General features: G+C 45.8%; 52 protein-coding genes, 1 tRNA gene and 1 pseudogene (2 of these 54 cut by a window edge). 12 read left to right on the top strand and 42 right to left on the bottom strand.

Going from position 1 to position 57671, the window contains the following annotated elements; genetic code table 11:
* The 9 genes from pseB to CA267_RS14140 form a co-directional block, all read right to left on the bottom strand.
* On the bottom strand, positions 1 to 659 hold the 5' portion of the coding sequence (gene pseB, locus CA267_RS14180; protein WP_075610609.1) for a UDP-N-acetylglucosamine 4,6-dehydratase (inverting). Its footprint begins 346 nt before the window's first position; 659 of the gene's 1005 nt are visible here — the first part of the coding sequence; its start codon is at positions 657 to 659; its stop codon lies beyond the left edge, outside the window.
* Positions 656 to 4135: a motility associated factor glycosyltransferase family protein gene (locus tag CA267_RS14175; protein WP_075610610.1), complete on the bottom strand. Its 3480-nt coding sequence runs from the start codon at positions 4133 to 4135 to the stop codon at positions 656 to 658. Before CA267_RS14175 ends, pseB begins: the two co-directional genes overlap by 4 nt.
* Before the next feature lies 1 nt (position 4136).
* Positions 4137 to 4454: a hypothetical protein gene (locus CA267_RS14170; protein WP_075610611.1), complete on the bottom strand. Its 318-nt coding sequence runs from the start codon at positions 4452 to 4454 to the stop codon at positions 4137 to 4139.
* The gene (gene fliS / locus CA267_RS14165) at positions 4451 to 4879 is read right to left on the bottom strand and encodes a flagellar export chaperone FliS (protein WP_075610612.1); all 429 of its coding nucleotides are present in this window, start codon (positions 4877 to 4879) and stop codon (positions 4451 to 4453) included. Before fliS ends, CA267_RS14170 begins: the two co-directional genes overlap by 4 nt.
* A 14-nt stretch (positions 4880 to 4893) precedes the next feature.
* On the bottom strand, positions 4894 to 6348 hold the full coding sequence (gene fliD / locus CA267_RS14160; protein ID WP_075610613.1) for a flagellar filament capping protein FliD: 1455 nt from the start codon (positions 6346 to 6348) through the stop codon (positions 4894 to 4896).
* Positions 6349 to 6359: 11 nt separating this feature from the next.
* Positions 6360 to 6800 (bottom strand): flagellar protein FlaG, encoded by a 441-nt coding sequence (locus tag CA267_RS14155; protein WP_075610614.1) that lies wholly within the window; start codon positions 6798 to 6800, stop codon positions 6360 to 6362.
* Positions 6801 to 6890: 90 nt separating this feature from the next.
* Entirely contained in the window at positions 6891 to 7715 is an 825-nt protein-coding gene (locus CA267_RS14150) for a flagellin N-terminal helical domain-containing protein (protein WP_075610615.1), read from the bottom strand.
* A 1361-nt stretch (positions 7716 to 9076) separates the two neighbouring features.
* The gene (locus CA267_RS14145; RefSeq protein WP_075610616.1) at positions 9077 to 9904 is read right to left on the bottom strand and encodes a flagellin domain-containing protein; all 828 of its coding nucleotides are present in this window, start codon (positions 9902 to 9904) and stop codon (positions 9077 to 9079) included.
* 438 nt (positions 9905 to 10342) lie between these two features.
* The gene (locus CA267_RS14140; protein WP_075610618.1) at positions 10343 to 11167 is read right to left on the bottom strand and encodes a flagellin N-terminal helical domain-containing protein; all 825 of its coding nucleotides are present in this window, start codon (positions 11165 to 11167) and stop codon (positions 10343 to 10345) included.
* 224 nt (positions 11168 to 11391) lie between these two features.
* Here CA267_RS14140 and CA267_RS14135 point away from each other — a divergent pair, with 224 nt between their 5' ends.
* Positions 11392 to 11937 (top strand): hypothetical protein, encoded by a 546-nt coding sequence (locus CA267_RS14135; protein ID WP_075610619.1) that lies wholly within the window; start codon positions 11392 to 11394, stop codon positions 11935 to 11937.
* Here the strand turns inward: CA267_RS14135 and tnpC are convergent.
* The 3 genes from tnpC to tnpA form a co-directional block, all read right to left on the bottom strand.
* Positions 11934 to 13433: an IS66 family transposase gene (tnpC, locus tag CA267_RS14130; RefSeq protein ID WP_097349187.1), complete on the bottom strand. Its 1500-nt coding sequence runs from the start codon at positions 13431 to 13433 to the stop codon at positions 11934 to 11936. The genes CA267_RS14135 and tnpC overlap by 4 nt on opposite strands.
* A gap of 86 nt (positions 13434 to 13519) precedes the next feature.
* On the bottom strand, positions 13520 to 13870 hold the full coding sequence (gene tnpB / locus CA267_RS14125) for an IS66 family insertion sequence element accessory protein TnpB (RefSeq protein WP_075608945.1): 351 nt from the start codon (positions 13868 to 13870) through the stop codon (positions 13520 to 13522).
* On the bottom strand, positions 13867 to 14184 hold the full coding sequence (gene tnpA / locus CA267_RS14120) for an IS66 family insertion sequence element accessory protein TnpA (RefSeq protein WP_075608946.1): 318 nt from the start codon (positions 14182 to 14184) through the stop codon (positions 13867 to 13869). The genes tnpB and tnpA overlap by 4 nt, the downstream gene beginning before the upstream one ends.
* A 122-nt stretch (positions 14185 to 14306) precedes the next feature.
* Between tnpA and CA267_RS14115 the strand changes: the two genes are divergently transcribed.
* Entirely contained in the window at positions 14307 to 14723 is a 417-nt protein-coding gene (locus CA267_RS14115; protein WP_075610620.1) for a hypothetical protein, read from the top strand.
* On the opposite strand, the gene flgL is transcribed toward CA267_RS14115, so the two are convergent.
* The 13 genes from flgL to CA267_RS14050 all read right to left on the bottom strand — a co-directional run bounded on the left by flgL (position 14703) and on the right by CA267_RS14050 (position 27387).
* On the bottom strand, positions 14703 to 15911 hold the full coding sequence (flgL, locus tag CA267_RS14110; protein ID WP_075610621.1) for a flagellar hook-associated protein FlgL: 1209 nt from the start codon (positions 15909 to 15911) through the stop codon (positions 14703 to 14705). The genes CA267_RS14115 and flgL overlap by 21 nt on opposite strands.
* A gap of 6 nt (positions 15912 to 15917) precedes the next feature.
* Positions 15918 to 18041, bottom strand: coding sequence for a flagellar hook-associated protein FlgK (gene flgK, locus CA267_RS14105; RefSeq protein ID WP_083638598.1), 2124 nt, complete (start codon positions 18039 to 18041; stop codon positions 15918 to 15920).
* Between the two features lie 34 nt (positions 18042 to 18075).
* On the bottom strand, positions 18076 to 19023 hold the full coding sequence (gene flgJ / locus CA267_RS14100) for a flagellar assembly peptidoglycan hydrolase FlgJ (RefSeq protein WP_075610623.1): 948 nt from the start codon (positions 19021 to 19023) through the stop codon (positions 18076 to 18078).
* Positions 19023 to 20135, bottom strand: a complete 1113-nt coding sequence (locus CA267_RS14095) for a flagellar basal body P-ring protein FlgI (protein WP_075610624.1) — start codon at positions 20133 to 20135, stop codon at positions 19023 to 19025. The genes flgJ and CA267_RS14095 overlap by 1 nt, the downstream gene beginning before the upstream one ends.
* Before the next feature lie 11 nt (positions 20136 to 20146).
* Entirely contained in the window at positions 20147 to 20827 is a 681-nt protein-coding gene (gene flgH / locus CA267_RS14090; protein ID WP_075610625.1) for a flagellar basal body L-ring protein FlgH, read from the bottom strand.
* A gap of 11 nt (positions 20828 to 20838) precedes the next feature.
* On the bottom strand, positions 20839 to 21627 hold the full coding sequence (gene flgG, locus CA267_RS14085; protein ID WP_075610626.1) for a flagellar basal-body rod protein FlgG: 789 nt from the start codon (positions 21625 to 21627) through the stop codon (positions 20839 to 20841).
* A 47-nt stretch (positions 21628 to 21674) separates the two neighbouring features.
* A complete protein-coding gene (gene flgF, locus CA267_RS14080; protein WP_075610627.1) occupies positions 21675 to 22418 on the bottom strand; it encodes a flagellar basal-body rod protein FlgF in 744 nt (247 codons plus the stop codon).
* A 166-nt stretch (positions 22419 to 22584) separates the two neighbouring features.
* Complete coding sequence (gene flgE / locus CA267_RS14075) at positions 22585 to 23970, bottom strand: flagellar hook protein FlgE (protein ID WP_075610628.1); 1386 nt, start codon at positions 23968 to 23970, stop codon at positions 22585 to 22587.
* A 14-nt stretch (positions 23971 to 23984) separates the two neighbouring features.
* Positions 23985 to 24674 (bottom strand): flagellar hook assembly protein FlgD, encoded by a 690-nt coding sequence (locus tag CA267_RS14070; RefSeq protein WP_075610629.1) that lies wholly within the window; start codon positions 24672 to 24674, stop codon positions 23985 to 23987.
* Positions 24675 to 24707: 33 nt separating this feature from the next.
* Positions 24708 to 25124 (bottom strand): flagellar basal body rod protein FlgC, encoded by a 417-nt coding sequence (gene flgC / locus CA267_RS14065; protein ID WP_075610630.1) that lies wholly within the window; start codon positions 25122 to 25124, stop codon positions 24708 to 24710.
* The gene (gene flgB, locus CA267_RS14060; protein WP_075610631.1) at positions 25124 to 25528 is read right to left on the bottom strand and encodes a flagellar basal body rod protein FlgB; all 405 of its coding nucleotides are present in this window, start codon (positions 25526 to 25528) and stop codon (positions 25124 to 25126) included. The genes flgC and flgB overlap by 1 nt, the downstream gene beginning before the upstream one ends.
* 80 nt (positions 25529 to 25608) lie before the next feature.
* Positions 25609 to 26442: a CheR family methyltransferase gene (locus CA267_RS14055; protein ID WP_075610632.1), complete on the bottom strand. Its 834-nt coding sequence runs from the start codon at positions 26440 to 26442 to the stop codon at positions 25609 to 25611.
* A gap of 15 nt (positions 26443 to 26457) precedes the next feature.
* A complete protein-coding gene (locus CA267_RS14050; protein ID WP_075610633.1) occupies positions 26458 to 27387 on the bottom strand; it encodes a chemotaxis protein CheV in 930 nt (309 codons plus the stop codon).
* A gap of 138 nt (positions 27388 to 27525) precedes the next feature.
* Here CA267_RS14050 and flgA point away from each other — a divergent pair, with 138 nt between their 5' ends.
* The 3 genes from flgA (at position 27526) to flgN (ending at position 29226) form a co-directional block, all read left to right on the top strand.
* Positions 27526 to 28278 carry a flagellar basal body P-ring formation chaperone FlgA gene (gene flgA, locus CA267_RS14045; RefSeq protein WP_232367552.1) on the top strand — a complete coding sequence of 251 codons (753 nt, stop codon included), beginning with the start codon at positions 27526 to 27528 and terminating at the stop codon, positions 28276 to 28278.
* Between the two features lie 171 nt (positions 28279 to 28449).
* Positions 28450 to 28785 carry a flagellar biosynthesis anti-sigma factor FlgM gene (gene flgM / locus CA267_RS14040; protein WP_075610634.1) on the top strand — a complete coding sequence of 112 codons (336 nt, stop codon included), beginning with the start codon at positions 28450 to 28452 and terminating at the stop codon, positions 28783 to 28785.
* A gap of 9 nt (positions 28786 to 28794) precedes the next feature.
* Positions 28795 to 29226: a flagellar export chaperone FlgN gene (gene flgN / locus CA267_RS14035; RefSeq protein WP_075610635.1), complete on the top strand. Its 432-nt coding sequence runs from the start codon at positions 28795 to 28797 to the stop codon at positions 29224 to 29226.
* 73 nt (positions 29227 to 29299) lie between these two features.
* On the opposite strand, the pseudogene CA267_RS14030 reads toward flgN, so the two are convergent.
* A pseudogene (locus CA267_RS14030) lies at positions 29300 to 30182 on the bottom strand (IS982 family transposase).
* Between the two features lie 163 nt (positions 30183 to 30345).
* The gene (locus CA267_RS14025) at positions 30346 to 30813 is read right to left on the bottom strand and encodes an LPP20 family lipoprotein (RefSeq protein ID WP_075610819.1); all 468 of its coding nucleotides are present in this window, start codon (positions 30811 to 30813) and stop codon (positions 30346 to 30348) included.
* 283 nt (positions 30814 to 31096) lie between these two features.
* Here CA267_RS14025 and CA267_RS14020 point away from each other — a divergent pair, with 283 nt between their 5' ends.
* From CA267_RS14020 to smrA, 3 genes are all read left to right on the top strand, one after another.
* On the top strand, positions 31097 to 32278 hold the full coding sequence (locus CA267_RS14020; protein WP_075610636.1) for a flagellar assembly protein T N-terminal domain-containing protein: 1182 nt from the start codon (positions 31097 to 31099) through the stop codon (positions 32276 to 32278).
* A gap of 41 nt (positions 32279 to 32319) precedes the next feature.
* Positions 32320 to 32395: transfer RNA gene (locus CA267_RS14015), tRNA-Arg, on the top strand.
* A 449-nt stretch (positions 32396 to 32844) separates the two neighbouring features.
* Positions 32845 to 33429 carry a DNA endonuclease SmrA gene (gene smrA / locus CA267_RS14010; protein ID WP_075610637.1) on the top strand — a complete coding sequence of 195 codons (585 nt, stop codon included), beginning with the start codon at positions 32845 to 32847 and terminating at the stop codon, positions 33427 to 33429.
* 84 nt (positions 33430 to 33513) lie between these two features.
* On the opposite strand, the gene CA267_RS14005 is transcribed toward smrA, so the two are convergent.
* Positions 33514 to 33687 carry a hypothetical protein gene (locus tag CA267_RS14005; RefSeq protein ID WP_170668993.1) on the bottom strand — a complete coding sequence of 58 codons (174 nt, stop codon included), beginning with the start codon at positions 33685 to 33687 and terminating at the stop codon, positions 33514 to 33516.
* 170 nt (positions 33688 to 33857) lie between these two features.
* Positions 33858 to 37751 carry a phosphoribosylformylglycinamidine synthase gene (gene purL, locus CA267_RS14000; RefSeq protein ID WP_075610638.1) on the bottom strand — a complete coding sequence of 1298 codons (3894 nt, stop codon included), beginning with the start codon at positions 37749 to 37751 and terminating at the stop codon, positions 33858 to 33860.
* 31 nt (positions 37752 to 37782) lie between these two features.
* Here purL and CA267_RS13995 point away from each other — a divergent pair, with 31 nt between their 5' ends.
* Positions 37783 to 37926, top strand: a complete 144-nt coding sequence (locus CA267_RS13995; protein ID WP_170669066.1) for a hypothetical protein — start codon at positions 37783 to 37785, stop codon at positions 37924 to 37926.
* A gap of 8 nt (positions 37927 to 37934) precedes the next feature.
* Positions 37935 to 39311 carry a membrane-bound lytic murein transglycosylase MltF gene (gene mltF, locus CA267_RS13990; RefSeq protein ID WP_075610639.1) on the top strand — a complete coding sequence of 459 codons (1377 nt, stop codon included), beginning with the start codon at positions 37935 to 37937 and terminating at the stop codon, positions 39309 to 39311.
* A 322-nt stretch (positions 39312 to 39633) separates the two neighbouring features.
* Here the strand turns inward: mltF and tadA are convergent, their stop codons facing one another.
* Positions 39634 to 40131: a tRNA adenosine(34) deaminase TadA gene (gene tadA / locus CA267_RS13985; protein WP_075610640.1), complete on the bottom strand. Its 498-nt coding sequence runs from the start codon at positions 40129 to 40131 to the stop codon at positions 39634 to 39636.
* Positions 40132 to 40356: 225 nt separating this feature from the next.
* On the opposite strand from tadA, the gene CA267_RS13980 reads away from it, so the two are divergent.
* Positions 40357 to 40590: a hypothetical protein gene (locus CA267_RS13980; protein ID WP_075610641.1), complete on the top strand. Its 234-nt coding sequence runs from the start codon at positions 40357 to 40359 to the stop codon at positions 40588 to 40590.
* A gap of 68 nt (positions 40591 to 40658) precedes the next feature.
* On the opposite strand, the gene CA267_RS13975 is transcribed toward CA267_RS13980, so the two are convergent.
* A complete protein-coding gene (locus tag CA267_RS13975) occupies positions 40659 to 42638 on the bottom strand; it encodes a monovalent cation:proton antiporter family protein (protein ID WP_075610642.1) in 1980 nt (659 codons plus the stop codon).
* Between the two features lie 154 nt (positions 42639 to 42792).
* Here CA267_RS13975 and CA267_RS13970 point away from each other — a divergent pair, with 154 nt between their 5' ends.
* The gene (locus CA267_RS13970) at positions 42793 to 43698 is read left to right on the top strand and encodes a GGDEF domain-containing protein (RefSeq protein ID WP_075610643.1); all 906 of its coding nucleotides are present in this window, start codon (positions 42793 to 42795) and stop codon (positions 43696 to 43698) included.
* 57 nt (positions 43699 to 43755) lie between these two features.
* Here the strand turns inward: CA267_RS13970 and tilS are convergent, their stop codons facing one another.
* The 11 genes from tilS to ispC form a co-directional block, all read right to left on the bottom strand.
* Complete coding sequence (tilS, locus tag CA267_RS13965) at positions 43756 to 45051, bottom strand: tRNA lysidine(34) synthetase TilS (protein WP_139316274.1); 1296 nt, start codon at positions 45049 to 45051, stop codon at positions 43756 to 43758.
* A gap of 34 nt (positions 45052 to 45085) precedes the next feature.
* Positions 45086 to 46042, bottom strand: a complete 957-nt coding sequence (gene accA, locus CA267_RS13960; RefSeq protein WP_075610645.1) for an acetyl-CoA carboxylase carboxyl transferase subunit alpha — start codon at positions 46040 to 46042, stop codon at positions 45086 to 45088.
* Positions 46043 to 46079: 37 nt separating this feature from the next.
* Complete coding sequence (dnaE, locus tag CA267_RS13955) at positions 46080 to 49544, bottom strand: DNA polymerase III subunit alpha (protein ID WP_075610646.1); 3465 nt, start codon at positions 49542 to 49544, stop codon at positions 46080 to 46082.
* Positions 49545 to 49550: 6 nt separating this feature from the next.
* A complete protein-coding gene (gene rnhB, locus CA267_RS13950) occupies positions 49551 to 50135 on the bottom strand; it encodes a ribonuclease HII (RefSeq protein WP_075610647.1) in 585 nt (194 codons plus the stop codon).
* Entirely contained in the window at positions 50128 to 51282 is a 1155-nt protein-coding gene (gene lpxB / locus CA267_RS13945; protein ID WP_075610648.1) for a lipid-A-disaccharide synthase, read from the bottom strand. Before lpxB ends, rnhB begins: the two co-directional genes overlap by 8 nt.
* Before the next feature lie 3 nt (positions 51283 to 51285).
* Positions 51286 to 52056 (bottom strand): acyl-ACP--UDP-N-acetylglucosamine O-acyltransferase, encoded by a 771-nt coding sequence (gene lpxA, locus CA267_RS13940; protein ID WP_075610649.1) that lies wholly within the window; start codon positions 52054 to 52056, stop codon positions 51286 to 51288.
* A 1-nt stretch (position 52057) separates the two neighbouring features.
* The gene (gene fabZ / locus CA267_RS13935; protein ID WP_075610650.1) at positions 52058 to 52507 is read right to left on the bottom strand and encodes a 3-hydroxyacyl-ACP dehydratase FabZ; all 450 of its coding nucleotides are present in this window, start codon (positions 52505 to 52507) and stop codon (positions 52058 to 52060) included.
* Positions 52508 to 52702: 195 nt separating this feature from the next.
* Positions 52703 to 53218 (bottom strand): OmpH family outer membrane protein, encoded by a 516-nt coding sequence (locus tag CA267_RS13930; protein ID WP_075610651.1) that lies wholly within the window; start codon positions 53216 to 53218, stop codon positions 52703 to 52705.
* 48 nt (positions 53219 to 53266) lie between these two features.
* Positions 53267 to 55741: an outer membrane protein assembly factor BamA gene (gene bamA, locus CA267_RS13925; protein ID WP_075610652.1), complete on the bottom strand. Its 2475-nt coding sequence runs from the start codon at positions 55739 to 55741 to the stop codon at positions 53267 to 53269.
* Between the two features lie 61 nt (positions 55742 to 55802).
* Positions 55803 to 57155 carry a sigma E protease regulator RseP gene (gene rseP / locus CA267_RS13920; protein WP_075610653.1) on the bottom strand — a complete coding sequence of 451 codons (1353 nt, stop codon included), beginning with the start codon at positions 57153 to 57155 and terminating at the stop codon, positions 55803 to 55805.
* Positions 57155 to 57671, bottom strand: the 3' portion of a protein-coding gene (gene ispC, locus CA267_RS13915; protein ID WP_075610654.1) for a 1-deoxy-D-xylulose-5-phosphate reductoisomerase. It continues 665 nt past the right edge of the window; only the last 517 of its 1182 coding nucleotides appear in the window; its start codon lies off the right edge, out of view — the gene reads right to left on this strand; it ends in the stop codon at positions 57155 to 57157. Before ispC ends, rseP begins: the two co-directional genes overlap by 1 nt.

Raw genomic sequence — 57671 nt, 5'->3', positions numbered from 1 at the left:
ATCCGAGAAAAGTTCTTTACAACAAACTCCACACCTTCATCCAGTGTAATCCAGAACCGTGTCATCTCAGGATGAGTCACCGGCAATAACTTTTTACCCTGTGCTAGCAAATGACGGTAAAATGGCACCACAGAACCACGAGATCCAACTACATTGCCATACCGCACTACTGAAAAACGCGGACCCTTTGCGCCGGAAATGTTATTTGCTGCTACAAAGAGTTTATCTGACGCCAACTTGGTGGCACCGTAAAGGTTAACCGGATTCGCTGCTTTGTCGGTAGATAACGCTATCACCCGCAACACGTTGCTAGCAATGGCCGCATCAATAACGTTTTGGGCGCCATTAATGTTCGTTTTTATACATTCATTGGGGTTGTATTCAGCAGCAGGAACTTGCTTTAGGGCAGCGGCATGAACCACCAGATCGACATCTTTCATTGCGGTAATCAAACGATCCTTATCCCGCACATCACCAATAAAGTAACGCATACAGGGCGCGTCGAATCGCTGCTGCATTTCAAATTGTTTTAGTTCATCGCGAGAATAGATTATGATCTTTCTGGGCTCGGCACTTTCGAGTAAATACGAAACGAACCTCTTACCAAAAGAACCCGTTCCACCTGTGATTAATATCGACTTTTCGTTAAACTGACTCATCTTTTACCTAATTCAGGACAGCGTTTCAATAGAGCTTCTTTATTGGCTCTCTGCTCTTCCATAGTAATTTCCCGAAATATCAAGTCTAAAGCGGTAACTTCTGTCATAAAAGATAGTCTATCTCCCGTCCCGATCATTTTCTCACTCGTTATAAGCCTAGTTTTTTTCAACAGAATGAATTCAAAACCATCATATATATAGAACGACGATATCCAACTGAGGTCAAAAAAATCCTCAACACATTGCAGCTTCGGATCAATCATAATTTTCGGTATTATAATAAATTCTGCAAAGTTAAAGGTAGAGGCCAGGATAGCAATGTTCACCCGATGCAAGTCATTATTAGAGAAAGGGCAATTTTCGTCCATAAAATTTCCCGGTAGAAACAACACTCGTTTAGTGGAGAACATATCATAGCTCTCTCTCAGCAAGTCAAAACATTTAAATATAAATACTTGATTATCTTGTTCCAAATTTAAAGTATTAATATTACTTTTCGAAACAAAAATAAATCTAAATAAATCTGCATTTAGCGCAGGAAGCGGAATTCTCCCGGGACCAGAAAAAGGTAAAAGAAACATCTTTTCCTCAGGCAATATTTCGTACTTATAGCCTAATTTTTCAAGGTAACGAGGATAAAAAAATTTTCGACGTTCGGAAGCAAAGCTAGAGATAAAATCAAAACTGTCTATATCATAGTTAAGCGAAACCGTCATTTCTGCTAATGTAGCACGCCATTTATTATGGAGTTGATTAAATATTGCTACACGAGATTCATCATTTTTTACTGATAAAGCTCGCATAAACGCGCTATTAATGTAATTCACGGTCCCATTAAAATAGTAAAATATTAAGCTTTTGTTATACCTAAAAGAGTCCAAGAGCAAATCGCGCTGCTTTTCAATTAACGCTGCTGCTTCATCAGTTGAGGTCACCTCAGCGGCAACTAATTCGTTAAGCTCATCAAGTTCTTTAGACAGAGCGCTGTGCTGGTATGTGTTTTTGACATGATTTATACTTTCTTTATCAAAATATTTAAAGCAATGCGTCTTTAACAATCGAAGACAATTGCGCTTAATTTGAGGATTATTGACCACAAACACATCTTCGGGATACAGCGGCTGTGCTCCAGCGATTTTAGCCCCGTCGTTTGGATTATAGACTTCGCACCTTCCTTCTATGGCTTGCTCCATCATGCGTTTGGCAATCTTGAACTCAAATTTTGTATAAACTTTATCGCGAAGATTCCCTTCCACCAAAATTGAAACGTCGTTGTCCTCGGAATAATCGTAAAGCTGCTCACCATCGTCCTTATAGTATCCTGAAGATTTTGAATGGTGGTGACCGGTATTAACAAATCCCATATCCACCCCACACAAATAGATCTGTCTAAAACCAATGGTGGTGATAAAATCAGCGGCAAAATTTGTAACCGTGGGGTAAGATTTACCTAACATTGCCCACTTATGCTCAGGAAATATTCTGGCAATACTAATACTAGCCGATTCTCCTTCTTTAAACGCAAGAAACGTATCGCGGTATAAGTTACAAGCATCTGGATGTACTCCATTGCAGCTGATTAAACTGATATTTTTTAGATAGCTAAAATCGCCCACTCGAGCCGCCCAATCGAAAGTGGATCGGTTAATCTCAATTTCAGCATGAAAATCCGGGGTAATCCCGTGTCGGTGGAGGCTCTGCAGTGCTGTACCGCAGGATACAACGATCACCTGTTCTTCGTGTTCTTTAATTAATGGCAGTAAACTGTCTAAAGAAGGACCGTTGCCCACAATAAATACTGGTGTATCTTTCATTTCGGCCGACAAAAAATCAGACGCGTTTCTAACCAAAAACGGAATCTTATTCTCCAGCGCCCAAGTGGTGTGAGTGATACAGTATCGCGAATGGTCGAAGTAATCTCCCATGGCGATTATTACCTGAAGTTGCTCGCGCAGTTCTGCAATGGCACGAATTAGCGCTACGTTATAATAGCCTTGATAGAAGTATGTACTGGCAAGGATATATGGGCCAACTGCGTGAAACTGCGACAGCAAGTCGCCCACGAGGTTACTTCCATCGTCCCCTATATCCAGATAAATGCGTGCATCTGTTTCGTCAACTATCTGGAGAACTTTTGCCCAATCGATTGCAAACAGAGATGCGTAGAAATAATCTTTGTTCGGTTCACAAATAAATAATTTTTCAACTTTATATTTTTCGAATATATAAGGTAATTGATAACCGGCGCCCATACCAAAAATAATCATAGACTTAATTGTTGCTAACAACTCCCCTTTATATTCCTCAATTTCCTCGAGCACTGGTTGAATCTTTTCCACAAACTGATAATGAAGGTAAGGGTTAAGCTTTTTCCCTGCGTAGCTTAGAATTAAGCTATCTTTGTTAGGTTGTTCGGCAAAGTCTTCAAAGCTTTTCAAACAGTCTTCAATGGGACTTGATCCATATAGTGGCATTAGCGTTTCTTTATGAAAAACGTTTACTTCACCTGAAGTATTTGCCAGAGGCGTCCAATGGGCCGGTTGATAATCCTTGAATTGTTGGTGTATAGCGGGAAAATATTTTTTTAAAGCTTCTAAGTTGGCTGTAAATTGCTCTAGGTTGAGATGTTCTGCCGACCATTGTGTGTGGTCTGTTGGAGATTGCCATGCACTTAAATAGTTTTCATTTGGGAGTGTTTTTCTTGAACCGGGATCCCAGCGCTTAAACATCTCCCAGTTCTCAGTTGCCAGCTTTTCACTTACCTCATTAAAAACCTCTTGAGGATAATGCTGGAACAGATAAAAATCTGATATAGGTACGTTAGCCGCAAGCTCTTCAATGTGTGCCGCCAATTCACTGCCGTCTTTACCGATTTGCAGATAAAGGCCGGTATTTTTCTTTTTCGCCAGCTCTAACGTTTGCTTCCATTGCATTGCGCTTATAGAACAGCGGATATAGGCTATATTGGGTTCGTAGACGATCAGGTGATTAATCTGAAAACTCTGTATTAACTGCTCCACGTGGAAACCCAAGCCGAACCCTAGTACAACCATTACGTTAATTTTGTCAGGTAAAGGCTGGCTTTTCCGGTATGTTTCCGCTGCTGTGCTTTGAAGGCCATCAAGAAAAGGTCGCAGTGCCGGCTCCTCACCATTGGAAAGAGGACTAAGCTCCACTCGCAAAGGATATTCAGCGAAGTATCTCACCTGCTCTTGCGCTTCTTCATACGGATGTTCACCGTATAAAACTCTCCCCGACTGATAATCAACGATATTAAGCTCGCCATGCTTATTACACAACACCGACACACTACTGCTTTTATCAGCAAGTAAATAGTTCCGGATGTTTGGCATATAGCGCTGAATCGCGTTAAGGTTTTCACGCTGCCGTTGATCGATTTCCTTAGCAGCTTGCTGTTCAAGTGCATGCTGCCGAAATTCATCAGAATCTACATGCAGGTGAATGTTTTTTAGCATGTTACTTGTACTTTTTAGTTGCGGCCTGGCTTCGAATGAAGTGGCTAATGTCATCTTTAGCAGATTTTAGCAATCTTTGCGCCATCTCTTTCAACGAATTATTGACGGCTAACTCTTTCTTGGCAAATAATTTTTTATTTTCTTCAGATAGTTGAGGTAAGTACGAGCGGATAAAGGTGTCACGGGACTGGATGAGTGAGTTGAGCTGCTGATATCGATCCATTTCCTCCATATCTGCACTCAAAAGCTCAACCAGCTGTTGATTAATCTGGTTGAGCTCGTCAGGCGTTTCAGTATGAGTAAGTTCGAATAGTTTCACACAGCTTGTCGTTTTTGACGCTGGGCTTCTAAAGCTTCCTGTTTGGCAGCTTCAGGAATCTGTAACCACGCATCTCGTATTGGAGATAACAAATTAGTCACTTCGTCGAGGATCTGCAAGTCATTTTTAACGTGTGCATCGGTAAGGCGTTCTACCATATAGTCATACAGCGCATACATATTTTGCGCAACTTCGCCACCCACGTTCAGGTCCAGTGTATCGCGCAAATTAATCAAGATGGCAGTAGCTTTAGATAAGAATTCACCCTTTGCAGCGATTTCCTTCCGCTCCATTGCACCTTTTGCGTAGGCAATTCGATCCAGTGCACCTTGCATTAACATTAAAGTAAGGCGGTGCGGATCAGCGTTCGCAATTTCTTGTTTCAGATTACCTTTACGGTATGCGTTTATACCTTTAAGCGACATAACTATTCCTACAATTAACCTAACGAAGCCAACAGCGCAGAACTGGTTTGGTTCAGCCTGGATACGGTTTGGTCTAAATTTAAATATTTATCACGTAATATTTGTTCATAGCTGGCCATGCGCATTTCCAGCTTTTCACGATCATCATATAACTGAGTCTGATCGTCTTTTGCCGCACGTTCGCGCACTGAAAGTAATCCACGAGACGAGGTATATTGCTCCAGATAATCGTACAGCTTTACAGCCATTCCTTCTTTTTCATCAGCAAATAACTTGGCTACTTCATCAAAATTGTCTTCCAGAGCGTCAGTAAGCCTTTCTTCACCTGATCCCAATCCAAAATCGGAAGTACCGATTTCCAGCTTACCGTCAGCGTCCATCTCGATGCCTAAGGAGAAGAGCCCGCCTAATTCAGAGCCGTTGACGCGGCCTCCTATAATAGACGCCAGACCTGTCTGAATGCCTCGAATAAGCGAATCTCCTGCCAATGCACCATCATCCTCTAATTCGGATTCACCGTATCTGGTCAGCTTCTTAACTTCATCAATCATACTGTTGTATTTTTCTACAAAGCTCCGAATTTTTTCTTCCGTCGCTTCACTGTCATAGCCAATCTTCAGAGTGGATGCCTGAATCGTGACACCGTCCGCGGCAAACGGTGATACTTCTTTAGCCTCAAACGATACATTTTGTATGGTGTTTTCAAATTTATTGGTTGCGCTTTCCACCGCAATACCATCAATTGTAGCCTTAGCATTGGTAGCCGCCTTAACCGGAGAAAGGTAAGCAGCAGACTCCGCTGAATCTGTCGTCGCAAGGCGGTTCAACTCAGGCAAATCATTATCGTTGATAATGCTCAGATCGTTACCAGCGCCTGTTACCTCAGATGTAAAAACAAGCTTAGCGCCGCCAGATGCCGTGCCGGTATCAATAATATTGGCGCTAACGCCGAAGTTATCTGCATTTTTATTAATCGCTTCGCGAAGTTCGGCTAATGTCATTCCGGCAGTAACGTTTACCGTAAAACTGTCGTCCGTATTGCCAATTTTAAAGGTCAGCGATCCACTTCCCGCACTTAGTACAGAATCAGTTGTGGCGGCAAATCCTCCATCAGCAGCACTGGCAGTCTCTATCCGACTACCGGAAGCCAGTTCAGAAACGGCAATTTTATAGTTACCTTCCACCGCTGAAGAAGAGGCCTCCGCAGTAAAAATTTCGATATCTTCAGAGGGGTGCGTAATTGTGGGTTTGCGACCATTAATGTCTTTGTCGCTTTTTAATTCCTTGACGACATCTTTAAATTCGGAAAGCTTAGACTTAATCTGTCCAAGACCAGAAATCTCCGACTCAAGCTTTTCTTCACGCTGGGTCAGACGATCTTCTTTTGGCTTTCTCTCAGCTTCCAGCAATTGCTTGACCAAATCATCAAGCGCGAGCCCGGAACCAACACCTAACGACTGAATTGACATTGCTTACCTCACTAAACCCGATTATTTAAAAGTACGCCCACGCTACTGCCTACGTCTTCCTGAAGTTCCTTAATGCGTTCTGCTAATTTTAGCACTTCTTCAGAGGGAATTTGTCGGATTATATTGCCCGACTCAGAATCCCTTACGGTAACCACAGAACGTTGCGTTTCTTTATCTATGGTAAACGACAGATTACGCGACTGAACCTGTAAAAATGCTTCAACCGCTTGTGCGGCAGTTTCAACATCGAGTTGTTTACCCTCACTGGCTTCTTTATCGGCTATTACACTATTTACTTGAACATTTTTTTGAGACAACGTGTCTTTGCTGACGTCAACTTTCTGGTCAGCATTTCCTGCCGAACTAATTAGCGTTTTCTCAACCTGCGGTACGGAGCTTCGCACCATATCATGAGCAAACGTATGACCAACTTGTGCTTTTGCAATTTCCATAGTAAACCCTCTTATCATTGAAACAAGAAAACGGGAGCCTGCATAACAGACACCCGTTTTATGTTTTAAGCAAGGTTAGTGAGTTTCGAATTAACCTAACAGTGACAGCGCTGATTGTGGCCGCTGGTTCGCCTGACTTAATACAGAAAGAGATGCCTGTTGGACGATCTGATTTCTGGTAAGTTCTGCTGTTTCAGTCGCAAAATCAGTATCCTTAATTCGTGAACGAGCTGCAGAAAGATTCTCTGAAACATTACTTAAATTGCGGATGGTAGACTGGAAGCGGTTCTGTAGCGCACCCAAATCTGCACGCGTTCCACCAATTGATGAAATTGCAGAATCTATCGCAGTTAGAGCAGCAGCGGCACCTGCTGAACTAGTAATGTCGACGCTTCCCACACCCAATGCTGATGCCCCGTAGCCACCGGCAGCTGTTAAGCCAACGCTAATGGTTTGGTTAGCGTTAGCACCGACCTGGAAGTCAGCGTTGTAATTTCCATCAAGCAGCTTAACACCGTTAAATTCGGTCTCAGATGAAATGCGAGACATCTCTCCGACCAATGCCGTCACTTCTTTTTGCAGTGCTTCACGGTCAGCAGTTGAGTTGATGCCGCTTTGTGACTGAATGGCTAACTGACGTATGCGCTGCAACGATGTAGTTGTTTCATCCAGTGCACCTTCAGCAGTTTGTGATACAGAAATCGCGTCGTTTGCGTTTCTCACTGCTTGGTTCAGGCCTTGAATTTGCGACGTCATTTTATCGCTAATCTGTAGACCAGCAGCGTCATCGGCAGCACTATTTATGCGAAATCCAGATGATAACCGTTCAAATGAAGTACTGAGTTTATTACTAACATCAAATAATTGACGTTGTGCATTTAATGACGACACATTGGTATTTACAAATAAAGACATAGTTTACCTCCTGGGGATTTGATAATGCTTGTGCTAACATCAAACCCTTCCATATCAGATTCAGCCGGTCACTACTCCGCCTGAATCACCTCATAAAAGAAGTGATTCCACTTCAGTTTTTTGATAATTAAATTACCCCTCGACTAACAGTATCGGCGGCTTCTTTAGAATCTTTAGCTTTTATTTAAAAATTCTAAACATTATTTATAATTGACTGAATTATCTGAAAATTTTTTCCCCAAATTACCGTATCAGCGTCCCTTATAATGATGAAAAGGAGATAAATAACTCTCCTTTTCACTGTTTTGAGCAGAAAATGGATAGGTATAGCCAAAAATACAGAGGTATAGGGAGTGATGCTTGTTAGTTAAAAACAAAGCGCGGATTTGTGGCGCGATGCGTGCTTAAACTGGAGGAAAAGGAATTATGTCGCGCTCGACAAAAGAATAAGGTATAAGGAAAAATAAAAAAAGCCGAGGCAAATGCCTCGGCCAATCTGCTCACGTTAGGAGATGGAGCAAAATTCGTTTTACTGTCGACTGGCAGGATTAGTAGAAATATACTGGCCTCTCAACCATAGCTTCTACACTCTCAGTCCTGTTAGTCGGCGCCTAGTTGCCCCCTTACCAGGAAGCCCCTGCAACAGCTTTTGTTTCCGCTTTCTTCAAGGTTTCAGCGGCACCCACTGCAACATATTTATTTTTGCAAAAACTAATCTCTCGGAAGAAACTGTTATGCAGAAGAATGGCTGAGCCGTTTCGGCGGCAAACTTTGTTACCCCGTACACCATCTCTTGCCACCGTAGCGCAATTGAGAGGGTCAATTCAGCTGAAATTTCGCAGCAGCTTTAGATAAAACATCAGCTTTGCGTTCAGCTAAATAGTCAAGTATTTATCTTGCCTTACTAACCCAGATCTATTGAGAGCGCTTAGCGTCATAAATCTGTCGTTCTTGAAGCTTCTTATCCCAAGTGCTCGCTTCAGCTATCTTATCTGCACCGGCAACCGTTCTTGCATCAGATATACAGCATCGGTGGGAAGTTGGCACGCAAAGTGCTTCCCTACCTGTGTCAGTGATAAAAAACTGACGCTTTAGGGTCACTCCCAAAAAGCTATGCTGAACTTGAGCTTAAGGGCTTTGCCCTTCTCTTGCTGGCTGCAGGCATGATGTTCCAGACCTCATACCTCTCACTACCTCCTGGCCTCATTCCTGTTAGCCGGCAGTTTCAGCATTCTACTTATGCAATTCTTTGCCGCCCATCCGTAATTATTACCCGTGTTCAACTGCTCTCGACGTAACTTATTAGCGTCCGCCTGGACTCGGATCACTAAAGGGGATTATGCATCCCCCAGTTAAAATGATTAACCACCTAATAATGAAAGAGCTGCCTGAGGACGCTGATTCGCCTGCGACAGAACCGTAGTGCTGGCTTGTTGCAGAATCTGGCTACGAGTCAGTTCAGCCGTTTCAGTGGCAAAATCTGTATCGCGAATTCGTGAACGAGCACCCGAAACGTTTTCTGCAATGTTGCTCAGGTTACGGATCGTTGACTGAAAACGGTTTTGAAGCGCACCTAAGTCTGCACGGGTTCCACCGATAGATGAAATTGCACTATCGATTGCTGTCAATGCTGCCGCAGCACCTGCTGAAGAGGTAAGATCAATATCTGCCACATTCAACGCCGTTGCACCGAAGCCACTTCCAGATGACAAGCTTACGCGAATTGTCTGACCAGAGTTAGCTCCGATTTGGAAGTCTGCACCAAAGGAACCATCAAGAATGCCAACACCGTTAAATTGTGTATCTGTAGCAATTCGTGAAATTTCACCAACCAGTGCTGTTACTTCTTTTTGCAGTGCTTCGCGGTCAGCACTGGAGTTAATACCACTTTGCGACTGAATCGCTAACTGGCGAATACGCTGTAGTGAAGTGGTAGTTTCATCCAATGCACCTTCAGCAGTCTGTGACAACGAAATAGCATCGTTAGCGTTACGCACTGCCTGGTTCAAGCCTTGAACCTGTGAAGTCATACGGTCAGAAATCTGTAGACCTGCCGCGTCATCTTTGGCGCTGTTGATACGAAAACCTGAAGACAAACGCTCGAAAGACGTGCTTAGCGTATTTCCGGTATCGAATAATTGACGTTGTGCATTTAACGAAGAAACGTTGGTATTAACAAATAAACTCATGATCATCTCCTAACGATTTTGTGAACTATCAGGAAGGCGGTATTGCCTTTTTCTCCTGAAAAAACCTCGCCTGAGGCGTAGGTTCTGCGGCCTGAGTATTTATCTTTTTTGTTCCCAGTGCCCTTGCAATATAGTTATCGTCAGAACAACCAAATACCTTTAGTAATTTTTTAAAAAAATAAATTGTGTTTATTTTCCAGTAGCTTATTGCAAATAAATGTGTAAGACATTTGCGTTTATACATACTGTACAACGAGTACAGATCCGCCTTACCTCACTCGCTGATTGGGATGGTGCTGGCGGCGTAAAGCGCACAATAAAAAAGCCGGACGTTTGTCCGGCTATTCGTTTTGTGCTACGAAAGTGAGTTTACTTTCGTATGGATAGCACCTGGTTCACTACCTCCTGGCCACTAACCCACGCTTAATGTGCTGTTAATTAACCTAACAGTGACAGAGCTGACTGAGGACGCTGATTCGCCTGAGACAGAACCGTGGTGCTGGCTTGTTGCAGAATCTGGTTACGTGTCAGTTCAGCCGTTTCAGTCGCAAAGTCAGTATCGCGAATTCGTGAGCGCGCCGCAGAAACGTTTTCTGCAATGTTGCTCAGGTTACGGATCGTTGACTGGAAACGGTTTTGAAGCGCACCTAAGTCTGCACGAGTTCCACCGATAGATGAAATTGCACTATCGATTGCTGTCAAAGCAGCCGCAGCACCTGCTGAAGAGGTAAGATCCAGGTCTGCCACATTCAGCGCTGTTGCACCGAAGCCACTTCCAGATGACAAACTTACACGAATTGTCTGACCTGAGTTAGCTCCGATTTGGAAATCTGCACCAAAGGAACCATCAAGAATTTTAACACCGTTAAATTCAGTATCCGTAGAAATACGAGACATCTCGCTCACTAGGGCTGTTACTTCTTTTTGCAGTGCTTCACGGTCAGCACTGGAGTTAATACCACTTTGCGACTGAATCGCTAACTGGCGAATACGCTGCAGTGAAGTGGTAGTTTCATCTAACGCACCTTCAGCAGTTTGTGACAATGAAATAGCATCGTTAGCGTTACGAACTGCCTGATTCAAGCCTTGAACCTGTGAAGTCATACGGTCAGAAATTTGTAGACCTGCCGCGTCATCCTTGGCGCTGTTGATACGGAAACCTGAAGACAAACGTTCAAAAGACGTGCTTAAAGAATTTCCGGTATCGAATAATTGACGTTGTGCGTTTAATGATGACACATTGGTATTGACGAACATAGACATAAGTCTCTCCTACACTCTCAGTCCAGCGTTGCTGGCTTGCCGGACTATCCGACTGTTACAAAATTAGTAGTCATCAATACTTAATGTGTAGTGATGAACTGGCTCTCTCGGGATATTTATCGACGCGCTGAGAATTCCCTTTAATTAAATTTATAAAAATTGCCATAGAGCGGCAGAGAGTTGCCGCCTATACTCACTTAATCTGTTGGTTTTAAGGACTTTTTATGTACAAAAATATTTTAAAAATTATTTCGACAGACCGGATTTCAAGCCGATCTGCGCACAGCGCGTTTACCGATCTTTGTGAATTTAATGGGCGTCTAATTTGCTGCTATCGCCAAGCGACTAACCATGTTAGCGGCGACGGCTACCTTGAAGTCTCCAGATTCAGTGCCGATTATCGCGTTGTAGAACGTCAAAAAATTGTTGAAATTAATTTCGATCTGCGAGATCCGAAAATGAGTATCGGCCCGGATGGTAAGATCTGGCTTACGGCTTTTGCCAGAAAGCACGCTTCTGAATCGGGGCACAGGAGTACGACGATGATGAGCTGGTTTTCTTCAGACGGCATAAGCTGGTCATCAAAGCACGAGTTTGGCCCCTCACATTGGTGGTTGTGGCGTGTCCGTTGGCATAACAGTAAAGCGTTTTCAATGGCTTACAACCGCGCGCTCGATCGATTGGATTTGTATTCAGGACATCCGGGCAAGCAGATGTTTCTACAGACGCCTCACGCACTTTCAAAGTATCCGTCCGGTGATCCCACCTAACGTTTAGCAAACTGCCATGGTAGCAGTAACTCGCCATCGGCTTCAGGTTGACTCAGCAACTCCAGACTGCCCATCACGTAATCGAACACATTGAGGTTGTTGGCCTTGGCGGTTTCGATGATGCTGTAGAGAATGGCACTGGCATTAGCACCGGTTGCTGTTTGACTGAACAACCAATTTTTCCGTCCGATCACGAACGGCTTTATTGCTCGCTCAGCGCGGTTATTATCGATGCTGAGCTGGCCATCCAGTGTGTAGCGTTCCAGTTTATGCCATTGGTTGAGGCAGTATTGTATCGCTTCGCCCAGCTTGGTTTTGGGTAGCACTTGTTGTGCAGATTTGGCTAGCCAGGTATGTAGTTGATTCAGAAGCGGCAGGCTCTTTTCCTGCCGGTGGGTGTATCTTTCTTCTGCCGTTTTGTCTTTTATCTGTGTTTCTATCCGATAGAGCTTCTGGATATGATTCAAGACCCAGTCAGCTTTGCCACTGCCTTTATTACCGGCACCTTTTTTCGCTTCCATAAACTTACGGCGCGCATGGGCCCAACAACCGACTAAGGTGGCTTGCGTTTGCTCATAACCCGCGTAGCCATCCACTTGCAGATAGCCGCTGTAACCTGTAAGGAAGCCCACAGCACATTGCCCGGCCCGACTATTGTGGTAGTCGTACAACACAATATTAGGTATATCACAGCCTGGTACCTTACCCTCAGGCGAGTCTGCCCCTGTGGCATACAGCCACATATAGCTGGTCGCTTTGTCGGAGTCGATGACCTTCAGTGTGGTTTCATCTGCCTGGATAACTGACTGCTGTAGCAGATGTAGATGAAGCTGGTCGTATAATGGTTTAAACAGCTCGGCGCAGCGGATTATCCAGTCAGCCATGGTCTTACGACTGAGTTCGATGTCATGTTGTTTGAACATCGCCTCTTGTCGGTACAGCGGCAAGCCGTATTGATATTTACTGGTGATTATCTGACTTAGTAAGCTGGGCGTTGCGTAACCTTTGGGGATTACGCTATGTGGCACCGGCGCTTGTTTTACTGTGTTGTTGACACTCTCTTTGTCACAGGTGCGGCACGCATATTTAGGACGCACATGCTCAATCACTTTAACCTGAGCAGGGATAAACTGTAACTTCTCTGCTTTATCCTCGCCGATGCAGTGCAGTTCACCGGCACAACAGCCACAGATTTTTTCTTCATCGCTAATGTCGTGAACGATGACTTCACGAGGCAGGTCTTTGGGTAAGGGCTTTCGCTTGGCTTTATTGCGCGTGTAACTAATCGCTTCTTGCTCTGGCGTTCCATCCCCGGCAACAAGTTCCTCGACCTCATTAAACAATTCACCCTGACTAGGGTGACCTTCGGTGCTTTTACCAAACTGCTTATGCTGGGCAATACGGAACTGCTCTTCCAGATATTGATACCGGTTATTCAGTTCCTGAAGCTGCTTCTCCAGCTCAGCGATGCGACGTTGATAATCTTCTTCGTTCATAAGATTATTATCGCCGATTAAGTCACTGATTACCCAGCATTATTCAGACGATTTCGTGATCGATAATCGCTGCTTATGATCACCGGTTATAAGCCGGAAGCGGTGTAATGCAGTGGCTGGTGACCTACCACATCGTAGCCGGATAACAACCATTGTAACTGCTGTTCATCCAACAATATGTGCTGAATCTGGTCGTCTTTAGGCCACTTGAACCGGTGTTTTTCCAGGCGCTTGTACCACAGGACAAAGCCGGTCTTATCCCAATAGAGGATTTTCAGCTTATCCCGCTTCTTATTACAGAAGACAAACAACGCATCACGGAATGGATTCAGTTGCATCTGTTGTTCAACCACCACAATCAAACCATTGATGGACTTGCGGAAGTCGACGATATCCATGTACAAATAAATATCAGCAGGCTCAACGAACATCTTCATTCGTTCAGCGCCTTCATTAAAGTGGCAACCCAATGAGGGTTGGTGTTTACTGGCACACTCAATTGCGAGCCGCCATGTTTCAGCGTAAGTGCATGAGGCACGTCTTCCATACGTGACTCTACGGTTGTCACGTCGCGCTTAACCCGGATAAAGTTGCTATGGCACTGATGCAACTGAATATCCCGTCGACGCGTATAGTAAGTCTGCAAGTTAATACATTCTTGGCGGCAAAACTCGACAGCTGTCAGGCCGCTTTGCTCTTGTTGTTTAAATATTGATCGCCATTCATCTTTGCTGCGTCGAGGCTGTCGCATAGTGTTGTCCTTCTGAAAAAGGAATACGATGCCGGAGTAACTTCAGGATTTAAATGTGGTGATCACCGGACGCTCACCTTTCAAAGGCGAAGCACAACCTTGGTTATCCAAATGAAAGCGATTTGCTGTTCGATGAAGATGGTAGCTTATGGGCACTTGTGCGACGGGATGCAGATACGTTTACAGCGCAACTGGGTTTTGCTAAAGCGCCTTATCGGCGTTGGCAATGGAAAGATTTAGGAGAATATATTGGCGGACCGGTGATGCACCGCCTTAGTTCTGAACACGCGCTGGTAGCTGGCAGAGTGTGGACAGGAAAACAGGTTTATACGCAAGTATGGCTGCTTCATCTACCCTCAGCGAAACTCCTGCCGCTGATACGTCTCCCCAGCGGCGGCGACAATAGTTATCCGGGTATGGTTATTAAAGGTGATGCCTTGTACCTGTCTTATTATTCGGCTCATATTGATGGCCAGCCAAGGGTTTATCTGGCGACGTTAACTGGCATCAACACGCTCTTAAATATAATTAAACAGTGACAGGTTAGCAATTTTGGGGAATGTGGCCAGGGAGGCATTAAGCGCCAGTTCTTGTTTTGCCAGCTCACCAGACGCTTTAGCAAAATCGACATCCTCTATTGAAGAGCGCGCACTTTCCGCTGAAATTTGCATATCAAGGTTGGTACTATACACCGATTCTGCAATATTAAGTCTGCCCCCTAGTGAGGAGCGTTCCAGCCTGACCTTTTCCAAGCCGTTATCAAGACCGACGATGGCATCATTGAGCATTTCCTGAAGATCGTCGCCCCCTCCTTTGGTCAATGCTTCAAATGCATCATGAAGGGTTTCTGCTAAATTTTTCTTTTGCGGCGCATCTAAGGAAAAGTCAACTGTGTCTCCGGCGGCAGCATCCAATGTAAACGACATACCTTTGATGGTAAAAGGTTCACCCGCAGTGTAATCAACCGTTTCCACGACAGCGCCGGTACCCGTATTCGATAGCTGCACTTGACCTGTGCCTAGCACCTCAAGCTGATAATTATTATTTGCCGGCGTAACAGCATCATAATTAGTTTTATAAAAATTATCATAGGTATCTTGCTGACTCACCGAAGCATCGGTGACTGTGGCTGTATCATCGACGGTAAAGTCGCGTCGGGCGGGCACATTGTCAAATATGTCCCAACCACTGGAAGAGCTTTTTACCGATACACTGTCGGACAACTGCACCGAATTCGTCCCAGTGTCTCCGACAAACGTAACAGCATTAGCTGCGCCCGGATTGAAGTTATAGGCCGGACTATCAGACTGATGACCTGCAAAGATATAGTTACCGTTTGCATCCTTGGAATTCATCAAATCAAGCACTTCATTGCGGATCTGCTCTATTTCCCCCCCGATTGCCTCGCGATCAGCATCTGCCATTATTCCTGAACCCGCCTCCAACATAAGTACCCTGGCTCTTCCCACAGAACTGATAACATTGTCTAAAATGGATTGCTGTTGTTCCAGCGAACCGGTAACCAGGTCGTTGTTGCGGCGATACTGCTCCAGCGAATCCAGTTCTTCTGTCAGCCGGATTACTTTTGACGCCCCCACGGGATCATCCGAAGGCTTATTTATCCGTTTTAACGTCGATAAAGAATTCTCCGTTTCAGATAATTGACGCTGATTTTCCATAATATTACGAATATTCTGATCATATCGCTGGTTCGTTGAAATACGCATAGAGAATTACCTGGCTGCCGATAATATGGTGTCAAAAACTTCCTGGGCGGTGCTTAAAATACGTGCCGCTGCAGCATAAGACTGTTGATAACGCACAAGGTTCGCCGCTTCTTCATCAAGGTTCACCCCGGATACAGAATCAAACCAGGTTTGGCTCTGCACTCTCATTGCATCTGCTGCTTGTAAAGAGATATCGGCCGTCGCGGCCTCTTCTCCAACTTTTCCGACCAGTGACGCGTAGGCGTCGTGTAACGTTCTTTCGCCATTTGCGCTGTTACTACTTAACTGAACTAGCGCTTCTTGCTGCAATTTTGCTAACTCAACGGCGTTAGTGTTGTCACTCGTACCATTAGTATTGTACGAAACTGAGAAACTGTCACCCGCTACCGGCTCACCTTGAAGACTAAAATCGTACCCCGGATAGTCATCCAGAGCAGAAAATTCCGCAGGCCATGCCGGGCTACTTCCATTAGCTTGTGCTTGCGCCAGCAGATTATTGTAATCCGTTACGCCCGTTACATTGGTAATGACATTTGGCGGTGAGGCATTATCCAGTACCTGAAAGCTCGAGGCAGAAGTAAATAAGACTTGCGCTGGCGCTCCCACTGTTGCACTAGGCGACTCGGCTACACTATGTATGCCACCACTGCCGTTAAAAGCAGAAGCCTCTGCCCCCACTTCAGTGTTTGTCACTACGTGACTACGGACTGTTGCATCACCTAAATTTGCCTGATTGGGTTCAACACGAATGGGCGATGCAAAAGCAAGATCTTCTGGACGGTCAGTTGCAGTCCCTATTAAAGAAGCCGCGTTTTTTGTGGGCTGTAGCAGAAACTCATCACCACTGCTGTAACCAGATGCAGCTTCAAATTCAATTTCAATACCACCTGGTAGTTCATTAAATCCAGCACCTACCGTCAGGCCGTTATAGGCAATATTATTGCCGGACGCATCTTTTTTAGGCGTACCGTCACCGTTTAACATCTCTACAGTAACTGAGGTAGGTAAACCTGCAGCATCTACCGCATCAACAGTAATTTTATAATCAGCATCCGTTAATTCATTACCTGCGCCTTCAGTAATTCTTCCCGTTACCGGCAAATTATCAGGCGTTCCTTCATAATTCAGCCCCTGAAAAGTCGGTAAGGTAAAGATGTTCCCCCCAAGTTGCAGGTCTAAATCCATGCCCATTTTATTCTGGCTGTTTACGGCATCAGCAAAGGCCAACGCAAGTTGGCCCATATCCCGTTGAACTGTCCCCAGTACCTCGTCACGAAAACGGAATAACCCTCCTAACGTGCCGCCCAGCTCTGATTCTTTAATGTTAATTGAGGTATTCTGTTTGTCGCCGTTGAAGGATGTGGCAAGACGTAGTTGCTTGAAGTCAAGATCAGCATCGCTGCCTAATTCAAAAACATTAAAACTGCCATTCTCCATCACCAGTGATTCGCCGCTGGAAAGATTAACCATCACTGCGCCGTTGTTGTTCGTGCTTTCCCGCACATCAATAGACATGAGCTCAGCCAACTCATTAATGGCTTTATCACGTTCATTCAGCAGCGCGGATGGCTCCTCGCGAGGATTACTTCCTTTTGCTACTATAATGGCTTTGTTTAGCTCGCCTATGTTTTTAATTAAATTATTGGTTCGGACGAGCTCGCTGGTGAATTCCAGATTTAACTCTTCTTCTTTGGCAGACATGAAGTCAGATATGGATCCCATTCGCTGAAGCAAAGATTCGCCTCTTGCTAACACTGACTCTCGGGATGCAAGGTTGGTCGGATCAGTAGCTGCAGTTTGAAGTGAAGCAAAAAAATCGCTTAAGCCGGCAGCAATGGAGTTTGCTTCGTTAGCGAGCAGATTATCCAGCTGAGTGGTTTTGTCAGAAAACGCCTGAAGTTCCCCCACCTGAGTGATATCCCGACGTAGCTGGTTTTGCGCAAATACATTTATTACCCGTTCAGTAGTGCTTTGACCAACGCCACCGAGGGCGTTATTGGCAAAGGTGGTACGCTCACGCACATAACCTTCAGTATTAATATTAGCGATATTATTACTGGTGGTTTGCAAAAGCTTGCTGCTGGCATTGACGCCACTGGTAGCAATGGAGAAAAGATCAATCGACTTCATCATAATACCGTTCTCCCACTTTTATTCGCGTTGGTCATGGTAAGTAACCCTGCAAAACATCACCGCGATACACCGACATCACCTTGTCCGCATATTGAGGATCGGTGGCGTAACCAGCTTTTTGCAGCGACTCAAAATACGCCTGAGTATCCTGTCCCTGCGCGACCGCTTCCTGATACCGCGGTTGTGACTTTATAAAATCGACATAGTCGTTCATGGCATGACCTAGCGTATCGTAAGCTCGAAACGCCGCCTTTTTCTGGGCTGGCACGCCTTGATTAAATTCCAGTGTGTCAACCACAGCCTGGTTACCCTGCCATTGACTGTTAGCTTTTATGCCGAATAGGTTATTGGTGCTGTTCCCACCGGTGTCGTGAATCACAAATTTGCCCCAACCGGTTTCAACGGCAGCTTGTGCGATAATTGCTTTCGGGTCGGTACCTAATGCCTTTGCGGCTTTCTCAGCATGCGGATATAAGGCTTCAACAAAGGCTTGCTGATTATCAAACATGGCATCTTTATAAGCGGCGCGTGACCCTTTCGACGTGGAATTCAGCACATTATTTTGCGCTTGCTGAATCGTGGTTTCACGCTCACGATTCAGCGAAGAAAGATTGCCATCATTTCGCAATACACTGGCGGGCTTAAAGTTAGGATCGTTTTGGCCCAGTTGCTGAACAATCATTTCTGCCAGACCCATTCCCCCCTTGGATGATAAATCCACCGCCAGCTGCTGGTCATGCATGTCACGGTAAAACTTTACCTGCTCGGAATTAAACGGGCTGCTTTCGTCCGACAGTTCATCTTGGGCTTTACGCATTGACTTAAGCATCATCTGCACAAACACGGCTTCAAATTGTTGTGCAGCCTCTTTAAGAACACCTTCATCACCGCTGGCCATGGCCTCGCGAAGATTATTAATACTTCCCAGGTCATTGACGTTACGCGCCATTTCCAATTGATTGCGGGTTTGAATTTCCATTAAATGACCACCAACTCGCCACGCAGTGCACCAGCCTGACGAAGTGCTTCGAGAATGGCCATGAGATCACCTGGCGCAGCCCCCACTTCATTCACCGCCCGCACTAACTGATCAAGCGTAACGCCAGGTTCAAATTTAAACATTCTGCTATCAGCCAGATCCACGTCCACAATTGAACGTTGTGTGACAACAGTGTCACCGCCTGCAAGCGCGTTTGGCTGAGACACCACTTGATTTTCGGCTATTGTAACCGTAAGGCCACCATGGGTAATTGCCGCTGGCAATAAGCGCACATCCTGTCCAATCACTATGGTACCGGTACGGCTGTTAATGACGACTCTGGCCGGCGCATCCGCAGGTTCAAACTGGAAATTTTCCAAGGTTGCTAAAAATCCCACTCGCTGACCGACATCGCGGGGAGCGGTAACCCGAACTGACGCAGCATCAATTGGCGTCGCAATGGAATACCCTTGATCAGGCTGCGCGCCTAAGCGTTCATTAATGGTGTCGGCTAAACGTTTAGCTGTAGAAAAATCAGGATAATGCAAATTCAGTGTCAGGGTATCGCCGTTGGCAAAGCCGCTGGGTACGGCTTGCTCTACGAAGGCACCATTGGGGATACGCCCTACCGTAGGGGTATTCACTACAATTTTAGAACCATCTCCTCCCTGCGCGCCAAAGCCACTTACTATCAAGCTTCCCTGAGCAACTGCATACACTTTTCCATCGACACCGCGCAGAAAAGTTTGCAACAAAGTGCCACCCTGCAAACTGGAAGCTTCACCCACCGATGAAACGGTTACGTCGATTTTCTGACCCGGCTTGATGAAAGCAGGAAGCTCGGCGTGAACCGCTACGGCCGCGACATTTTTAATTTTTGGCTTACGCGTGGGATCCAGGCTGATACCAAAGTTGCTTAGCATCGTTCTGAAACTTTGTTCGGTGAACGGGCTTTGTTCACCAGTGCCGGGCAAACCCACCACTAACCCGTACCCGACCAATTGGTTTGCGCGTACTCCTTGAATAGTAGCCACGTCTTTAATACGTTGGGCGCTGGCCATAGTGGTAGACACTGCCAATATTACCATTAAGCCATATTTCATGAATTTCATGCGGTTACCCCTTAAAACGGCCACCATTCGGAAGAGAAGAAACGCGTTAGCCAGCCTTTTTCCTGCGCACGGGCAAAACTGCCTGTACCGCTGTACTGGATGCGTGCATTCGCAATTTTGGTCGATAGAATTTCATTTTCGGGGCTGACATCCGCCGGGCGAATAATGCCGGTAAGACGAATGTATTCGTCGCCCTGGTTCAACGTTAGCCATTTTTCGCCGCGTATTACCAGGTTTTGATTTGGTAACACATCCACTACGGTGACGGAAATACTGCCATTCAGGCTATTGCTTTGATTAGCCTGGGCGTCACCGGAAAATTCATTGGAAGAGTTCACGCCCATCTGAATCGATTGGTTGCCAATGTTTATGGGTAAGCCACCCAAACCTGTAATAGGCTGAACATCAACGCCTGTTTCTTTGGAAGTTGTGGTTCCCGCAGATTTAGAGGCGTTGGTATTTTCGCTTAGCGTGACAGTAATGAGATCTCCCACCCGTCGAGCGGTAACATCAGAATACAAACTGTTGGCCATATAAGGGCGGAACAACGCTCCATCTTCAACAATGTTTTCTCGTGGATAATCTGGGATCACAGGAGCAAACATCGGATCATTCGCCTGAACAGGTGGCTGGGGCGTGGAGCTACATCCGGCTAGCAACCCAAAAAAAGTAACGAGACACAAAATACGCATTATCTTATCCGCTATAACTGCTGAATAACCTGGCCAAGCATCTGATCCACTGATGAAATAACCTTGGAGTTCATTTCGTAAAGACGCTGGCTTTCAATCAGATTCACCAACTCTTCTGTCACGTTGACATTAGACGTTTCCAACGTGCCTTGAGAAATTGTTCCTAATCCCTGCAATCCCGGTACGCCCTGAATGGGTGCACCACTGGACGCGGTTTCTACAAACAGGTTCTGACCGATTGGCTGCAAGCCAGTTGGATTAACAAAATCGGAAACGTTAATTTGGCCAAGCACCTGAGGCTCAGCTTCTCCGCGCACTGAAGCTGACACTTCGCCATCTTGTGAAATGGTAATTTGCTGCGCATCTTCAGGTACCGCTATTTCAGGCTGAAGCAAAAATCCGGCACCAGGCGTCACTATCTGTCCCTGGTCGTTTAGAGTAAACTGACCGTTTCGGGTATACGAAACCGTACCGTCAGGCTGCAATATTTCGAAATAGCCCCGGCCCTGGATAGACATATCCAATGCATTATCGGTGGTCAGCATGTTGCCTTGGGTGTGAGACTTTTGCGTAGCAACAACCTTTGAGCCCGCTCCCAACATCAAGCCCGATGGTCTCTCTGTATCCGCTGAAGAACGGCCGCCAGGCTGGTTTATATTCTGATAGAGCAAATCTTCAAAAATTGCGCGATCTTTCTTAAAGCCTACGGTTGAGGCGTTTGCCAGGTTGTTTGATACCACTGCTACATCAGTTTGTGCAGCATCAAGTCCGGTTTTACTGATCCAAAGAGCTGGATGCATATCGACCTCCAAAACACCACTTCAAGTGGTGAAATATAAAAAATAAGTTACAGAATACGCAGCAGCATATTGCCTTGCGTGGCAAGATCATCCGCTTGTTTCATCATTTTGATTTGCATCTCATAATGCCGTTGCAAGCTAATCATATTCACCATTTCCGCCACCGTGTTCACGTTAGAACCTTCCAACATACCGGTGCGAACATTGACAAAACCGTCAGCTTCCGCGACGCTGCCATCTTTCATGCGAAACAATCCGTCATCACCGCGCTTGACTGCGTCGAGGTCAGGATTAACCAGCTTCAGTCGGCCCACTTCCTCAGAGACATTTTCAGGCGCGCCTAAAGGACGAGTAGAAATCGTGCCGTCCATTGCAATATTTAAATTGTCCAGCGGGACAGGCAAATAAATTGGGCCGTTATCTCCCATCACGATGTTGTTATGCATATCCGTCAAAACTCCGTCAGCACCTAATTGGAAGCTGCCGTCTCGAGTATAGGCTTCGTTGCCTGACGCATCCTGAACGCTGAACCAGCCTTCGCCTTGAATCGCCACATCTAGATCGCGATTGGTTTGTACCATAGCGCCCGCTTCATAGTTATTGGACGGACTTTCGGTCATTGAAAATACCCGGGTCGGCAAACCTTCGCCGTAGGCCGGCATAGCTCGCGCCTGCTCCAGTTGTGCTTTGAAGCCGGTGGTTTGCGCATTTGCCAGGTTGTTGGCCCGCACCCCCGTCGCTAGCAGGTCCTGCTTGGCACCGCTGGCGGCGATATAGAGTAATTTATCCATGACTGACTTTTGACGATTACCAATGATTATGCTTACTTGTGCAAAGGAAATGCCAATGTGTAAAGAACGTACAGAAGAAGGAGCTAAGGAATGGATTCAATTGATAAAAAGGCCGCTTGAAGCGGCCTTTGAAAGTGACGTATTTACAACTATCGAAGGTCGAGTACTATCGGATGTTAAGGATAGTCTGGTTTAACTGATTATTCACTTCCAGCGCTCGCGAGTTAGCCTGGAAGTTACGTTGAGCAATAATTAGATCAATGAGCTCGGTGGTCAGGTTTACGTTAGCTTGTTCCAATGCGGAAGAGTTAATCTCACCAAAAGTACCAGTGGTTGCTTCGCCGGCAAGTGGTTCGCCAGATAAGATGCTCTCTTTCCATTGGGTTCCACTTTCCTGAGTGAGTCCCTGCTCATTAGAAAAACGCACTAATGCCACCCGCACGATAGGCTCAGATGTACCGTTGGAAAACGTGGCACGTACCAATCCGTCTGGACCAATGTCGATACCAGTCAGCCGCCCAACCGGCAACCCGTCCTGCTCCGCTGACGTTACCTCAAACGCTGACGCAAATTGTGTTGGTTCATTAGGCGTAGCGCTGTTAGGATCTAAATTAAAGTCGATGGCAATTTGTTGGGAAGCGTTAGAACCATTAGGAAGAATCGTTTCGCCAAGCGCTTCTGTGCGAATTTTGTAATCGGACTGCGCAATACCATCAGGTGACTGAATACCAATAAAGTCTCCGCCTTGGCTAAACTGCAACTTTGCTGCAGTTACACCGTTTCCCGAACTGGTGCCTACGGTATTAGTCGCAGTCGCAACATCAGAATCTGTACCATCGGAATTCACCATATCGACCAACTGGTCATCAACGGCAGTTGCCACATACCACTCGTTTTCAGCAGCGGCTGCGTTGTCTTTAATAAAGTAATAGGTCATTACATGACTATCACCTAAAGAATCGTAAACCATTACCGAGGTAGATGAATTGTATGTGAGTGGGTCTTCAGGATTAAATTGCGCGGGGTCAAGACCGGAATCTCCCGCAGGCAGATTCATTCGCAAGTTAACTTCGGAACTCTGTTGCGGCGAGCCAGATGAATCAGGAACACGTACCGGAACTGCGGTACTTAAAGCAACAGATGCACTGGTGCCGTCAGCGTTCACGGGGAAACCCAGCAGGTTGTCACCAGCACTGTTAACGACAAAGTTATCGCTATCCAGCTTAAATTGACCGGCGCGGGTAAATGAATAATCGCGAGAGCTGATTTCAGGTATGGTGGCAAAAAAACCATTTCCTGTAATTGCCAAATCCAATGCAGTATTAGTAAATTGCAAACTACCCTGTGAAAACTGTTGCGCCACTTCCTGCGTCAATACACCGTCGCCAACTTTGGTTTTGCTGCCTGCCAACAACGATGATGCATACACATCGCCGAACTCAGCACGGGACTCTTTAAAACCTACCGTATTTACGTTGGCGATATTATTGGCGGTAACATCCAAATCTTTTTGCGCAGCGGATACGCCGCTCAGTGCAATATTAAAAGACATTATTTCTTCTCCTGCTAACTGCCAATTTGGATGACGTCTTTAAGACTAATGCTAACATCACCATCCAAATTCAATATAATTCCCTGACTGCTTGCAGCCAGGCTGACGCTACCTACTTGACGATTCATTGCGGTGGGAATGGCAACACCTTCGCCATCAAGTTGACCGGTCGCATTGACTACATACTCTCCTGCCGGCATTGCCTTGCCGGTGTTATCCGTTCCGTCCCAGGTAAATTGAATATTTCCAGCCGCCTGAGATCCTGCATCAATTTTTTTCACCACTTCGCCATACTGATTCTCAATAGTAATAGTCATGTTCTGAACTGTCTTTTCATTAACAACCACTCCTGAGAAACCTGCCCCTTCTGTGGCTGAAAAACCGATATTCCCCTCTACCAGTACGCTCTGTCCAATAAGGCTTGAGGCCTGCAGTGCCTGATTGGAAGTCATCGACGATGAGAATGCTTCAAATTTTTCATTGAGCTGTGAAATTCCCTCGGCCATCGTAAATGACGTCATCTGGGCAACCATCTGGTCATTGTCTACTGGTTTAGTAGGATCCTGATTAGCCAACTGCTCTGTCAGCAGAGAAAAGAAATCCTCTTGTGTCAGGTTCTGTTCAGAACCATCAACAACAGGAACCTTTTCTTCCTGCCAATACATTTCATTTGTTAAGCTACCAGAGTTATTTATCGTACTCACGCTTGTTTCCTCAAAAACACGTTACCAGAATTACTAACCCTGACCGAGCTGCAATACACGATTAAAAATTTTCTTGGTTGTATCCGCGACCTGAACGTTGGTTTCGTAAGCTTTTGAAGCAGACATCATGTTCGCCATTTCTTCTACGATATTGACATTAGGTTTATAGATATAGCCGTTTTCGTCAGCCATAGGGTTATTCGGTGAATATTCCACCTGCAGAGGCGCATCGCTCTCGACGATCCCTTTTACCTGCACGCCAACGCCTTTTTGGCTATCTGTTGCACGTTGTAACTCAGCAGCGAAAACGGGATGACGCGCTTTATAGGTTTCTTCATAACTACTGCTAACGCTGTTAGCATTAGCAATGTTACTCGCAGTTGTATTCAGGCGAAGGCTTTCCGCCTCCATGCCTGTACTGGAAATATTCATTATATTAAAAAGGCTCATTAACCTTGCCCTCCACTTAATGCTTTCTTCATGCCTTGCAATTTTCCATTTAAAAATTGCAGGCTCGCTTGATAGCGCATGCCGTTATCAAGAAAAGCATTTCGCTCTGCTTGCACTTCAACCGTGTTACCGTCACCAGTATCCGGCTGATTAGGAATGCGAAACTGCACGTCAAACTGACTATTCATTTTTCCGGCGATATGATTATCGTGGGTACGTACCATGTTCTGATTCTTCTGAAGGGTTTCGGCAGATGCCATGGCTTTTTTAAAGTCAATATCCCGCGCCTTGTAACCGGGCGTGTTGGCATTCGCCAGGTTTCCTGCGACTACTTCCATCTTTTGTTCGCGGATGTTTAACGCTGTTTGATGAAAACCGACAAGACGGTCTAGATTAATTGCCATAAATAAAGCTCCTCATTTGCGTAGGGGTTGTGCAAATGAGATGCCAAATATTTTTTGACGGTTAAAATCTAACCTTGGGATTAGTCTTTACGCTGGTAATAAAGGCCTGGGTGGCACTTTACCATATTGAAAAGATCGCTGGCGCTACTGATAGATTCGGACGCGCCGAGGAAAAGGATGCCGCCGGGCTGCAGCAGAGCGGCAATTTGTTGCAGTATTTTCTGTTTTACTGCCGGGGCAAAGTAAATCAACACGTTACGGCAAAACACAATGTCTAAACGCCCCATAGCAGCGTAAGAGTGCAGTAAATTCATGCTGCGAAAACTTACCATATTGCGTACTTCAGGCTTTACCTGCATCAGCCCGCTGGAATGAGGAATAAAATATCGATCTCGTCGTTCAGGGGACAACCCACGGGCCAGCGATAATTCATCATAAAGCCCCTGTTCGCATTTCTCCAGCATGACTGACGACAAATCTGTGGCGATAATTTCCACATTTCCACGCATAGCGCCGGGTTTTTGTCGTTGATATTCCAGAACAGACATTGCTATAGAATATGGCTCTTGTCCTGATGAACAAGCAGCGCTCCAAATGCGAAGACGTTTATTTGCCGCTGCATAGGTAGGAAGAATGTCTTTAATTAACAGTTCAAAAGGATAACCATCACGAAACCACAAGGTTTCATTGGTGGTCATAGCATCTATAACAGATTGCAACAACCCGCGGTTTCCGCCTTGAATTGTAGCGTTAACAAGGGCATCTAAACTGTCATAATCATACTGATAAAGTAACGATGACAAGCGGCTGCGAACAAGATATTGTTTGTTATCACCTAATACGATGCCGCACTGCTGTTCCAGAAAGCGCCCAAATTGACGGTAACTTTCCAGCGACACTTCTTTATTTTTCAAACTATCGGCGCCTTTTTAACCGTTATTTTTGACCAGCCATTTTTGTACTGCTGTTGCCAGTTCATCCGGATGGAACTTGGCAATGAAGTCATCAGCTCCTACCTTTTGCACCATGGCCTGATTAAAAACACCACTTAACGATGTATGTAAAACCACATGAAGCTTAGACAGTTCCGGTGTATTTTTTATTTCGGCGGTTAGGGTATAACCATCCATTTCTGGCATTTCAATGTCAGAGACCAACACGCCCACCCGATTGGTAACATCGCCGGTTTCTGCCGCAATTTCCTTCAGGCGGTTCAGTGCTTCCAGACCATTTTTGGCGACTTCAATTTCCAACCCAATCGCGGTTAATGCCTTTTTAATTTGGCTACGAGCAACCGAAGAATCATCCGCAATAAAAATAATTTTATTTTCATTACCTTCTGTAGATAACGTAGCCGCTACATCCTGGCTTACTTCCGTATTTAGCGGGGAAATCTCATTTAATATCTTTTCTACGTCCAAAATTTCAATGAGTTCATTTTCAACCTGGGTAACAGCTGTTAAATAGCTCGCCCTGCCGGTACCCTGCGGAGGCGGCATTATAGCATCCCAGTTGGTGTTAATAATGCGCTCGACCGCACCTACCAGAAATCCCTGTACCGAGCGGTTGTATTCTGCAATAACAATAAAGGCAGAAGATAAATCCTCAATGCGTCGTCCGCCGGTGGCCATGCTTAAATCAATAACAGAAATAGTCTGCCCGCGGATATGCGCAATGCCTCTTACTAGTTTATTAAGCTTAGGAATCGCCGTTAGAGGCGGACACTGTAAAACCTCACGGACTTTAAAAACGTTGATACCAAACCTTTGTCTGCCGTTAAGTCTGAACAAAAGCAACTCTAACCGGTTTTGGCCTACCAACTGTGTCCGCTGGTTAACGGAGTCAAGAATACCTGACATACATTACCTCTACTTTAAATTGGGCACGATCATTGCGTTGAACCATATCACTAAATGATTAGCAGTAAAATCGCCAAAAAAGTGACACTTTTAACGTGCGGCGTACCGTCAGACTCTGCTCTCTTAATCATAGACAAAATGACACCAACTGAACATGAAAAAGTGAATATGCGCGAAATGAATATGAAAACGTCTTTCTTTGTCCCCGCCTTAATCGGCGCGTTATTGGTGAGCTTAACCAGTTTTACGGCTTTTGCACAGCCTGAGAAGAATAAACATAAAGATCTTCAAAACGGCGCCAAAGCTTATCTTCTTGAAGCCATCGGAGATCGACACAATCAGGATAACATCGTCATTGAGGTTGCTGATATTGATGATCGTATTGCTATACCTTCCTGCCCCACCGATTTTCAGTATCACGCCGATTCAGAAGCACTGGCTCAGTCTTATATTTCTGTTCGCGTAAGCTGCAAACAAAATGACTGGTATGTGTTTACCAACGCAAGAGTGCTGCGAACTCGCACAATTGCAGTTACAGCGGGAATGATAAGCCCGGGAACAGTATTAACTTCAGAAAATTTACGTTTGGCCGATATCGAAATTAATCGGTTGCGTCACACGGCGTATAACGACATCAAGCCCTTAATCGGCGCGCGAATGAAACATCGTGTACGGCAGGGCCAACCCATTCAAGCAAATATGTTATGCTTCGTTTGCGAAGGCGATCGTATTACTATTAGCGCTCAATTATCTGGCATGCAGGTAAAGACGGCAGGAATCGCTCAACAGGATGGCGTAATAGGTGATAATATTGAAGTATTAAACGCTAGCTCGCGCAAATCTGTTATCGCGGAAGTCGCCAGTGTGCAAGAAGTCGTGGTTCGTTTATAAAAGCGTTGTTATCCGTTAGCGTATGTTTTGGCAGCGTTTTGTCGGGTTTAAAATTTGCGTGATAAAATTAGTGGCTACGGCTCGCCAAGTAGACAAAAAATGTGCTAAAGAATAGGATAGCCCTGCCGATAACATATTCGAGGCGGTGTTATAGGTAGCGGATGAATAATTATGGCAATTAATAATGTAAATAGTGGGGCACCAAAAGCGCCACTGGATAATACGAAAATCAGTAATCAGCAACAACAGAATCAGGGTGCTGTTCAGCAGGAGGTAGCTAACAAAGCTGCAACCACCACGGCGCCTCGTCAGGATTCGGTTTCGCTGACTCAGTCTGCACAGCAATTAAATCAGGTGCAGAAGAAAAGTGCAGAAGCGCCAATTGATCAGGAAAAGGTCGATAAGCTTAAAAAGGCGATTCAAAGCGGCGAATATCGTGTCGATGCTGATTCTGTGGCGAAAAAGATCGCCCATTTAGAAGGCCAGGTTTTTGGCCTGAAATCTTAGAGGTAATTCATGGTGCAGTCACTTCAGTCAATGTTGGAGAATCAGGTAACTAACCTGGAAAAATTAGCCAGCTTGCTTGATCAAGAACTGCACCTTATTAGCTCACGAGATGCTGAAGCGCTAATGAATTTGCTTGAGGAAAAGGAGCAGACTCTTGAAGAAGTTCAGCGCCTGGATCTCGCAGTCGACAAGCAATATCAGGCATCAGCGGCTCAGAATGAAATATCGGACGATATTGACGCTCTGGTTGATGATGCGAAAAAGCTTGTAGATCAATGTAAGTACAAAACGACTATTAATCAAAAAGCAGTAGAACAGGGTCAGCTACGGTTGACACATCTGCGCAATTTAATGCTTGAAGTTCGCGCCAAAGAATCCCTCACCTATGATAAAAGCGGTAAACCTAAAGGCTCAGGCTTAGGAAAAGGCGTAAGCGCGTAATTTGAATCCACTGTGACGTGTGATCAACTCAGAGCACACAGCATTACGGATTAGTAAAAAACTCCAGATCGGCTTAAGCAACAACCATCGCATTGCGCTCAATGTCACTGATATTAAGGGATGGCTTGTTTTCTTTAAGACAATAAGCCACCAGACCAGCCATTAAATTGAGTGTAAAACCATTTATACTGCGATGCCTTGAGTGCTCAATGTATGAAATGTTCTTTAATTGGTCGTTGATAGTTTCAATAATGAAGCGCTTCGATAGCATCGCTCTGTCCCATAAAGACATCGCTTTTGCTTTCATATTTTTGCGAACCGTGGTGATAAGTTTGACGCCTTTCTCAAATAAATTAGCTTCTAATGCTTTGCTCAAATACCCTTTATCGCCATACAATTTGTCGGGTAAATGTCGAGCTAATTCTTCGACAGGTTTTGTGTCATGGACATTCCCCGTCGTCACTTTTGCCGCCACGATTTCACCTAGATGGCTCACTATCAAGTGTAGTTTAAAGCCGTAAAACCAGCCCATTGTTCCTTTTCCTCTTTGCGCTATCCCGTCAAAGGTTTTATGGCGAGGTATGCGAATATTATGGCAAACCTTTAGGCTGGTAGAGTCAATGAATTCAATGTCTGTAGGCTTTCCCTTTAAAGTACTGAAGTAGGCACACATGGGCACAATTGTTCGCGGCATCACTTCTAAAAAGCGCGTAACTAAGCAGATCAGGAAATGCGTTGCGATAAAATACTCTTACATATCTCGAGTAATAATTCTTAAAATCGCGATGATGTGACATGTGAAAACCGATGATGATTGTCATCATTTCACTCATTGACATACGGCACTCACGTCGTCGTCTTCTGGTGCCGTCTTCAAGTAGCTGCTTTTGCCATTGGGGAATAAACACTTTGCAAAAGTCATCGACATCGCAAAATAATTCAACTAGATTCTTCATGCCTGTTCCTTGTTGATTTGGTCATTTCTTTGTCGAAAGATCCGATCTTGGAACAGGCTTTTAGTTCAATTTCTTAAACAGGATTGGGGTTAAAAAGCTATGTCAGCTAAGAAAATATAAAAAAAAGCGCCTTCTGGCGCTTTTTTTGTGTTTACCTCTGATACTAATAGTACTTTACGTCTTTGATACGCTTCGGCTTTGTAGTGGCTAAATAAATTTCGTATACCCTGCGCATATCCAGTTCCATTTCGGTGGCGTAAGTGTCTTCACCTACCGGATAAGCTTTTATTACTCTGGCACCGCGAATAACGCCTGCAACCGAAGATTGCAGGGTGGAATTATTTACCACCAGATTGGCTAACGACTCATTGCCGTCAATTCGTTGACCATATACCTGCTCTGCTAGCTCCCGGTAAGCATCCAGTTTAGACGCCTTCATAGCCATTAACGTACGTACATCAGCAGAATCGCCAACCTGCGAGGCAATAGGCGCATACCCTACCGCCGTCAGAACAGGATAAGATTCTGGCTCCACTACTTCCCACTCCACCTGCTTGTCGAAAAGTGAAGTACATCCGGCAGCTCCCGCCAGCAGGCACAAACCCGTTACAGCTTGAGCTATCAGTCGCATGGCTTTCATAATTTGCTCTTCCACTCACAATATTTCAGTTAAAGCGGCACCTTGGGTTACTACGAAGTATTTTTACAGCACCACTTAGGTCAATTAGACTAACCTAAACCTACTAAGCAAAAATCACGCCCGATAAATAATAATAGGTGTTAGAAAAATGATGCTAAATTAGGAACACATTATGCTAGGTGAAGTAGAGAAAGGTTCTGATTGACAATTTGCTGAACGTGCGACGGCAGATTGGTCAAATTTACCGTGGCCTATTTATCGGATTTTACCATATATGTTTCAGTTTTTTCCGCCCTCCCGCTTAAAGCGAAAATTTATCGCTGTGCTCTTTTGCCTTCCAGGGTTCTGGCATGGGCAAGTTTCTGCCGCCTGGTTTGAAGCCCAGGGTCAGGCGCTGATTACTAATAACAACAAAGAAATGGCGCGTCACCAAGCCACACAGGAAGCGATAAAACAGGCATTGTTGTTTGCGGGGGCCTCGGTAAAAAGCGTGCAAACACTCACTAATGGCTTGTTGGCGAATGATAGCCTTCAGGTGACTGCGGAAGGTGAAGTCAATAATGTAGAACTGATTAGCGAAAACTGGCACCAGGATTTTGTCACCGTCAAAATTCGTGCTGACATATTTCCGCAAGCACGCTCCTGTCCGGCTGCAACCTTTACGAAAAACATCGCCACAACGTATTTTCCCATACAAAATCGCGAACAGGCCGTTGATGGTCAACTGGAAAAGTTATCTCAAAGTGTCGTGCGTAAGCTGCGCGATCAGTTTGCGGCGCTTTCCGATAGCGTGTCCATCAACGGTATCGCTCCTTACACTGCTCAGTGGTTTGACCGCCAGGTCCTTGAACAAGCCCCCGCCCTAGCCCGGCAACAAAAATCTCAGTTTGTGCTTGCAGCGGTCATTACCGATTTAAGTATTCATCGCCCCGCACCCAGCTCAGCATTGGCTTTTTGGAAAAGCGACACTGCGGAGCGCCGGTTTTCCATTAATATTAATCTGATTGATGGCATGAACGGCGCCACGTTACTGGAAAAAGACTACGTGCTCAACGCGCCGTGGGAATATGATCGGTTTGCAAAAGTCGATGTGACCAGCGCCGCGTTTTGGGGAACCGAGTATGGGCAGCGTTTGATTGCTCTATTGACAGACGTTGTTGAGAACGTCAAAGAAATTCTTATTTGCCAACCTGCTACCGGCAGAGTTATTGACGTTAATAATGAGCGCATCCAGGTCTCCATTGGCCGTGAACATGGTATTAAGGTGGGCGACGAATTATTTCTTTATCAAACAAAACAGGTGAAAGATCCTCATGGTTTATCTTTCCTGCAATACAACCTCTATCCAACAAAGGTGAAAGTCACAGCAGCCTACGCAGATTCTGCCACGGTAGAAGCGTTAGACAATGGAATTCTGGTTAATATTCAACCGAACGATTTTGTTGCGAAACGCTAAAGCTTCACCTTCTCAAATGGCTCGTTATAATGGGGGCTGATGTCCCCATAGTTCAACTGGATAGAACAAGAGCCTCCTAAGCTTTAGATCTGCGTTCAAGTCGCGGTGGGGACGCCAACTGCTTTTATAACTGGCGCATGACTTCGATGGTATTTCGACATAGAAGCTGTCATTCTATTTTCGCTTCATGCTTTCGCTTGTTTCCTGAGCAATCGCTTGCTGTCATATCGGTAAGCTTTAGGTAGAAGGTGAGTAACAGAGACTCGCACGGAAACATTACATTACTACCGCACCACGTTAGCCGTATCATGCGGTGTAAAATAGATTCTTTGCACAACCCAGGGCGGTAGTAATCGTAAGCGTAAAAATTGCGTATAAAAGCAAACAAGCGCTCAGTGGCGCTTTTTTATCCGAATATTATAAATGTCAGCGTGATGATAAGATCTTCAAGCATAGCAAAGCCTTGTTCATCAACCGCTGGATGCCGAGCGAGCCTTTATCACTAGGGATTGGTGTGACAAAATAGAGAAATTCCGCAACAATTAAATGCAAAGTGGGGGTAGTTTATGTCTCAACTTGAATCAGATGATTTACAGTCTTTTTTTGATGAGCTGGGAGATATCAAACCTCTTAAGGAAAACGATAAGGTTTATTCTCATTCCCCCGCCGAGGCATTGGCAAAAAAACAACGTCGCGCTGCGGCACAACAAGTATCTAATAAAGCTTATAACCCGCTAAGTATGGAAGGCGTCCAGCCGATAAAACCTGATGATTTTCTTGATTATCAGCAGCCCGGAATTCAGGACGGTGTATTTAAAAAGTTGCGCATGGGCAAATACGAAATAGAGCACCGGATATCCTTAAAAGGTTTAACGCTTGCAGAATCGCGTGACACTTTCTATTCAAGCCTTCGTCAGTGCCATGAGCGCGGTGTTCGAGCGATATTAGTTCAGCATGGTAAAGGTGAAAACAGCCAACCCTTCCCGGCCTTGAAAAAAAGTTACGTAAAGCACTGGCTTGGGGAACTGGAGGATGTAATTGCTTTTCACACAGCACAGCCACAACATGGCGGCTTACGTGCAACCTATGTCCTGCTGAAAAAGCATCCTCAGCAAAAGCTAATCAATCGGGAAAAAAATCGGCGGCGCTGACGGCCACGGGTGCTATTAGTATCACGAATTTGGTGCAGAAAAAGTCTTAGCCTCTCTGACTGCATTAATGTTTGACGTTACTGCTTAGGTACGACACAAATTGTTGTGTAACGGTTTTTCCTGTACCAACGTCAACCGGGAATCTTTAGCGCACATTACTGCTGAACTTGCTGTGGAGCTGAAAACGGCAGTAACAATCATAAGAAGCACTGCAACAGCCACACCTGTTAAACCAAACCCCTTTGAAGAACGATTCATAGTCGTCTCTAATTATTCCAACGAAGTGGTCTTGCACCACTTCAAACCCTACCCTCACAGATCCCTGTCTCGCAATCGCCTTTCTTAGCTGTTACTACTGTAAAGCAGCATCGGGTCGATAACAAGGTGCCATGCCATTAAATTGGCACCTTGTAGCCAGTTTTTTGACACTAACCAGCAAAAACCCTGGCATTTCTGAAAATTCGCATCCAAGCACCGTCTTCTTGCCAATCATCCGGCCGCCAGGAATTTGCTACCGCTCTGAATACCCGCTCAGGATGCGGCATTAAAATCGTGCATCTTCCATCCTCAGATGTCAGGCCCGTTATTCCCATTGGCGAACCATTCGGATTCGCCGGATAGTGGGACGCAACCTGACCATAGTTGTCAACATAACGAAGCGCTACCTGATTTGCCTGAACAATGGCGTCCAAAGAAGCCGCATCAGAAAACTCTGCACGACCTTCACCATGAGACACCGCAATAGGCATTAGCGAGCCCTGCATTCCCTGTAGCAAAACCGACTTCGATTCCATCACTTCGACCATTGCCACTCGTGCTTCAAAGCGTTCAGACAAATTGGTTACGAAGTGGGGCCAGTGCTTTGTTCCAGGAATTAAAGATTTCAGATTTGACAACATCTGGCAGCCATTACACACACCCAGCGAGAAAGTATCACTGCGGGCAAAGAAGGCTTCAAACTGATCCCGAGCGCGCGCATGAAACAACACCGATTTGGCCCACCCTTCACCAGCGCCTAATACGTCGCCGTAGGAAAAGCCGCCGCACACAGCCAGTCCGGAAAACTCTGCTAAGTTCACACGTCCTGCGAGAATATCGCTCATATGAACGTCAATTGCCGAAAAACCTGCACGGGTAAATGCTGCCGCCATTTCGACATGAGAGTTCACGCCCTGCTCGCGAAGTACCGCCACTTTGGGTTTAACACCGGTGGCTATCATCGGCGCCGCGACATCTTCGTTTACGTTGTAGCTAAGCTCTGCGTGCAAGCCAGGATCGGCTGCGTCAGCCTTTGCCGCATGCTCTTCGTCAGCACAGATGGGATTATCTCGCAGGCGCTGCATTTTGTGAGTGGTTTCAGCCCAGATAGTACGGAGATTGACACGGCTGTCAGTGAGTACCGCCACATCATTGCGTAAGAACTCAATCATATCCTTGCGGTTTATCGTGCCAATATCGTAAGCCAAATCCCCCAGCTCAAATTGCGCTAGCACAGCATTGACTGCGTCGATATTTGCTTCAGCAACCTGAATCACAGCGCCCAGTTCTTCATTAAACAATACCGCAAGATCATCTTCTGGCAGCGCATCTAACGACACTGACACGCCAGTTTTCCCAGCAAAGGCCATTTCAGCCACCGTACCGAAAAGACCACCATCAGAGCGGTCATGATATGCCAGCAACAAATCCTGCTTGATCAACGCTTGAATGGCGTTAAAAAAGTTGAGTAACTGCGCAGGATTATCAACGTCGGCAGGTTTATCGCCAAGCTGCTGATAAACTTGCGCTAAACAGCTCGCGCCTAAGCGATTCTGGCCGTTGCCCAAGTCGATTAACATTAATCGGCTAGCGCCTTTATCAGTGCGAATTTGAGGAGTAAGGGTTTTTCTTACATCTTTTACAGCGCCAAATGCGGTAATGATTAAGGAAAGCGGCGCGGTGACAGCTTTTTCTTCGTCGTTGTCACGCCATGCTGTTTTCATCGACATGGAGTCTTTACCCACCGGTATGGTAAGCCCTAACGCTGGACAAAGCTCCTCGCCCACTGCTTTAACCGCTTCGTATAAACCGGCATCTTCTCCGGGATGTCCAGCCGCGGACATCCAGTTCGCAGAGAGTTTAATACGCTTGATATCACCTATGTAAGACGCCGCAATATTAGTAAGGGCTTCACCCACAGCCAATCGAGCAGATGCCCCGTGAGAAAGCAATGCTACCGGCGTACGTTCACCGATAGCCATAGATTCTCCACAATAGGTATCATAGGATGTCGCCGTCACTGCCACATCCGCCACCGGCACCTGCCAGGGTCCTACCATTTGATCCCGGTTTACCAGACCTGTTACTGACCGGTCACCAATAGTAATAAGAAAGGTTTTTTCTGCCACGGTAGGCAGGCGCAGAATGCGTTGTGCAGCTTCAGCAATCTGGATGTTTTCACGATTTATCGCGCTGCCTGAAATTGCTGCAGATTTTGCGTCTCTGTGCATTTTAGGCGGTTTTCCTAACAGCACATCCAGCGGCATATCAATGGGTTGATTACCAAATTCATTATCGTTTAGCAGCAAATGTGGTTCTGCCGTTGCTTCGCCAACGACGGCATAAGGCGCTCTTTCACGTTCACAAATGGCAGTGAAAGTGGGCATATCTTTTGCGGCAACAGAAAGAACATAACGCTCCTGAGATTCATTACACCACAGCTCCAGTGGTGTCATGCCGGCTTCATCCGCCAGCACATTACGCAGTTCGAATTTACCGCCTCGGCCAGCGTCGTTCACCAATTCAGGGAGCGCATTGGACAATCCGCCTGCACCCACGTCGTGAATAAACTGGATGGGGTTGTCATCGCCGAGCTGCCAACAGGCATCAATGACTTCCTGACATCGCCGTTCCATTTCAGGATTATCCCGTTGCACAGAGGCAAAATCCAGATCTTCATTGGATTCACCCGACGCCATTGATGAAGCTGCACCGCCGCCCAAACCGATGTTCATCGCAGGACCGCCCAGCACGATCAGCTTGGCTCCGACAGTTATCTCACCCTTTTCGATGTGATTCTGGCGGATATTGCCCAAGCCGCCAGCCAACATGATAGGTTTGTGGTAGCCTCTTACTTCAGTGCCATTGAAACTGGTAACTTCCTGCTCATAAGTGCGAAAATAACCTAATAGAGCCGGGCGACCAAATTCATTATTAAACGCGGCACCACCTAACGGCGCCTCCGTCATTATATCTAATGCCGTGACAATGCGCTGCGGCTTACCGTAATCCAGTTCCCAAGGTTGCTCACTGCCGGGAATACGTAAATTGGAGACGCTAAAGCCCACTAAACCAGCCTTGGGTTTAGAGCCGCGCCCCGTTGCTCCCTCATCGCGAATTTCTCCGCCCGATCCAGTGGCTGCGCCAGGAAATGGCGAAATTGCCGTGGGATGGTTATGAGTTTCTACCTTCATCAAGATAGCTATATCTTCATGGTGATATTCATACTGATGAGACTGAGGATCGGGAAAAAAGCGTCCTGCCGGCCAGCCTTCCATTACCGCAGCGTTGTCTTTATAAGCAGAATGCACGTGGTCTGGACATAGCTCATAGGTATTTTTAATCATCTTGAACAAGGATTTATCTTGTTCTACGCCGTCGATGCTCCAACTGGCGTTGAAAATTTTGTGGCGGCAATGCTCAGAGTTCGCCTGGGCAAACATATATAGTTCAACATCGTTTGGATTACGGCCAAGTCGGGAAAAACTGGTGAATAAATATTCTATTTCATCATCAGCCAGAGCTAACCCTAATCTTCGATTAGCATCAATCAGCGCTTGTTTTCCGTCATGTAAAATATCCACCGATGCAAAGGTGCTGCCGGATTTTTGTGCAAATAACACTGCAGCATCAGATAACGTTGAAAACACCGATTCGGTCATACGATCATGAAGCTGAGCGGCAACCTGCTGTCGCTGTTCGCCAGTCAAAGCGCTTTCGGTTTCGATATAATATGCACAACCCCGCTCTATTCTTTCGATGACGTTGAGCCCGCAGTTATGGGTAATATCCGTGGCTTTAGAAGACCAAGGTGAAATGGTTCCCGGTCTGGGGGTGACGAATACTAATGTACCCTGTGGCGACTGAGCCTGCTTCTTCGGTCCATATGTCAACAGCTTATGCAGAATTTCTGTTTGATCGTCAGTAAGCTCAGATGTTGCGTTGACTAAATGGATAAATTCAGCATAAATACGTTTAACGGTGATGCCGGATTGACCCAGCCTTTCAATCAGTTTAGTTTGTCTAAATTCAGACAGTGCGGGGGCGCCTCGAAGGACCAACATATCGCTTTACCTGGTTGTTTGGAAACAGCGCATGACAGCTCAAAACGCTATCTCTGGGATTGAGGAGTTTTCGGCGCGAATTATAGAGGAATTCCGGCCACTTGATAACCTGCATTGCGGACAAGTTGCCGATTTTTTTAATTTTTTCGGTGTTTGGGAAAGTGAATTAGCATAACACAGCCTATGCAGTACTATATTACTCGTCCGTTTATCCGATGTGGCTTACTCCTGATCTTATTGTTTCAGACGCAAAGCTGCACGCCGCTGAGTCTGCCTAATGCATTATCGGAATTATTGCAGCGCAAGGTGATAAAGGTGGGTACAGTCTACGGCCGCACCACGTTCTATCATGGCCCTGCCGGCCCTACTGGCTTTGAATATGAACTGGCAAAAGGCTTTGCCGATTATCTGGGTATCGAGCTGCAGGTATTTCCGTTCTTTTCTTACCATGAACTCTTTTCGCAATTAACCAGTGGTCACATGGACGTTGCCGCAACGGGTGATGCGGTTACGCCTGTCGTCTCTGAACATTTTAAATTAGGCCCCGCTTATCAGCAGGTCAGCCAGAAGCTGGTGTTCCGGCAGGGTCAAGACCGCCCCCGTAGTTTCACCGATATTCGTTCCCCCATAACAGTAGTGAAGGGCAGTAGCCATGCGCAAACGTTAACTGCAGAAAGTCACGCTTATCCGGCTCTCGAATGGCAAGCTACTGAAGAGCGCGATACTGCTGAGATACTGCAAATGGTAGCGGAAGGAGCACTTGCATATACGGTGGTGGATACTAACAGCCTTGCTTTACAACGAAGACGTTTTCCTCAACTAAGTATCGGGTTTACTGTTAGTCAGTTGCAATCCATCGCGTGGCTGCTAAACCCCACGCAGGATGATTCGCTACGGGCAGCGATCATTGAATATTTTGGCATCATTCAACAAAACGGCGTGTTTAAGCGGCTGGAAGACAAGTACTTCGGTCATGTAAGAAAATTTAATTACGTCGATACCCGCGCTTTTATTACGGCAGTTGAGTCCGTGCTACCTTATTATTCACCGTGGTTTAAAGACTATGCTGGCGATTTGGATTGGCGGCTATTGGCCGCTATGAGTTATCAGGAAAGTCACTGGAATGAGGAGGCGACTTCTTACACTGGCGTTCGCGGCCTTATGATGTTAACCCAAGGCACGGCTACGGATATGAATGTGTTGTCTCGCTTAGATGCCGAAGAGAGTATTCGCGGCGGTGCGCAGTATTTCTCAGGGCTTCTGCACCGCATTCCGGCACGCATTACCGAACCGGATAGCATATGGATGGCACTTGCCGCTTACAATATTGGGTTTGGCCATTTAGAAGATGCCAGAGTGTTGACGCAGCGTCAGGGCGGCAATCCTGATCTATGGGTTGATGTTAAACAGCGTTTGCCAATGCTTCAGCAAAAACGGTATTACCGTCAGACCAAATTCGGTTATGCTCGCGGTGAGGAGGCCCGCCAATATGTCGAAAATATTCGCCGCTATTACGATACATTGGTGTGGCTGGAAGAACGTGAATCTGCTTTGCAATAACGCTAGGGCGTTGATGTGTGTGCTCACTCAGCGCGAGTATCCACTGACAACTTGAAATTTGTCATATTGCCTTCATATTATTGCGTTAGGGTAAAACCATCGTAGTTTTACGATCAGGCAAACACCGCAAGACCTGACTAAAAATTAAAAAGACAGGAGGGTGGATGAAAAGAAACCATTTTATAAGAAGAACCCATACATTGAAAAACAACAATCGTCGAAGAATGATGTTTAAGCGTGCCCACCAAAGAGTGCTGCAACGTCGTAGGCTTTTTATCAGTAGTGACATGTTCTCTCAAATTGCCACTAAGGCTACCTGATTTTACTTCCCACTTTGCCTGGACGCTTTTATCTCCTTTCGCCTGCGCCTGAAAAATGCAGAAATCATTCCGCCGCATGTGTCTGCTAATACTCCCCCCTGGACATCAATCTGATGATTAAGCTGGGGATGTTGCAGAAGTTGCATGACTGAACCTGCCGCCCCGGTTTTAAGATCATAAGCGCCAAAAACCACACGTTTCACCCGTGCATGCACCAATAAACCAGCGCACATTGAACAAGGTTCCAGTGTGACATATAAGGTAGCATCGACCACGCGATAATTTTCTATTTCTCTTGCTGCTGCTCGAAGTGCTCGCATTTCGGCATGAGCCGAGGGGTCGTGTTCAGTGATGGACGCGTTCCACCCTTCACCAACAACGGAATTGTCAATAACGACCACCGCCCCCACAGGCACTTCCCCAAGTGCCTCAGCGCGGGCTGCCAGTGTAAGAGCATGACGCATCCATTTTTCATCAATGTAGTGGTTTTCTTCATTCATTGGCGAATTTTACTATCTTATTAGCGAATGTGGCGACGATCGGCTGCCGTATATTGTTGTTATAGTATAAGCTACTGAAAGATAAGTAAATTTAATTATGGCAAAGCGCTTGCAACATTTGTCATAAGCATTATCTGACGGACATAGTAAATCGTCACAATTGATGAAGAAAAATTTACTATTTCGCATTACACTTTAATCATTACATCGCGTGAGGGAATCCACATGAATTTAACTGCTATTGCTATTATTGCGATTATTGCCTGGGCTGTTGTTTCCATTGTTGAAACGACAAAAGACAAAAAGAAAAAACAACAAGAAAGCAAAAATTCGGGCGAACTTCAAAATCAAATCGCTCAGTTAAAAGAGCGCATCGAAGTTCTGGAAAAAATTGTAACTGATGAAAATTATGACCTGAAAAAGCAGTTTAGCAATCTGGATAAAGACAAAGTCGCTTAGGATGAGCTTTCAAGGCCGAGTGATAAATAAAATGTAAACTGCTGCTGTAACGCTATCTGCTGGATAACTTAGCTTCCGCCTTCCAGTAGATAGCGTTCTGCCCGCTCTACTCTTCTGGGTTTACCTGCAATGATTAATACATCACCTTGGTGCAAATAAGTGGTGGCGTCGGGACTGGTAATTTCTTTACCATTTCGACGAAGTCCCCGTAGCGTAATCCGCATTTTATCTAAATCGAGATCTTCCAGACGTTTACCCAGGCAAAATGCGGATTGATTGAGCACAACTGCATGTATGAACTCAAGTTTATCTTCTGTCCCGTAGCTGATTTGAGTAGTTTCTCCGGGATAGAAACCATGAAGGTGATCATAACGTCCTTTACGTTCCGCTCTTATCCGCTTTAATATTCGTGACATCGGCACACCAGCACCATGTAACACTTGTGAAATCAGCATTAAGCTTCCTTCCTGAATTTCGGGAACCACCTGCGAGGCCCCCGCCGCATAAAGGCTTTCGAGTTGATAATCGCGTTTTGTTCGTACCATTACTTCTATGGTATCCGCTAGCTGTCTAGCGGCATGAATCACCTGCGTCGCTTTAGCCGGCTGATCGAAAGTCACTAACACCAGTTTCGCAGTTATTACGCTGGCACCTTCAAGAATATCTTTTTGACTCGCGTCGCCAAATATTATTGGCTCTCCCGCATTACGGCTTTCGTGTACCCGAATCGGGTCGATATCAATAGCGATAAAAGCAACTCCCTCCATTTTTAACATTCGGGCGACAGATTGCCCTACTCGTCCAAACCCGGCGATAACAACATGATCCTGAGAACTTTCCGCTGCTCTGGAGTTCAGCTGTACGGAGGCTGGAACCGCTGGCAGCCCGACTATTTTTTGCGCCAAAGGTAAACTCTTTTCAATTAGCCAGGGCGTAAATGCCATACTTATCACCCCCATGGCAATGATAATAGACGATTGTTCCGGTGTTATTACTTCCTGAGCTTTAGCCAGAGCGGCAATCACAAAACTGAACTCGCCGATTTGACAAAGCTTAATACCGGCCGACCAGGCGTCTGTGGCATCACACCGAATAACCCATGCGGCAACGCGTATTAAAAGTACCTTTATCACCATTAAAAAAAGCACGCCAAACGCTATCCAGCCACCAGTTTGCATCAATACTGCAAGATCCAGCTGCATTCCCACCGTAACAAAGAACAGCCCCATAAGAATATCTCTGAACGGACGAATATCGGCTTCTAGCTGGTACTTGTACTGACTCTCTCCTAACATCATACCTGCCAGAAAGGCGCCTAGGGCCATGGATAATCCAAACACGTAAGTGAGTCCTCCTGCCAGTAGAGCAATCAAAATGGTAGTGAGAACAAACAATTCGTCGGTACGGGTTTTGGCAACTTCTGTAAATACCCACGGTAACACCCACTTTCCCACCGACAGCAGCAATGCGACAACAAATATTCCCTTGACCAGGGCCTGGATCAGCATAGTCGATAAACTTACACTTTGAGGATCAGAAAGAAGCGGGATAACGATGAGAAATGGCACCACTGCCAAATCCTGAAATAACAAGATACTTATTGCCAGTTGCGAGCGTCGGTTGTTTAACACCCCCATTTCTGTCACTTGTTTGATAACGATAGCAGTTGAGCTCAAGGCTATCATTCCTCCTATCACTACGGCAGTGGTCAGTCGTAAATTGAAGATAAATATGGCAATGAGACCAAAGACCAGCGTACACAGAATCATCTGGCTCAACCCAACCCCAAAAACGAGACTGCGCATAGCAAGGAGTTTCGGCAGAGAAAATTCTAAACCAAGAGAGAACAATAAAAACACAATACCAATCTCTGCAAGCAGATGCATATCTTCAATATGAGCGAAGAGAGACATGACTTCTGGCCCAGCAAGCAAACCCGCGAAAAGATAAGCAAGAATGGGAGGTAAGTGTAATCGTTTGAAAATAGCGACACTTAGCACTGCTAAGAGCATCAAAATGATAACTTGACCAAAGCCACTTTGTAGCATTCGCGCCCCTTAGAAAGATAATCACAGCCTTAGGCATAATACTTGCACCATGCCTAAATATTAACGCTGAGCGGTAAAATTATTGATGGTTAATGTCAATCTTACCCGGTCACCCTATAACACCTATAAAAATGGTCCAGCAAGGAGCCATAAAATGGACTTCTCTACACCTCTTTACGATAGCACAGTACAAGAGAATTACTTTTTATCAGGCTCTTCTGATCCTATTATGTCAACACAGCAAATGAATACCTTCATGAATCAAATGTTGTCTACTATCGATGTAGCCACATTGGGTTCAGTTTATTACCATCAGCTAAGACAACATCTGCCGATAGTCCAGCTGAGTTTGTCTGACTTTGACAGCCGATTAATGTATGGCACTGCTGGTCAGTATTCTCCCATTTCTGTCGAATTAGACCTGCCGATGTGCAGAGTTAGCGATAACTCTCATGGCAAAAATGTCCATTATGTATTTAGCAGCGATCCGAGTCGGCAACAGCGAAAATTGTTGGCAGAGCTACATTTATTGTTTAGTCAGCAGCTTAACCACGCGCTTGAATTCGAAAGGATGAAGCAAATGGCAACAAAAGATTCACTGACGGGTTTGGGCAATCGAAACGGCTTTAACGAAGCTTGCGAGCGCAAAATGAGCCGTGCCATGCGTTATGGACACAGCTTTGCGCTTCTGGTTATTGACTTAGACAACTTCAAATCAATTAATGATTCACTCGGCCATCAGGAAGGTGACAGCGTTTTAATAGCGGTTTCTGAAGAAATCAATCAAGCTCTGCGTGGTGCTGATGAAGCGTTTAGATTTGGCGGCGATGAGTTTTGTTGTCTTCTTGATTGTAAGACTGCCACACAACTAAGTTTGGTGGCTAGCCGCTTGCAGGACAGTATCAGTCAATCTGCCTATTTAAGTAAGCGAAGAATTTCCTGCAGTATTGGCGGTGCGATTTATCGTGAAGGTGATGATATCAGCACGCTATTCGATCGCGCTGACTCTGCCCTTTATAAGGTAAAGAAAACTGGCAAAAACGATTATCGCGCCGCGTGATTCTCCTTTGCAGGACAATTGCCATTGGCAGGCGGCAAATTTCCGCCGCTCATAAAACTAATATAGCTTTACTACAATTCCTTTCGGGCTGCTATATAGCATCTTGACTGTGTCTTTTAGTATAACGGCTACCGGCTGAGATTCTTTAAATAAAATAGGTACATTCTTTCGCTCCCAAGGGGGTACGTGCCAACTCTTCAGCCACGTCTTCAGCGGCTTACTTACATCACTCCCTTCAGGCCGAATGATAATCGAGGGTAAACCTGCAATTAGCGTACAACCGCCAGAGCCGGTAAGCTCAAAAGTTACGGGCCACCAGCTTAAACTAAGCGGAGTATTCTCATTAACTATGACCTCAGTCTCTGGCGCTGGGAGTAAGGGCGTTACAATTTTTAGGTTGCCCTGAAATCGTCTGATTTGATATTGATCTAGCTGCACAAGCGGCTGGCGATCCTGATTTGCCGTAAGCATATTGACTATCTGGTCAAGCACCGCGCTCGACGGCAACTTTAAACCTGACTCTTCCAACCACGTACGAAGTAGCTGCTTTTGCCAATGATAGCTAAACTGATTCAGCCGAGTTACGTCCAATGCACCGGTGGTAGTGCGCAACGTTGCTAACCTCTCAGTGATTACCTCTTGTAGTAGAAAAGACTGCTCCTGACATAATCTTGCGCTTCGGCTTGCCGTAGTAGCGAATTGCGGCCACCGTTGCTGCAACACCGGCAATATTTGCTGACGTAGAAAATTACGATCAAACCGGGTGTCTTTATTAGAATCATCTTCCACCCAGTTTAGATTATTGTCCGTTGCGTATTTGTGAATCTCGCTTTGGGAGATGTTGAGCATTGGCCGCAGCAACAGCACGTTATCCCGCCAATGAGACTCTGCCATGCCTGATAAACCCTTTGGTCCAGCCCCTCTTTTCAACTGCAACAGTAAAGTTTCAAGCTGATCATCTTCGTGTTGCCCGAGCAACAATGCTGCGTTTTTCTCCTGGCAAAACGCCATTAGCGCCGCGTAACGTTGATCTCGCGCTTCGGCTTCCAAGCTTTGCCGTGGGCGCGGCTTTACTTCCACCGTGGCTGAAGCAAAAGGGACGTTCAACGTTTGACAAAAAGTGGCGCAATGGCTCTGCCACAACATCGCATTTTTATTCAAACCATGATTAACATGAAAAGCAAATAAAGGAGGAAGATCCAGATCTTGAGCGATTTGCTTTACGCAATGAAGAAGTACAGTAGAGTCAACGCCGCCGCTGTAGGCAATCACCAGAGCATCGGAAGAATGCTCTGGTGATTGGCGTAGAAGCCGGGTCAGACTTGCTTTAAGAGTAAGTAATGCGCTAGACACCAAAATTCCTAAGCAGGCTGACCCGCATCTGAGATTAGCAGTACCCGAACGACATCAGCCGTTCGTAGCGTTCTGCCATTAGCGTATCCACATCCAGAGTTTGCAACTGGCTTAATTGCTGCTTCAGTGTCGCCTTAAGATTTGCGGCCATGCTGTCATGATCACGATGAGCACCACCTAAAGGCTCCTCTACAATTGCGTTAATTAAACCCAGCTGTTTAATTTGCGTTGCACTGACTCCCATCGCTTCTGCGGCCAAAGGCGCTTTTTCTGCGCTTTTCCATAGAATGGAAGCACAACCTTCTGGCGAGATAACCGAATACGTAGAATACTGCAACATATTCACACGATCACCGACTCCAATTGCTAACGCACCGCCTGAGCCGCCTTCGCCAATAACCGTACAAATAATCGGAACGCGAAGCTCTGCCATTTCAAATAAATTGCGAGCGATGGCTTCACTCTGACCACGTTCTTCCGCACCCACGCCAGGATAAGCTCCGGGAGTGTCAATCAAGGTGATGATTGGCAAATTGAAACGTTCAGCCATTTTCATCAAGCGAAGCGCTTTACGATAACCTTCTGGTTTAGGCATCCCAAAGTTACGTTTAATCTTCTCGTGAGTATCTCGCCCTTTTTGATGGCCAATCAACATAATAGGCTGCTCATCCAGCATTGCCAAGCCGCCAACAATCGCTTTGTCATCGGCAAAAGCGCGATCACCTGCCAACTCGTCGAAATCAGTGAAGGCACGGCCAATGTAATCGTTAGTGTACGGTCGCATTGGGTGTCGAGCCAACTGCGAAATCTGCCATGCACCTAAGTCGGAAAATATTTTTTTGGTCAAATCCACGCTTTTGCCCTGCAAACGCGTAATTTCTTCTTCGATGCCTACATCAAAATCGCCGCCGTGATTAACCAGCCTTAGTTCTTCAATTTTTGCTTCTAGTTCGGCTATTGGTTCTTCAAAATTCAGAAACTGTATACTCATTATGTGTCCTATCTCTACTACCCTCTACCCCGGCCGCTCAATGAAAACATAGCTCGACAGCTTTTTCTCCCAGACATTGCTTCAAATCGTGCAGCAATTGATCTTCAGGGGTAACGTACCACTGTGCACCACAAGCCAGAATTGCCTCTGCATCAGGGTGAACAACATGCAATTGAACCGGGCAACTTCCTCCTTTAAAGGTTTGCAAAATTGCCTGAAGCGATGTCATGGTATTGTTTTCCCATCGCTGTGTATCAAGATGCAATGCGAGTGCCCTGGCATTTTTCTCTCGTGCCTGCACAATGTCCATTGCATCACGGGCGGTGATTGTATTGCCGCCAGAGAAATCATCAAAGCTGACCTGTCCCTTTATCAATAGAATACGGTCAGATTCAAGAATACTTTCAAATTGTTCGTACATTTCAGGAAAAAACCTGACGTCCATGCGCGCGCTCTTGTCATCCAAGGTAACAATTGCCCAGCGACGACCTCTTTTGTTTGTCATCACCCGTACCCCTAATACCAAACCGACCGCGGTCGCCATCTGATCTTTGCCCGTTGGGCGTAAATCCACCAATCGGCCATCAGTATAATGACGAAGCTCTTCGGCGTACTGGTTAATAGGATGCCCGGTTAAATACAGACCCAGCGTTTCCTTTTCTCCATCAAGCCATACTTTTTCAGGCCAGTTAGGCACATCAGCAAACGCTTGTTTAACCTGTTCGGGCTCTGTCGTTAACAGACCAAACATATCCGATTGTCCAAAGGATTCAGCTTTGGCATGTTGCCCCGCAGCGGCTATCGCTTCGGGCAACGACGCCATAATGGCAGCTCGATGCGGCCCCAGGTTATCCATGGCCCCGGCTAACACAAGCTTTTCCAGCACCCGCTTGTTAACACGTTTGACATCCACTTTAGCACAAAAATCAAACAAGTCAGAAAAAGCGCCATGGGTCTCGCGCGCTGCAATGATAGCATCAATAGGGCCTTCGCCTACGCCTTTAATTGCTCCAATCCCGTAAACAATGCGACCTTGCTGATCCACTGTAAATTTATATCGGCCGGCATTTAAATCTGGCGGCAGTATTTGCAAACCCATTCGGTTACATTCATCCACCAGCGTTACGATTTTGTCGGTATTATCCATATCTGCCGACATTACGGCGGCCATAAACTCGGCGGGATAATGCACTTTCAACCATAGCGTCTGGTAAGACACCAATGCATACGCGGCTGAATGCGACTTGTTAAATCCGTATCCGGCGAATTTTTCCACCAAGTCGAAAATTTTCATTGCCAAGTCGGGGTCAATGTTATTCTCTTTGGCGCCATCTTGGAAAACAGCTCTCTGCTTCGCCATTTCCTCGGGCTTTTTCTTACCCATAGCCCGGCGCAGCATGTCCGCGCCGCCAAGTGAATATCCGGACATCTCCTGAGCAATCTGCATCACCTGTTCCTGATACAAAATAATGCCGTAGGTGGGCTCAAGGATTGGCTGTAAACACTCGTGTTGATATTCGATATCAGGATAAGAAATCGCTTCACGACCATGTTTCCGATCGATAAAGTTATCGACCATGCCGGATTGCAAGGGGCCTGGGCGAAACAATGCAACCAAAGCAATGATATCTTCGAAACAGTCTGGCTTAAGGCGCTTTATCAGCTCCTTCATTCCGCGGGATTCCAGCTGGAATACCGCAGTGGTCTCAGCATTTTGCAAGGTTCGAAAACTGCGAGGATCTTCCAATGGAATAGCAGAAATATCAATGTTTTTGCCTTGGCCTTCGGCAATCATATCCAGCGCCCACTGAATAATGGTAAGCGTGCGCAGGCCAAGAAAGTCAAATTTTACCAACCCAGCGGTTTCGACATCGTTTTTATCGAACTGCGTTACCGGATTGTTGCCTTCATCATCACAATATAAAGGAGCAAAATCAGTAATCGTGGTAGGGGCAATGACCACTCCACCGGCATGTTTACCCGCATTTCGCGTCACACCTTCCAGAATGCGCGCCATATCAATGAGGTCTTTGACCTCTTCGTCGTAGTCGTAAAGCTCGGGCAAACGTGGCTCAACTTCAAACGCTTTCGCTAAGGTCATGCCAGGATCAGAAGGAATTAGTTTGGAGATTCTATCTACAAAGCCGTAAGGATGACCGAGAACGCGCCCCACGTCCCGCACAACAGCTTTTGCTGCCATGGTGCCAAAAGTGATGATCTGCGACACCGCCTGACGTCCGTAGAGATCAGCTACGTGATCGATGACCTCGTCGCGGCGATCCATACAAAAATCCACATCAAAGTCAGGCATTGATACCCGCTCTGGGTTTAGAAACCGTTCGAAAAGCAGATCAAATTCCAACGGATCCAAATCGGTGATTTTAAGCGCATACGCCACTAAAGAACCCGCACCAGAACCGCGACCAGGTCCGACAGGAATACCGTTATCTTTGCTCCACTGGATAAATTCCATGACAATAAGAAAGTAACCGGGGAAACCCATCTGGTTAATTACGCCCAGTTCGATATCCAGCCGTTCATCGTAAGGGGAGCGTTTTTCTGCGCGCTCCTGCTCGTCCGGAAATAAAAACTGAAGCCTTTCTTCAAGACCTTCTTTAGAACGCGCAATAAGGAAATCTTCAGTGGTCATACCGCCTGTTGGAAATTGCGGTAAAAAGTACTCGTGCAGACGAACAGTGACGTTGCAGCGCTTTGCAATTTCTACAGTATTTTCGATGGCTTCAGGAATGTCGCTAAACAACGCATTCATTTCGTCAGCGCTGCGCAAGTACTGTTGCTCGCTGTAGCGTTTTGGCCTTCTTGGGTCGGCTAAGGTGAAGCCATCATGAATGGCAACGCGAATTTCATGCGCTTCAAAACCTTCTTTACTGATGAAACACACTTCGTTAGTGGCAACAACAGGCAGGTTTTGTTTTTCGGCAAGCTCCACCGCCCGGTGAAGGTAATCTTCTTCTCCTGCGCGACCACTGCGGATAAGCTCAAGATAGAAACGATCAGCAAAATGTTGTTGATAAAAAGAAAGCGAATTTTCTAAAAATTTGGGATTATTCTTCGTAAGGGCAATGCCAACATCGCCGTGCTGAGCGCCGGAGAGTATCATCACACCTTCTGAATGTTCAGCAAGCCATACTTGGTCGATAACTACCCGATGAGCCACGTGCCCGCGCAGATAAGCTTTGGACATAAGTACAGTGATGTTCTTATATCCTTCGTTATTCATAGCCAGCAACGTCAGCCGAAAGGGCTCAGACCCCATGTCTTCGCTCTGAACCCAAAAATCCGCGCCGATAATAGGTTTTATCCCGCGGTTGTGCGCCTCAGAGTAAAATTTGACTAAACCGCACATATTCATCTGATCGGTAATAGCCACCGCAGGCATAGATAAAGAGGCAACTTTATCCAAAATGGGTTTGACCTTGTTCAGGCCATCCATCATGGAATAGTCACTGTGAACACGAAGATGAATGAACGGCGACGACATGTTGATCTACTCTTTAATTGCGTGTTGCGCGATTACGGCCTGAACAGGCTTAAAGCTTTTTCGATAACACGGTAGCACACCATGTTCAGCAATCGCAGCAAAATGTGCTTTGGTAGGATAACCTTTATGACCCGCAAAACCGTAATAGGGATACGCTTCATGCAGCACAAACATATCGTTATCCCGCTCAACTTTGGCCAATATCGAAGCAGCGGAAATTTCCGCATGAAGGCTGTCTCCTTTTACCACAGCTTCTCCGGGATATGACCACACAGGTAAGCGATTGCCATCGACCCTTACCCATGAAGGAGTAACGGCTAGCCCTTCCACCGCCCGGCTCATCGCGAGCATAGTAGCGTGTAGAATATTTAATTTATCTATCTCGTCTGGAGTGGCGCGACCAATTGCCCACGCAATTGCAGTTTCCTTAATTTGCACCGCCAGTAACTCACGCTTTTTCGCCGATAGTTTTTTCGAATCAGTAAGCCCGAGGATGGTTTTTCGCGGATCCAGAATTACCGCTGCGGTCACCACGTCTCCTACCAGCGGACCGCGTCCCACTTCATCTACGCCTGCAATCCACTCATTCATTTATCGCCTCCAATACCGCTTGAGCAGACTTCTTGTCGGCATCTAAGCGCAGCGCTTGATGGAGTTGCGTGAAAGTCTCAATCAATGGTGAATTGTCCGAAGTAAAAAAAGGCAGCAAATGTTCGCACAACGTCTGCGGATTTACATCATCCTGAAGCAATTCCGGAACAATCGCCTCACCTGCAAGTAAATTCGGCAAAGCAAAAAAAGGGGCTTTATATAAATACTGCATAATTTTATATGTGGTAGGGGAAAGTTTGTATGCCGCTACCATAGGTCGCTTGCAGAGCATTGCTTCGAGCGTTGCTGTACCTGAAGCCAGTAAAATAACATCACTCGCTATCATGGCTTCTCGAGACATACCATGGGTAAGCAAGTAATCGCTGGGGCTTAGCCACTGCTGTTCATCATTGCCCAGATATTCCCCAATCGTGTTAAAGCGATATTTATTGGCCGCAGGAATGACAAAAAAACAGTCTGGAATAGAAGCTTTGACGCGTTTCATTGTTTCTACAAAGACAGGCAGAAGAGACTTTAATTCACCACCTCGACTACCGGGAAGAACCGCGAGGATTGGCCTGTCGTTATTAATACCTAGTTGTGTTCTGGCTTCGCCTTGATCTGGCTTGATGGCAATGGCATCTGCCATGGTATGGCCAACAAAAGTATACGGCACCTGATATTTGTCATATACCGCTTGTTCAAACGGAAAAAGACCCAGAACTCTGTTGGTAGCTCTGGCAATTTTATGAATACGATTTTCTCGCCATGCCCATATGGTGGGACTAACGTAGTGAACAGTTTTAATTCCCCTGCGTTTTAATTCCCTTTCCACCCGTAAATTAAAATCAGGTGCATCAATACCGACAAAAACATCAGGCGGATTCGCAGCAAAATGGGCCAGTAGTTGCTTTTTCACTTTCAAGATAGCAGGTAGATGAGATAATACTTCCACCAGCCCCATAACGGACAAGGTTTCCATGTCGAACAACGAGCGAAAGCCGGCGGCTTGCATATTGTCACCGCCGATACCTTCAATAATGGCATCGGGGTGACGTCTTTTAAGCTCGGCTATCATTCCCGCGGCAAGCACATCTCCTGATGGCTCGCCCGCAACAATAGCTATACGTAATGGTTTGTCAGCCATTGATTAGCGGATAATGCCGCGATCGGCTGCCTTCAAGAAAGTAACCAATGCAGCTACTTCAGCGTGAGATCGGGTGGCATCTTGCAGACTGGCGATAGCTTCCTCAACCGTGTTCCCTTCTCGATAAATCACGCGATAAGCCCGCTTAATAGCCATAATGGCTTCTTTGCTGAAGCCTCTGCGACGCAAGCCTTCGGAATTAATTCCCGCAGCAACATGCTTTTGTCCACTTACCATTACGTAAGGTGGCACGTCTTTTACCACGATAGCACCAGCACCGACAAAGGCATGGTCGCCGACTTTGCCGAACTGCTGGATAGCGGCACCTCCGCCGAAAATGACATAGTTTCCAAGATGTACATGCCCAGCTAATGATACGTTATTCGCAAGAACGATGTCATCACCTAACACACAATCGTGTGCGACGTGGGCGTTTATCATCAGCAAATTACGGGAACCGACGCGAGTGATCCCTTGATCCTGTGATGTTCCGCGGTGAACTGAAGCGCTTTCTCGGAAAATATTGTCATCACCAATTACCAGTTCTGTACGCTCCCCCGCGTATTTTTTATCCTGGCAGTCTTCACCAATAGAACAAAACTGGAAGAAACGATTATTTTTTCCTATCCGGCTTGGGCCTTTAATAACCACATGTGATTCCAACACACAGCCGTCGCCAAGTTCCACTTCATCACCCACATAGCAGTAAGGGCCAATCTTTACATCTTTGCCGATTGTTGCTTTTTCAGAAATTACGGCAGTTGAATGGATCACGTTATACTATCTCTCTGATTGCACACATGAATTCAGCGCTACAGACTTCATCGCCGGCAACACTGGCTGTGCCTTTAAACTTCCAGATCCCTCTTCTCTCTTTCAACAGGCTGACGTCAAATTCCAATTTGTCACCCGGTACCACAGGACGCTTAAACCGGGCACAGTCAATACCGGCATATAAGTATAGCTTATCGCTACTGCCCATAGTTTTAAAACCCAGCACACCCGCTGCTTGCGCCATCGCTTCCAGAATTAATACGCCAGGGAAAATAGGACGGCCGGGAAAGTGACCAGTGAAGCACGGCTCGTTCATGGTAATATTTTTATATGCCTTGATTGATTCACCAAGAACATAATCCGTAACCCGGTCAACCAGAAGAAACGGATATCGATGAGGAAGTAGTTCAAGAATTTCCTGGATATCGATAGTATTGAGTGAGTTGGCCAAAAAGTGTCTCCTATGCCAAAACTTACTCCGAAGGGGGTCCCGCCGGAGTAGCATGCCGTTAATATATCAGAACGGCCGCAACCATACGCTTTTAAGTGTAAAAAACAAATCAGACCAACACTTTTCAGGGTTAGTCTGTTAGCTTGTGCGTATTTTCTGCGCAAGGGGATGCCGCATTAGCGGCAAACGCCCTACTTACTTAATCTTTTTTACCTGCTCAAGCACTTGCTCAGAGAGATCATTTTCATCTTTAGCATAAGACACTGCACCTGCATTCAGAATAAGATCATAACCCTGCTTAGCAGCCACTGAATCTATCGCTTGCTTGATTAAACCTAACAGCTTGTTACGTTCTTCATTGCTACGACGTTGAATATTCTGTTGTAAAGGCTGGCCTTTTTCAGCGAGCTTCTCTCTTACATCCAGAATTTTTTGTTGTAGTTCTTTCTTTTCCTGTTCATTCATCGTAGCAGCATCACGTTGAAGACGCTCTGCAAAAAACTGACCATCTTTTTGCAGCTGGTTTACTTCATCAATCTGCTCTTTAAATTCCATCTGGATGTTGTTGGAAATCTCAGCGGCCTGAGGCATAGCCTGAAACACGCCTTGAACATCTACTATGCCGATTTTTTGTTCAGCCATGACCGATGTACTTAATAGCGCACTACCTAACATTGCGGTTGCAAAGATATGTTTTACCAACTGTTTCAAAAGGAACTCCTTTTTAATTTTTATTTTCGGCTTGTTGCCGAGTTATCATTAGAATGTTTGCCCGATATTGAAGGTGAAGAATTTTGCATCGTCTCCTTCACGCTCTTTTATCGCCCTTGAGAAGCTGAACACCATTGGGCCCATTGGTGATATCCATTGTACAGAAATACCAGCGGAACTACGATACAACTTCCAGTCTGAATAGTCTAACAATCCGTCTCCATCTGCACTATTGATCCGAAGGTCTTTATATTTATCGTAATTAAACTCTGTATCCCATACGTTCCCTACGTCGAGAAAGAGACTTGTACGTACCGTGTTATCCATTTCTACATCAACGAATGGTGTAGGTACTATTAACTCTACTCCACCAAGAGCCATTGCATTACCGCCTTGACTCCGTTGGTAGACGTTCAATACATCAGTGGAAGGATCACCTGGATAACTTTCTCCATTGGGTCCAGTCAAGGAAACACTGGGTATGCGCTGTATTCCACGCGGTCCCACACTATTGTTTTCAAATCCTCGCAGCGTATCGGCTCCACCTGCGGTAAAGTTTTCGGTAAACGGCAGAATTTGTTCATTACCATTGATGTCACCATAGCCATTACCATACCCCAACCTTAATCTCGCTAGTACAGACCAGCGTTGGTTCCGCGACAGGGGAAAATAAAACTTGGAATCTAATACCGATTTAAAGTAGTTAACATCGGAATTAGGGGTAGTAATACTAAAGGATGCACGTTGTGAAGACCCCGCAGTGGGGAACAACCCGCGGTTTAATGTGCTTCTACTCCAGCTAATACTTGCTAAATAGCTTTCGTAATCAATTGGAGATTCCGGATCATTGTTGCGGAACTGATTGTAGAAAGCCTCGGTTTGCTCATAATACCCTGTATTGTAGAGTTCAACATTCGCATACGTCAGTCCAAAGTTAATTCGGTTAAACTCATTGATGGGGTAGCCGATGTTGGCCCCGACCGACCACCGCTTCGAGTTATACTGAATAACGTTGAAATCGGAACCATCAAATTCACTGTAACCTAGAGTTCCGCCTAAGCTAATGCCGTCTATGGTGAAATAAGGATCATTATAGGTTATCTGAGCTGACCGCTGGTAAGAAACAGTACTCAGGTTTAAACCTAGCTGCTTGCCTGTACCTAAAAAGTTATTCTGCTGAATGCCAGCCTGTAAACTCAGTTTAGTTCTATCGCCATAGCCTATGCCGGCGTTAAATGAACCTGAAGGCTGCTCTTTAACGTTAAAGTTTACATCAACTACATCGTCTTCACCCGGGATGCGAATCGTTTCGAATTCAACATTTTCCATATAAGTGAGGCGCGACATCTGGTTTTTTGAAGATTCCAGCAGACCGTTGGAAAGCCATGTCCCTTCCATCTGTACGACGTTATGGCGCAACACATTATCCGAAGTCACAGAGTTGCCGTTAAAGTTAATTCGGCGAACGTTGATACGTTTTCCGGGATCAACAGACAAGGTTAACTTAACGGTTTTATCTTCGTCGTTGATTTCAGGAACTGTAGTCACAGTCGGATAGGCGTAGCCGAAGCGGCCGAGATACTTACTGATAAACTCTTCGGTGTAGGTGACTTCAGCCTGGTTGTACAACTCGCCTGGCGTTAAAGGTAAAACTTTTTCGATGTATTCTTCATGCCCTAATACATCACCTACCAGTTCAACACCAGATATAGTGTACTGCTCACCTTCCGCCACGTTCATTGCGATGTAAATACCATCTTTCTCTGGCGTCATCGACACCTGTGTAGAATTCACATTGAACCGTAGATAGCCACGATCCAGATAATGATTCCGCAGGGTTTCCATATCGCCTTGAAGAGTTTGCTGCTGATATCGGGTTTCAGACAAAAAATCCCACCACGGGGTGTCAAACTGAAGCTCAAGATCCTTCATCAATTCTTCATCAGTGAAAATCTTGTTTCCAACTATATTAATTTGTTTGATTTCAGCAGCATCGCCTTCTTCAAACAGCAATTTTAAATCCACCCGGTTACGCGGCAGTGGCGTAACAATAGCAGTTACATCAGCGTTATATTTACCAATGCTGTAGAAGAAGTCTTTCAAACCGTTCTCAATGGATGTTAAGACGGTTTTATCCAATGGCTCACCTATTCTTACGCCATTGCCATCCAGACTTTCCTGCAACTGCTCATCTTTAATGTCGTCGTTACCCTCATAGATAATGTTACTGATGGTTGGGCGTTCTGCAACGCGCACCACCAGAGTATTACCGTCTCGAAGGATGGATACTCGCTCAAAATGAGTGGATGAGTATAAGGAGCGGATAGCTTGCGTTATCCGAAACGGATTTAGTTCATCACCCACCTGAATCGGCAAATAAGTCAACGCTGCACCTAATGCAACACGTTGTAATCCTTCTACTCGAATATCTTCTACGACAAATTCGCTTTCTGATGTCGCAGCATTGGCAAAGCTAGCACTGGATAACATGACTCCGGCTGCTACTAACTGTCTTAACTTCATCTATTCTTTTATTCCTGGCCGCGTTTGCTGTTAGCTCTAGTTAATGGTTAGCGCTACGCACTTAAGCGATGCGGCTAATATCGTTAAAGATGGCAATACTCATTATCGTTAGAAGCAACATGCCACCTATTCTGAAACCCCATTCCTGTACCGCTTCTGATACTGGTTTGCCCGTAAGCCATTCAATTGTAAAATACAGTAAATGACCACCATCCAGCATCGGTATGGGCAACAAATTGATAATGCCTAAGCTGACACTAATCAACGCAAGAAAATTCAAAAAATAAACCAATCCATATCCGGCGCTAATTCCCGCACCTTGAGCAATGGAGATAGGTCCACTCAAATTGTTTATCGAAACATCACCGGTCACCAGCTTACCAAGCATATCTACGCTCAGCACCATCAGACGCCATGTTTTACTCACCGAATGGGTGATCGCCTCTACCAGCCCGTATTGATGGTTAAAAACGTAGCCATCAGGCCATGGCTCTGACAATGGACTTACGCCTAAAAATCCGCTCTGCCCTTCGGGAGTATCGCGGCGGGCGATGGTGGCATTAATGACCTGCTCTTGTCCATCCCGTAGAATGGATATTTCTACCGTTTCGCCGGGTAGTTCTACAATCTGGTCGACAAATTGCTGCCAATTATCGACAGGTTTACCGTTTAATTCTTGCAATTCATCCTTTGCTTTTAACCCCGCCTGCTCTGCCGGACTGCCTTTACTGACCAATCCGAGTGTTAACGTAGGGGCGGGTCGAAAAGGTATTATTCCTACGCTGTCTAAAGCAGACTGCTTTTCAGGATCAAAGTTCCAGCCGGTCAATGGTAATACCTGGTGTTTGGTTAATCCTTCACCATTCTTTACACTTATATTGATTTGTTCATGGCCAATGGAAGCTACCAACTCCATATTTACCGCTTCCCAGTCGACAGTCCTTTGCTCACCAATTTGAATAATTTCGTCGCCAACATTCAGCCCTCCTTTCGCGGCGTAACTATCGGCTGCGATATCTCCAATAACGGGCTTAACCGTGTTTTGGCCGATAAGAAACATGATTACCAGCGCAAGAATGGCGAAAAGAAAATTCACTCCAGGACCAGCGGCAATAATAGCCATCCGTTTACCCACGGATTTGTTATTAAACGCTTTGTGTTTCAGTTCCGCTGGTACGCTGTCGACACGCTCATCCAGCATGCGTACATAACCCCCTAGCGGAATTGCGGCAATCGCAAATTCAGTGCCTTTGCTGTCAGTGCGGCGCCAGAAAGGTTTACCAAACCCGATCGAGAACCGCTCTACGTGAACACCGCATATACGAGCGACAATAAAATGCCCCCATTCATGCACTGCCACTAAAATACCCAGGGCAACAATGAAGGCACCCAAACTCCATAAAAAAGTTAACACTACGACAAGCCTCTAATTACACCGGTGGCTGTTTCTCTTGCCAGCCTATCCTGCTCAAGAATCTGTTGGAGTGACGTAACTTGTTTAGGTTCCAACGTGTTTAAAGTTTCTGCGTTCACTTCAGCGATTTTTGTAAAGCTAATTCGCCCTTCAAGAAAAGCCTGTACAGCAATTTCATTTGCTGCATTAAGACGGGTGGTTGCCGCCTGTCCTTCTTTACAAGCATCAATAGCTAGCTTCAAATTTGGATAACGCTCATAACAAGGAGTGGTAAAAGTCAGGTCGTGTAAAGTCGCAAAATCCAGTGGAGCAACGCCTGAATCAATCCGCTCAGGAAATGCCAGGCCAAAAGCGATAGGTGTCCGCATATCAGGATTGCCCAGTTGCGCAATCACCGAACCATCAACATACTGAACCATGGAATGAATCGTGCTCTCGGGATGCAACACTACCGTTATCTTATCGGCTGCGACGCCAAATAACCAATGGGCTTCGATAAACTCCAGCCCCTTGTTC

The sequence above is a fragment of the Alteromonas pelagimontana genome (genome assembly GCF_002499975.2).
GTDB lineage: Bacteria > Pseudomonadota > Gammaproteobacteria > Enterobacterales > Alteromonadaceae > Alteromonas > Alteromonas pelagimontana.
Note: the sequence above shows the minus strand (reverse complement) of the source record. Positions and strands in the feature narration are given on the sequence as shown.

What these genes read in the sequence shown, in the direction of transcription:
- CA267_RS14175 (WP_075610610.1), bottom strand. Translation starts at nt 4,135, where the DNA reads ATGCTAAAAAACATTCACCTGCATGTAGATTCTGATGAATTTCGGCAG.
- fliS (WP_075610612.1), bottom strand. Translation starts at nt 4,879, where the DNA reads ATGTCGCTTAAAGGTATAAACGCATACCGTAAAGGTAATCTGAAACAA.
- fliD (WP_075610613.1), bottom strand. Translation starts at nt 6,348, where the DNA reads ATGTCAATTCAGTCGTTAGGTGTTGGTTCCGGGCTCGCGCTTGATGAT.
- CA267_RS14155 (WP_075610614.1), bottom strand. Translation starts at nt 6,800, where the DNA reads ATGGAAATTGCAAAAGCACAAGTTGGTCATACGTTTGCTCATGATATG.
- CA267_RS14150 (WP_075610615.1), bottom strand. Translation starts at nt 7,715, where the DNA reads ATGTCTTTATTTGTAAATACCAATGTGTCGTCATTAAATGCACAACGT.
- CA267_RS14145 (WP_075610616.1), bottom strand. Translation starts at nt 9,904, where the DNA reads ATGAGTTTATTTGTTAATACCAACGTTTCTTCGTTAAATGCACAACGT.
- CA267_RS14140 (WP_075610618.1), bottom strand. Translation starts at nt 11,167, where the DNA reads ATGTCTATGTTCGTCAATACCAATGTGTCATCATTAAACGCACAACGT.
- CA267_RS14135 (WP_075610619.1), top strand. Translation starts at nt 11,392, where the DNA reads ATGTACAAAAATATTTTAAAAATTATTTCGACAGACCGGATTTCAAGC.
- tnpC (WP_097349187.1), bottom strand. Translation starts at nt 13,433, where the DNA reads ATGAACGAAGAAGATTATCAACGTCGCATCGCTGAGCTGGAGAAGCAG.
- tnpB (WP_075608945.1), bottom strand. Translation starts at nt 13,870, where the DNA reads ATGAAGATGTTCGTTGAGCCTGCTGATATTTATTTGTACATGGATATC.
- tnpA (WP_075608946.1), bottom strand. Translation starts at nt 14,184, where the DNA reads ATGCGACAGCCTCGACGCAGCAAAGATGAATGGCGATCAATATTTAAA.
- flgL (WP_075610621.1), bottom strand. Translation starts at nt 15,911, where the DNA reads ATGCGTATTTCAACGAACCAGCGATATGATCAGAATATTCGTAATATT.
- flgK (WP_083638598.1), bottom strand. Translation starts at nt 18,041, where the DNA reads ATGAAGTCGATTGATCTTTTCTCCATTGCTACCAGTGGCGTCAATGCC.
- flgJ (WP_075610623.1), bottom strand. Translation starts at nt 19,023, where the DNA reads ATGGAAATTCAAACCCGCAATCAATTGGAAATGGCGCGTAACGTCAAT.
- CA267_RS14095 (WP_075610624.1), bottom strand. Translation starts at nt 20,135, where the DNA reads ATGAAATTCATGAAATATGGCTTAATGGTAATATTGGCAGTGTCTACC.
- flgH (WP_075610625.1), bottom strand. Translation starts at nt 20,827, where the DNA reads ATGCGTATTTTGTGTCTCGTTACTTTTTTTGGGTTGCTAGCCGGATGT.
- flgG (WP_075610626.1), bottom strand. Translation starts at nt 21,627, where the DNA reads ATGCATCCAGCTCTTTGGATCAGTAAAACCGGACTTGATGCTGCACAA.
- flgF (WP_075610627.1), bottom strand. Translation starts at nt 22,418, where the DNA reads ATGGATAAATTACTCTATATCGCCGCCAGCGGTGCCAAGCAGGACCTG.
- flgE (WP_075610628.1), bottom strand. Translation starts at nt 23,970, where the DNA reads ATGTCTTTTAATATTGCACTGAGCGGCGTATCCGCTGCGCAAAAAGAT.
- flgC (WP_075610630.1), bottom strand. Translation starts at nt 25,124, where the DNA reads ATGAGCCTTTTTAATATAATGAATATTTCCAGTACAGGCATGGAGGCG.
- flgB (WP_075610631.1), bottom strand. Translation starts at nt 25,528, where the DNA reads ATGGCAATTAATCTAGACCGTCTTGTCGGTTTTCATCAAACAGCGTTA.
- CA267_RS14050 (WP_075610633.1), bottom strand. Translation starts at nt 27,387, where the DNA reads ATGTCAGGTATTCTTGACTCCGTTAACCAGCGGACACAGTTGGTAGGC.
- flgA (WP_232367552.1), top strand. Translation starts at nt 27,526, where the DNA reads ATGACACCAACTGAACATGAAAAAGTGAATATGCGCGAAATGAATATG.
- flgM (WP_075610634.1), top strand. Translation starts at nt 28,450, where the DNA reads ATGGCAATTAATAATGTAAATAGTGGGGCACCAAAAGCGCCACTGGAT.
- flgN (WP_075610635.1), top strand. Translation starts at nt 28,795, where the DNA reads ATGGTGCAGTCACTTCAGTCAATGTTGGAGAATCAGGTAACTAACCTG.
- CA267_RS14025 (WP_075610819.1), bottom strand. Translation starts at nt 30,813, where the DNA reads ATGCGACTGATAGCTCAAGCTGTAACGGGTTTGTGCCTGCTGGCGGGA.
- CA267_RS14020 (WP_075610636.1), top strand. Translation starts at nt 31,097, where the DNA reads ATGTTTCAGTTTTTTCCGCCCTCCCGCTTAAAGCGAAAATTTATCGCT.
- smrA (WP_075610637.1), top strand. Translation starts at nt 32,845, where the DNA reads ATGTCTCAACTTGAATCAGATGATTTACAGTCTTTTTTTGATGAGCTG.
- CA267_RS14005 (WP_170668993.1), bottom strand. Translation starts at nt 33,687, where the DNA reads ATGAATCGTTCTTCAAAGGGGTTTGGTTTAACAGGTGTGGCTGTTGCA.
- purL (WP_075610638.1), bottom strand. Translation starts at nt 37,751, where the DNA reads ATGTTGGTCCTTCGAGGCGCCCCCGCACTGTCTGAATTTAGACAAACT.
- CA267_RS13995 (WP_170669066.1), top strand. Translation starts at nt 37,783, where the DNA reads ATGACAGCTCAAAACGCTATCTCTGGGATTGAGGAGTTTTCGGCGCGA.
- mltF (WP_075610639.1), top strand. Translation starts at nt 37,935, where the DNA reads ATGCAGTACTATATTACTCGTCCGTTTATCCGATGTGGCTTACTCCTG.
- tadA (WP_075610640.1), bottom strand. Translation starts at nt 40,131, where the DNA reads ATGAATGAAGAAAACCACTACATTGATGAAAAATGGATGCGTCATGCT.
- CA267_RS13980 (WP_075610641.1), top strand. Translation starts at nt 40,357, where the DNA reads ATGAATTTAACTGCTATTGCTATTATTGCGATTATTGCCTGGGCTGTT.
- CA267_RS13975 (WP_075610642.1), bottom strand. Translation starts at nt 42,638, where the DNA reads ATGCTACAAAGTGGCTTTGGTCAAGTTATCATTTTGATGCTCTTAGCA.
- CA267_RS13970 (WP_075610643.1), top strand. Translation starts at nt 42,793, where the DNA reads ATGGACTTCTCTACACCTCTTTACGATAGCACAGTACAAGAGAATTAC.
- accA (WP_075610645.1), bottom strand. Translation starts at nt 46,042, where the DNA reads ATGAGTATACAGTTTCTGAATTTTGAAGAACCAATAGCCGAACTAGAA.
- dnaE (WP_075610646.1), bottom strand. Translation starts at nt 49,544, where the DNA reads ATGTCGTCGCCGTTCATTCATCTTCGTGTTCACAGTGACTATTCCATG.
- rnhB (WP_075610647.1), bottom strand. Translation starts at nt 50,135, where the DNA reads ATGAATGAGTGGATTGCAGGCGTAGATGAAGTGGGACGCGGTCCGCTG.
- lpxB (WP_075610648.1), bottom strand. Translation starts at nt 51,282, where the DNA reads ATGGCTGACAAACCATTACGTATAGCTATTGTTGCGGGCGAGCCATCA.
- bamA (WP_075610652.1), bottom strand. Translation starts at nt 55,741, where the DNA reads ATGAAGTTAAGACAGTTAGTAGCAGCCGGAGTCATGTTATCCAGTGCT.